Origin of the sequence: Streptomyces sp. NPDC049887, from assembly GCF_040656535.1 — a bacterium.
Taxonomy (GTDB): domain Bacteria; phylum Actinomycetota; class Actinomycetes; order Streptomycetales; family Streptomycetaceae; genus Streptomyces.
Genome location: NZ_JBFAMM010000028.1, coordinates 57,672 through 108,745 on the forward strand (window position 1 = coordinate 57,672; position 51,074 = coordinate 108,745).

42 protein-coding genes and 2 pseudogenes (1 of these 44 only partly in view) are annotated in these 51,074 nt (G+C 72.1%); 36 read left to right on the top strand and 8 right to left on the bottom strand.

The features are described 5' to 3' along the window. The 11 genes and pseudogenes from AB0J10_RS27745 to AB0J10_RS27795 form a co-directional block, all read left to right on the top strand. A protein-coding gene (locus AB0J10_RS27745; protein ID WP_363065197.1) for a hypothetical protein crosses the window boundary here: on the top strand, window positions 1-583 show its 3' portion. 65 nt of this gene lie to the left of the window's left edge; only the last 583 of its 648 coding nucleotides appear in the window; the start codon falls outside the window, past its left edge; the stop codon is at window positions 581-583. A 75-nt stretch (window positions 584-658) separates the two neighbouring features. Then, complete coding sequence (locus AB0J10_RS27750) at window positions 659-2,779, top strand: bifunctional polysaccharide deacetylase/glycosyltransferase family 2 protein (RefSeq protein ID WP_363065234.1); 2,121 nt, start codon at window positions 659-661, stop codon at window positions 2,777-2,779. Further along, window positions 2,776-4,038: an acyltransferase gene (locus tag AB0J10_RS27755; RefSeq protein ID WP_363065198.1), complete on the top strand. Its 1,263-nt coding sequence runs from the start codon at window positions 2,776-2,778 to the stop codon at window positions 4,036-4,038. The genes AB0J10_RS27750 and AB0J10_RS27755 overlap by 4 nt, the downstream gene beginning before the upstream one ends. 107 nt (window positions 4,039-4,145) lie before the next feature. After that, window positions 4,146-5,498, top strand: coding sequence for a nitrate/nitrite transporter (locus AB0J10_RS27760; RefSeq protein WP_363065199.1), 1,353 nt, complete (start codon window positions 4,146-4,148; stop codon window positions 5,496-5,498). A 75-nt stretch (window positions 5,499-5,573) separates the two neighbouring features. Continuing rightward, window positions 5,574-6,728: a uroporphyrinogen-III synthase gene (locus AB0J10_RS27765; protein WP_363065200.1), complete on the top strand. Its 1,155-nt coding sequence runs from the start codon at window positions 5,574-5,576 to the stop codon at window positions 6,726-6,728. 200 nt (window positions 6,729-6,928) lie between these two features. Next, a pseudogene (locus AB0J10_RS27770) lies at window positions 6,929-7,521 on the top strand (CGNR zinc finger domain-containing protein). A 184-nt stretch (window positions 7,522-7,705) separates the two neighbouring features. Continuing rightward, a complete protein-coding gene (locus AB0J10_RS27775; RefSeq protein WP_026165301.1) occupies window positions 7,706-8,293 on the top strand; it encodes a sigma-70 family RNA polymerase sigma factor in 588 nt (195 codons plus the stop codon). Continuing rightward, window positions 8,290-9,141 carry a zf-HC2 domain-containing protein gene (locus AB0J10_RS27780; RefSeq protein WP_363065201.1) on the top strand — a complete coding sequence of 284 codons (852 nt, stop codon included), beginning with the start codon at window positions 8,290-8,292 and terminating at the stop codon, window positions 9,139-9,141. Before AB0J10_RS27775 ends, AB0J10_RS27780 begins: the two co-directional genes overlap by 4 nt. 102 nt (window positions 9,142-9,243) lie before the next feature. Next, window positions 9,244-11,529, top strand: coding sequence for a UvrD-helicase domain-containing protein (locus tag AB0J10_RS27785; protein WP_363065202.1), 2,286 nt, complete (start codon window positions 9,244-9,246; stop codon window positions 11,527-11,529). 452 nt (window positions 11,530-11,981) lie between these two features. Continuing rightward, on the top strand, window positions 11,982-13,415 hold the full coding sequence (locus AB0J10_RS27790) for an NAD-dependent malic enzyme (protein WP_363065203.1): 1,434 nt from the start codon (window positions 11,982-11,984) through the stop codon (window positions 13,413-13,415). A gap of 354 nt (window positions 13,416-13,769) precedes the next feature. Beyond that, on the top strand, window positions 13,770-14,051 hold the full coding sequence (locus tag AB0J10_RS27795; protein WP_017947975.1) for an HU family DNA-binding protein: 282 nt from the start codon (window positions 13,770-13,772) through the stop codon (window positions 14,049-14,051). Window positions 14,052-14,628: 577 nt separating this feature from the next. Here the strand turns inward: AB0J10_RS27795 and murA are convergent. Beyond that, on the bottom strand, window positions 14,629-15,969 hold the full coding sequence (murA, locus tag AB0J10_RS27800) for a UDP-N-acetylglucosamine 1-carboxyvinyltransferase (protein WP_363065204.1): 1,341 nt from the start codon (window positions 15,967-15,969) through the stop codon (window positions 14,629-14,631). 287 nt (window positions 15,970-16,256) lie between these two features. Here murA and AB0J10_RS27805 point away from each other — a divergent pair, with 287 nt between their 5' ends. The 7 genes and pseudogenes from AB0J10_RS27805 to AB0J10_RS27835 all read left to right on the top strand — a co-directional run bounded on the left by AB0J10_RS27805 (window position 16,257) and on the right by AB0J10_RS27835 (window position 24,979). After that, window positions 16,257-16,817, top strand: a complete 561-nt coding sequence (locus AB0J10_RS27805; RefSeq protein ID WP_269730144.1) for a YqgE/AlgH family protein — start codon at window positions 16,257-16,259, stop codon at window positions 16,815-16,817. A 30-nt stretch (window positions 16,818-16,847) separates the two neighbouring features. After that, window positions 16,848-17,135, top strand: coding sequence for a DUF3039 domain-containing protein (locus AB0J10_RS27810; RefSeq protein WP_017947978.1), 288 nt, complete (start codon window positions 16,848-16,850; stop codon window positions 17,133-17,135). Between the two features lie 479 nt (window positions 17,136-17,614). Further along, window positions 17,615-17,786 (top strand): annotated as a pseudogene (locus AB0J10_RS27815) (ABC transporter substrate-binding protein); the annotation flags it as partial. A 111-nt stretch (window positions 17,787-17,897) separates the two neighbouring features. Next, complete coding sequence (locus tag AB0J10_RS27820; protein ID WP_363065205.1) at window positions 17,898-19,595, top strand: beta-N-acetylhexosaminidase; 1,698 nt, start codon at window positions 17,898-17,900, stop codon at window positions 19,593-19,595. A gap of 286 nt (window positions 19,596-19,881) precedes the next feature. Next, window positions 19,882-20,760: an FAD binding domain-containing protein gene (locus AB0J10_RS27825; RefSeq protein WP_363065206.1), complete on the top strand. Its 879-nt coding sequence runs from the start codon at window positions 19,882-19,884 to the stop codon at window positions 20,758-20,760. Beyond that, window positions 20,757-22,679 (top strand): 2Fe-2S iron-sulfur cluster-binding protein, encoded by a 1,923-nt coding sequence (locus AB0J10_RS27830; RefSeq protein WP_363065207.1) that lies wholly within the window; start codon window positions 20,757-20,759, stop codon window positions 22,677-22,679. The genes AB0J10_RS27825 and AB0J10_RS27830 overlap by 4 nt, the downstream gene beginning before the upstream one ends. After that, window positions 22,676-24,979, top strand: a complete 2,304-nt coding sequence (locus AB0J10_RS27835) for a molybdopterin cofactor-binding domain-containing protein (RefSeq protein ID WP_363065208.1) — start codon at window positions 22,676-22,678, stop codon at window positions 24,977-24,979. The genes AB0J10_RS27830 and AB0J10_RS27835 overlap by 4 nt, the downstream gene beginning before the upstream one ends. Window positions 24,980-25,120: 141 nt before the next feature. Here AB0J10_RS27835 and AB0J10_RS27840 read toward each other — a convergent pair whose 3' ends face one another. Beyond that, complete coding sequence (locus tag AB0J10_RS27840; RefSeq protein WP_363065209.1) at window positions 25,121-25,504, bottom strand: VOC family protein; 384 nt, start codon at window positions 25,502-25,504, stop codon at window positions 25,121-25,123. A 336-nt stretch (window positions 25,505-25,840) separates the two neighbouring features. Between AB0J10_RS27840 and AB0J10_RS27845 the strand changes: the two genes are divergently transcribed. From AB0J10_RS27845 to AB0J10_RS27870, 6 genes are all read left to right on the top strand, one after another. Further along, window positions 25,841-27,346 carry an MFS transporter gene (locus AB0J10_RS27845; protein WP_363065210.1) on the top strand — a complete coding sequence of 502 codons (1,506 nt, stop codon included), beginning with the start codon at window positions 25,841-25,843 and terminating at the stop codon, window positions 27,344-27,346. A 352-nt stretch (window positions 27,347-27,698) separates the two neighbouring features. Then, window positions 27,699-27,899 (top strand): hypothetical protein, encoded by a 201-nt coding sequence (locus tag AB0J10_RS27850; RefSeq protein ID WP_363065211.1) that lies wholly within the window; start codon window positions 27,699-27,701, stop codon window positions 27,897-27,899. After that, a complete protein-coding gene (locus AB0J10_RS27855) occupies window positions 27,896-28,291 on the top strand; it encodes a type II toxin-antitoxin system death-on-curing family toxin (RefSeq protein WP_363065212.1) in 396 nt (131 codons plus the stop codon). The genes AB0J10_RS27850 and AB0J10_RS27855 overlap by 4 nt, the downstream gene beginning before the upstream one ends. A 162-nt stretch (window positions 28,292-28,453) precedes the next feature. Beyond that, complete coding sequence (locus AB0J10_RS27860) at window positions 28,454-30,238, top strand: DEAD/DEAH box helicase (RefSeq protein WP_363065213.1); 1,785 nt, start codon at window positions 28,454-28,456, stop codon at window positions 30,236-30,238. Window positions 30,239-30,769: 531 nt separating this feature from the next. Beyond that, window positions 30,770-31,411 carry a helix-turn-helix domain-containing protein gene (locus AB0J10_RS27865; protein WP_138054972.1) on the top strand — a complete coding sequence of 214 codons (642 nt, stop codon included), beginning with the start codon at window positions 30,770-30,772 and terminating at the stop codon, window positions 31,409-31,411. 133 nt (window positions 31,412-31,544) lie between these two features. After that, the gene (locus AB0J10_RS27870) at window positions 31,545-32,330 is read left to right on the top strand and encodes a S16 family serine protease (protein ID WP_363065214.1); all 786 of its coding nucleotides are present in this window, start codon (window positions 31,545-31,547) and stop codon (window positions 32,328-32,330) included. Between the two features lie 40 nt (window positions 32,331-32,370). On the opposite strand, the gene AB0J10_RS27875 is transcribed toward AB0J10_RS27870, so the two are convergent. Then, the gene (locus AB0J10_RS27875) at window positions 32,371-32,844 is read right to left on the bottom strand and encodes an Lrp/AsnC family transcriptional regulator (RefSeq protein ID WP_283298399.1); all 474 of its coding nucleotides are present in this window, start codon (window positions 32,842-32,844) and stop codon (window positions 32,371-32,373) included. Between the two features lie 122 nt (window positions 32,845-32,966). Between AB0J10_RS27875 and hppD the strand changes: the two genes are divergently transcribed. From hppD to nthA, 4 genes are all read left to right on the top strand, one after another. Further along, the gene (gene hppD, locus AB0J10_RS27880; RefSeq protein ID WP_363065215.1) at window positions 32,967-34,112 is read left to right on the top strand and encodes a 4-hydroxyphenylpyruvate dioxygenase; all 1,146 of its coding nucleotides are present in this window, start codon (window positions 32,967-32,969) and stop codon (window positions 34,110-34,112) included. Window positions 34,113-34,201: 89 nt separating this feature from the next. Continuing rightward, a complete protein-coding gene (locus AB0J10_RS27885) occupies window positions 34,202-34,483 on the top strand; it encodes a hypothetical protein (protein ID WP_363065216.1) in 282 nt (93 codons plus the stop codon). Beyond that, complete coding sequence (locus AB0J10_RS27890) at window positions 34,476-34,826, top strand: SH3-like domain-containing protein (protein ID WP_363065217.1); 351 nt, start codon at window positions 34,476-34,478, stop codon at window positions 34,824-34,826. Before AB0J10_RS27885 ends, AB0J10_RS27890 begins: the two co-directional genes overlap by 8 nt. After that, window positions 34,823-35,410, top strand: a complete 588-nt coding sequence (gene nthA / locus AB0J10_RS27895) for a nitrile hydratase subunit alpha (RefSeq protein WP_363065218.1) — start codon at window positions 34,823-34,825, stop codon at window positions 35,408-35,410. The genes AB0J10_RS27890 and nthA overlap by 4 nt, the downstream gene beginning before the upstream one ends. A 145-nt stretch (window positions 35,411-35,555) precedes the next feature. On the opposite strand, the gene AB0J10_RS27900 is transcribed toward nthA, so the two are convergent. Next, a complete protein-coding gene (locus AB0J10_RS27900; RefSeq protein ID WP_363065219.1) occupies window positions 35,556-37,181 on the bottom strand; it encodes a tetratricopeptide repeat protein in 1,626 nt (541 codons plus the stop codon). A gap of 109 nt (window positions 37,182-37,290) precedes the next feature. Here AB0J10_RS27900 and AB0J10_RS27905 point away from each other — a divergent pair, with 109 nt between their 5' ends. Next, window positions 37,291-38,658: an FAD-linked oxidase C-terminal domain-containing protein gene (locus AB0J10_RS27905; RefSeq protein WP_363065220.1), complete on the top strand. Its 1,368-nt coding sequence runs from the start codon at window positions 37,291-37,293 to the stop codon at window positions 38,656-38,658. A gap of 126 nt (window positions 38,659-38,784) precedes the next feature. Here AB0J10_RS27905 and AB0J10_RS27910 read toward each other — a convergent pair whose 3' ends face one another. Next, entirely contained in the window at window positions 38,785-39,288 is a 504-nt protein-coding gene (locus tag AB0J10_RS27910; protein WP_363065221.1) for an SsgA family sporulation/cell division regulator, read from the bottom strand. A gap of 274 nt (window positions 39,289-39,562) precedes the next feature. Here AB0J10_RS27910 and AB0J10_RS27915 point away from each other — a divergent pair, with 274 nt between their 5' ends. Then, window positions 39,563-41,092, top strand: a complete 1,530-nt coding sequence (locus tag AB0J10_RS27915) for an RDD family protein (protein ID WP_363065222.1) — start codon at window positions 39,563-39,565, stop codon at window positions 41,090-41,092. 86 nt (window positions 41,093-41,178) lie between these two features. Further along, window positions 41,179-41,973 carry an RDD family protein gene (locus AB0J10_RS27920; protein ID WP_363065223.1) on the top strand — a complete coding sequence of 265 codons (795 nt, stop codon included), beginning with the start codon at window positions 41,179-41,181 and terminating at the stop codon, window positions 41,971-41,973. On the opposite strand, the gene AB0J10_RS27925 is transcribed toward AB0J10_RS27920, so the two are convergent. Continuing rightward, a complete protein-coding gene (locus AB0J10_RS27925; RefSeq protein ID WP_363065224.1) occupies window positions 41,959-42,273 on the bottom strand; it encodes a hypothetical protein in 315 nt (104 codons plus the stop codon). The genes AB0J10_RS27920 and AB0J10_RS27925 overlap by 15 nt on opposite strands. Window positions 42,274-42,700: 427 nt before the next feature. On the opposite strand from AB0J10_RS27925, the gene AB0J10_RS27930 reads away from it, so the two are divergent. Together AB0J10_RS27930 and AB0J10_RS27935 are read left to right on the top strand one after the other, a co-directional pair. Next, entirely contained in the window at window positions 42,701-45,133 is a 2,433-nt protein-coding gene (locus tag AB0J10_RS27930; protein ID WP_363065225.1) for an immune inhibitor A domain-containing protein, read from the top strand. A 365-nt stretch (window positions 45,134-45,498) separates the two neighbouring features. Beyond that, window positions 45,499-45,813, top strand: coding sequence for a hypothetical protein (locus tag AB0J10_RS27935; RefSeq protein ID WP_093660467.1), 315 nt, complete (start codon window positions 45,499-45,501; stop codon window positions 45,811-45,813). Between the two features lie 175 nt (window positions 45,814-45,988). Here the strand turns inward: AB0J10_RS27935 and AB0J10_RS27940 are convergent, their stop codons facing one another. Next, window positions 45,989-46,573 carry a nicotinamidase gene (locus tag AB0J10_RS27940; RefSeq protein WP_363065226.1) on the bottom strand — a complete coding sequence of 195 codons (585 nt, stop codon included), beginning with the start codon at window positions 46,571-46,573 and terminating at the stop codon, window positions 45,989-45,991. A 163-nt stretch (window positions 46,574-46,736) separates the two neighbouring features. Then, window positions 46,737-48,068, bottom strand: a complete 1,332-nt coding sequence (locus tag AB0J10_RS27945) for a nicotinate phosphoribosyltransferase (RefSeq protein WP_363065227.1) — start codon at window positions 48,066-48,068, stop codon at window positions 46,737-46,739. A gap of 92 nt (window positions 48,069-48,160) precedes the next feature. Here AB0J10_RS27945 and clpS point away from each other — a divergent pair, with 92 nt between their 5' ends. The 3 genes from clpS (at window position 48,161) to AB0J10_RS27960 (ending at window position 51,011) form a co-directional block, all read left to right on the top strand. Continuing rightward, a complete protein-coding gene (gene clpS, locus AB0J10_RS27950) occupies window positions 48,161-48,472 on the top strand; it encodes an ATP-dependent Clp protease adapter ClpS (RefSeq protein WP_026165308.1) in 312 nt (103 codons plus the stop codon). Next, a complete protein-coding gene (locus tag AB0J10_RS27955; protein ID WP_363065228.1) occupies window positions 48,472-49,068 on the top strand; it encodes a DUF2017 domain-containing protein in 597 nt (198 codons plus the stop codon). Before clpS ends, AB0J10_RS27955 begins: the two co-directional genes overlap by 1 nt. Before the next feature lie 503 nt (window positions 49,069-49,571). Further along, the gene (locus tag AB0J10_RS27960; protein ID WP_363065229.1) at window positions 49,572-51,011 is read left to right on the top strand and encodes an amino acid permease; all 1,440 of its coding nucleotides are present in this window, start codon (window positions 49,572-49,574) and stop codon (window positions 51,009-51,011) included. Window positions 51,012-51,074 lie beyond the last annotated feature (63 nt).

Sequence of the window (51,074 nt, forward strand, 5' to 3'; positions counted from 1 at the left end):
GCCCGTGTTCGTCGACGAGAGCGGCCGTCGCAGCAAGAAGTTCCGCCGTATCGGATGGGTGCTGGCACTCGTCTGCGCCGGCTATGCCGTGACCCTCGCGGTCGCCCTCATCGGCGGCAACTCCAACGCGCCGTCGCTCCTCATCCCCGGCCCGGCGGACGACAAGGCGGACACCGCCGAGGAGACCCCCGGGCCCTCCGAGGCCCCGTCCGCTCCCGCCGGTGCCGAGGTCGTCGCAGGCGTCCCCTCGTCCTCCGGCAGCCCGGCCGACGTGCCGCGGCAGCCCGTCGGGTCCGCCGGCGAGCCGGGCGGCGAGCAGCGCAGCGGCCCGTCGGGCGCCTCCGGCAGCGGCGCGGCCACCACCACCGGCGGCGCCGGCACCGGCGGGGCGACGACCGACCCGAAGCCCACCGTGTCCACGGCACCGGGAGGCACGGGCGGCGTCGGGAGCACGGGCGGCACGGGCGGCGAGGAGCCGCCGCCGGACCCGGTCGACCCCACACCCAGCGAGACCGCGACGGAAGAACCCACCGGCGAGCCGGTGGCACAGGGCCAGCAGCTGGCCGGGGAAGGTGCCGGCTAGATGACCGCCTCCGGCAAACGGGGTGTCCGGCGCAGGAAGAGCGCAAGGCGGTCCGCCGCTCGGCGCAGGCTTCCCATGCGCTATCTGCTGCCCTCGCTCTTCCTCGTCGCGCTCCTCGCGATGCTCATGCTGCGCGGCTACGTGCACAGCGAGATCCTCGCCGACCACCGTGTGCGCCCCCCGGCCTCCAGCGGCCAGGTGCCCCAGCAGATACTGAACGGCGGGCCCGTCATCGACGCCCGCACCCCCGGCGCGCCCAAGGCGCTCAGTGTCCCGGACAAGAACCTGGTGCTGACCTTCGACGACGGGCCCGACCCGGTGTGGACGCCGAAGGTCCTCGACAAGCTGAAGCAGTACGACGCCCACGCGGTGTTCTTCGTGACCGGCACGATGGCCTCCCGCCATCCGGAACTGGTGCGGCGGATGGTCGCGGAGGGCCACGAACTCGGCCTGCACACCTTCAACCATCCCGATCTGGCACTCCAGACGCAGAGCCGGATCGACTGGGAGCTCTCGCAGAACCAGCTGGCGCTCGCGGGCGCCGCCGGTATCCGCACCTCGCTGTTCCGGCCCCCGTACTCGTCGTTCTCGGCCGCCCTGGACGACAAGTCCTGGCCGGTCACCGAGTACATCGGCAGCCGCGGCTACATCACCGCGTTCAACGACACGGACAGCGAGGACTGGAAGCGCCCCGGCGTCGAGGCGATCATCAAGCGCGCCACCCCCGAGGGCACCAAGGGCTCCATCGTGCTGATGCACGACTCCGGCGGTGACCGCTCCCAGACCGTGACCGCCCTCAGCCGCTTCCTGCCGGACATGAAGGAGCGCGGCTACCGGTTCGCGAACCTCACCGAGGCCCTCGGCGCGCCCAGTGCCCACACGCCGGTCACCGGACCCGAGCTGTGGAAGGGCAAGGCGTGGGTCGGCGCCGTCGCCGTCTCCGAGCGGACCACCTCGGCGCTGACCGTCGGCCTCGCCGCGATCGGTGTCCTGGTCATCCTCCGCTTCGGCCTGATGCTGCTCCTCTCCTTCGGCCACGCCCGCAAGGTGCGCCGCCGCTTCCGCTGGGGCCCGGCCGTCACCGAACCCGTGACCGTGCTGGTCCCCGCGTACAACGAGAAGGAGTGCATCGAGAACACGGTGCGCTCGCTGATGGAGAGCGACCACCCGATCGAGGTCATCGTCATCGACGACGGCTCGTCGGACGGCACCGCCGACATCGTCGACGACATGTGGCTGCCCAACGTCCGGGTCGTCCGCCAGGCCAACGCGGGCAAGCCGGAGGCGCTCAACAACGGCATCCGCAACGCCCGCCATGACATCATCGTGATGATGGACGGGGACACCGTCTTCGAGCCGTCCACCGTCCGCGAACTGGTGCAGCCCTTCGGCGATCCGCGCGTCGGCGCGGTCGCGGGCAACGCCAAGGTCGGCAACCGGGACAGCCTGATCGGCGCCTGGCAGCACATCGAGTACGTCATGGGCTTCAACCTGGACCGCCGCATGTACGACGTGCTGCGGTGCATGCCCACGATTCCCGGCGCGGTGGGCGCCTTCCGCCGCGAGGCCCTGGAACGGGTCGGCGGCATGAGCGACGACACCCTCGCCGAGGACACCGACATCACCATGGCCATCCACCGCGACGGCTGGCGCGTGGTGTACGCGGAGCGGGCCCGCGCCTGGACCGAGGCCCCGGAGTCGGTGCAGCAGCTGTGGTCCCAGCGCTACCGCTGGTCGTACGGCACGATGCAGGCGATCTGGAAGCACCGCCGCTCCGTGCTCGAGAGCGGCCCCTCCGGCCGCTTCGGCCGGGTCGGCCTGCCGCTCGTCTCGCTGTTCATGGTGCTGTTCCCGCTGCTCGCCCCGCTGATCGACGTCTTCCTGCTCTACGGGCTCGTCTTCGGCCCCACCCAGAAGACGGTCGTCGCCTGGCTCGGCGTCCTCGCCATCCAGGCCGTGTGCGCCGCCTACGCGTTCCGGCTCGACAAGGAACGCATGGTGCATCTGGTCTCCCTGCCCCTCCAGCAACTCCTGTACCGGCAGCTCATGTACGTGGTGCTGCTCCAGTCCTGGATCACCGCCCTCACCGGCGGCCGCCTCCGCTGGCAGAAGCTGCGGCGCACCGGGGTGGTGGAGGCGCCGGGTTCGATACCGAACCAGCGCCAGGGCAGTGGCGAGCGGAGGCCCGTCGGATGACCTCGTCCTCGCTCGACCTGGGCGGCACCCCTCCGGCCGGGGCACGGCACCGGGCCGGCGAGACCGCGCCCACGGCCCCTGCGCCCGACGCCGCTCCGAAGCGGCCGGGCCGGGACCGCTACCTCGACCTGCTGCGCTCCATCGCCCTGGTCCGCGTCATCGTCTACCACATCTTCGGCTGGGCCTGGCTGACGGTGCTCTTCCCGTCCATGGGCGTGATGTTCGCACTGGCCGGCTCGCTGATGGCCCGCTCGCTGGCGCGGCCCGCGTGGGGCGTCATCCGGGGTCGCGTCCGGCGGCTGCTGCCGCCGATGTGGGCGTTCTCGGCCTTCGTGCTCCCAGTGATCTTCTACTTCGGCTGGAAGCCGGTGAAGGAGGAGGGGATCTGGTGGTTCGTCAAGCTGGCCTGGTACATCGTCCCCGTCGGCGCACCGCCGTACCCCTGGCACAGCGGTGACGCCTCGGGACTGCTCGATGACACCTGGGCCGTCCAGGCGGCGGGTCCGCTCTGGTACATCCGCGCCTATCTGTGGTTCGTGATCGCCTCGCCGCTGCTGCTGTGGGCCTTCCGCAGGCTGCCGTGGGCGACGCTGTTCGCCCCGCTGGCGCTCGCCGCGGTCGTCGGCTCCGGGCTGTTCAAGATCCCCGGCGAGACGGGCAACGCCATCACCGACTTCGCCACCTACGGATCGTGCTGGGTGCTCGGCTTCGCCCACCAGGAGGGCCTGTTCGAGAAGCTCCCGCGGTACGTCTCCGTGTCAGTGTCCTCGCTGATCATGGCCTTCGGGCTGTGGTGGGCCTCGGGGCATCTGGGCCCGGACGGCTGGGACCTCAACGACATCCCGCTCGCCCAGGCCACCTGGTCGTTCGGCTTCTGTGTGATCCTGCTCGCCTACTCCCCGTCCTGGCAGCGGCTCCCGGGGAGGCTCGCGCACTTCGACGGCCTGATCACCCTGTCCAACAACCGGGCCGTGACGATCTACCTCTGGCACAACCTGCTGATCATGGCGACGATCCCGGTCATCGATCTGCTCTGGAAGATCCCGGGCGTCTGGCCGACGTACTCGGGCCATCTGGAGCGGGCGTACCCGGTCCTGATGCTGATCGTCGTCTTCCCGCTGATCGGGCTGACGATCATGGCCGTGGGCTGGCTGGAGGACGTCGCCGCCAAGCGCCGCCCCCGGCTCTGGCCGAACGGAGCGAAGGGCGAGAAGACGCCGCGGGCGGTCCGCGGACGGGGGCGCTCACACAGCGCCTGAGCATCGGGTGAGAGCAAGGTTCCACCGCGGTCATCTCGCAGCACGGCGATGAAACCCGCCGTGCCTAGCGTCGGGTCCACTACCCGGAGCATCAGTGGAGGCACGCCATGGCCGGCAAGTGGATCGAGCAGTGGGACCCGGAGGACGAGACCTTCTGGGAGGCGGAAGGCAAGCACATCGCCAAGCGGAACCTGGTCTTTTCGGTGATCTCCGAGCACATCGGATTCTCCGTGTGGAGCATGTTCTCGGTGATGGCTCTCTTCATGGGGCCCCAGTACGGCATCGACCCGGCCGGCAAGTTCTTCCTGGTCGCCGTCGCCTCACTGGTCGGCGCGGCGCTCCGGGTGCCCTACGGATTCGCGGTGGCCCGGTTCGGCGGCCGGAACTGGACGATCTTCAGCGCCGGCATGCTGCTGGTACCGACCATCGCCCTTTTCGCCGTCATGGAACCGGGCACCTCGTACACGACCTTCATGGTGGTCGCGATCCTCACCGGAGTCGGCGGGGCGAACTTCGCCTCCTCCATGACCAACATCAACAGCTTCTACCCGCTGCGCCTCAAGGGCTGGGCGCTCGGTATGAACGCGGGCGGCGGCAACATCGGCGTGGCCGTGGTGCAGTTGCTCGGGCTGCTGGTCATCGCGACCGCCGGAGCCACGCAGCCGCGGCTGCTGGTCGGCCTCTACATTCCGCTGATCATCATGGCCACCGTGCTCAGCGCCGCGTACATGAACAACCTCGGTCCGGTGAAGAACGACTCCGGCGCCGCCAAGGAGGCCGTCAGGGACAGCCACACCTGGATCATGTCCTTCCTCTACATCGGCACCTTCGGCTCCTTCATCGGCTACAGCTTCGCCTTCGGGCTCGTCCTGCAGAACCAGTTCGGCCGTACCCCGCTGCAGGCCGCCTCGCTCACCTTCGTCGGCCCGCTGCTCGGTTCGCTCATCCGTCCCATCGGCGGCCATCTCGCCGACCGGCTCGGCGGGGCCAGGGTGACCCTGTGGAACTTCGCCCTCATGACCGTCGCGGTCGGCGTGGTCGTGGCCGCCTCCATGCAGAAGTCGCTGGCCCTGTTCATCGCCGGATTCATCATCCTGTTCATCCTCACCGGCATCGGCAACGGGTCGACGTACAAGATGATTCCCGGCATCTACCGGACAAAGGCGCAGGCCAAGGGCCTCCTGGGCGAGGAGGCCCAGATCTACGCCCGACGGCTGTCGGGGGCGACCATGGCCCTGATCGGCGCGGTCGGCGCCTTCGGCGGGCTCGGCATCAACCTCGCCCTTCGGCAGTCCTTCCTCACCTCGGGCAGCGGCACGAGCGCCTTCGTGGTCTTCCTCGGCTACTACGTGCTGTGCTTCGCGGTCACCTGGGCCGTATACCTTCGCAAGCCCGCACAGACCGCCGCACCTGCCGCGACGACCGAGAAGAAGCCGCAGCTCAGCTACGCCGAGGTGTGAGCAGGAGTGCCTCGTAACCACGGGGAAACGCAGCCGAACCGAGCCTGTCACGCTTCCTTGCCAGGCTCGGTCGGCATGTACCACGAACAGCACGCCGCTGCCGCGGTCGCCCCCCTCTCGGGCTTCACGGTCGGGGTCACGGCGGCCAGGCGCGCGGACGAACTGGGCGCGCTGCTGCAGCGCCGCGGGGCGACGGTGCTCCACGCACCCGCCCTGCGGATCGTGCCGCTCGCGGACGACGGCGAGTTGCTCGCCGCCACCAGGGAACTCATCGACAACGCCCCGGACGTGGTGGTCGCCACCACGGCGATCGGATTCCGGGGCTGGGTGGAGGCCGCCGACGGCTGGGGCTTCGGCGAGGAACTGCTCGCCTGCCTGCGCGGCGTCGAGCTCCTCGCCCGCGGCCCCAAGGTGAAGGGCGCGATCCGGGCGGCCGGGCTGACGGAGGAGTGGTCGCCCACGTCCGAGTCCATGGCCGAAGTGCTCGACCGGCTCCTCGAGGAGGGCGTCGCGGACCGCCGGGTGGCGCTGCAGCTGCACGGCGAACCGCTTCCCGGGTTCGTGGAGGCGCTGCGGGCCGGGGGCGCCGAGGTCGTCGTCGTCCCCGTGTACCGGTGGATGCCCCCCGAGGACCTCGCTCCGCTGGACCGGCTGCTCGACGCGACGGTCGGCCGGTCCCTGGACGCGGTGACGTTCACCAGTGCCCCGGCCGCGGCTTCGCTGTTCTCCCGTGCCGAGGACCGCGGAGTGCTGCCGGAGCTGCTCGACGCGCTCGCCCACGACGTGCTGCCGGCCTGCGTGGGACCGGTTACGGCCCTTCCGCTCCAGGCACGCGGGCTGGACACGGTCCAGCCCGACCGCTTCCGGCTGGGCCCGCTCGTCCAGCTGCTCTGCCTCGAACTGCCATCGAGGGCCCGGACCTTGCCGGTGGCCGGCCGCCAGGTCGAGATCCGCGGCCATGCCGTCCTCGTCGACGGCCAGGTACGGCCGGTGCCGCCGGCCGGGATGTCGCTGCTCAACGCCCTGGCCCGCCGTCCCGGCTGGGTGGTCTCCCGCGCCGACCTGCTGCGCGCGCTGCCCGGCGCCGGCCGTGACGAGCACGCCGTGGAGACGGCCATGGCCCGTCTCCGCACGGCCCTCGGCGTCCCCAACCTCATCCAGACCGTGGTGAAGCGGGGCTACCGGCTGGCACTCGACCCGGCGGTCGACACCAAGTACGCGGACGCCTGACGGGGTTGCGCGGGCACGGCACGTCGCGGCGGACGGCCCCCGCTGCCACGGTGCCGAGGGCGCCCGCGCGGTGGACAACTCCGTAGGGCCCCGTCGTCCCACGGGGATCGGGACGCGTCGGGGCACGTCGGGCCCGCCCGGCGTCCGGGGTTCGTACCCGGGGGGTTCCCGGAGCGGGCTCGCACGGGCACCCTGAGTTCATGGGCATGGGCTCGTACGACGGGCGGTTCGACTCCGGGCGCGTCTGCCTGGACCTCGTGGCGGTGGGACCGGAGGACCCCGGAGGGCTCGGGCGGTGGCTCATGGCTGCCGACTGCTGCCGCCGGGCACCCCCCTGGGCGCGGTGACCGCGTGGTGGGTGCCCCCGTTCCGCGAACTCGGCGCCTGTGTGGAGGGCTTGGTGGACGCCCAGATCGACCACCGGCCGGACGTGTCCGCTCCCGGGCGCCACGGCGGTCCGGACGGCGCCCTCGTACGGCTCAACGCGTTCGCCTCCGCCTCCGCCCCGCCCGCCGTCACGGCCGTGCGCGACGACGAGGGCGAACTGGTCCGGGCCCCGCTCGCCCGCCCCGAATGCGCCGCGCTGCTCGCCGCCGTCGCCCGCGACGCGGTGGACCTGCTCACCGATCCCGTGGCCCGCGCCCGGCTCCGTCGCTGCGAGGGCGACGGCTGCCGCCGTGTGTATCTCGACACATCCCGCGGCCGGCGTCGCCGTTGGTGTTCCAGCGAGGTGTGCGGCAATCGGGAGCGCGTGGCGCGGCACCGGCGTCGCGCGGCGCTCTCCAGGGCTTGACAGGTGATCATTTCGCGCCGCTATGACCGGTATCGCCGACCGGATCGGCGGGCAACGGGGCGTCACGCCAAAAAATCTTGAAAGTTTTTCCCGGACGCGTTGAGTCGATCGGCGGGCTCCTCCGTAGTGATGGACGACAGACAAGCAGTCAGACATCAGACAGGGTCTCGACCGGGAGGTTCAGGTGCGCAAGGATGCCGCCGTGGCCGATGACCGTTCAGGCAGGGCCCGGCATCGCGCCGACTCGTCGCGCACCAGCACATCCGTCCCTGACGAGGAGCTGATGCGCGTGCTGTATCAGGAGCACGCCGGACCTCTCCTCGCCTATGTGCTCCGCCTCGTGGCCGGCGACCGCCAGCGTGCCGAGGACGTGGTACAGGAGACGCTCATCCGTGCCTGGAAGAACGCCGGTCAGCTCAATCGGGCCACCGGCTCTGTCCGACCCTGGCTGGTGACGGTCGCACGGCGTATCGTCATCGACGGTCACCGCAGCCGGCAGGCCCGGCCGCAGGAGGTCGATCCGTCGCCGCTGGAGGTCATGCCCGCGGAGGACGAGATCGACAAGGCGTTGTGGCTGATGACGCTATCCGATGCGCTCGATGATTTGACCCCTGCTCACAGGGAAGTACTCGTCGAGACGTATTTCAAAGGGCGTACGGTCAATGAGGCGGCCGAGAAGCTCGGCATACCCAGCGGGACCGTGCGGTCCCGTGTGTTCTACGCACTGCGTTCCATGAAGCTCGCTCTGGAGGAGAGGGGGGTCACGGCATGAACAGGCAGGACCAGTTCGGGCAGTTCGGACAGTCCGAAGAGGGGTCGGTCCACGAGACGGCCGGGGCGTACGTCCTCGGCATCCTCGACGACGCGGAAGCCACCGCGTTCGAGGCGCATCTGGCCGGCTGCGACATCTGTGCCGCCCACCTCGAGGAGTTCGCGGGCATGGAGCCGATGCTGGCGATGCTCGCCGAGGCCCCGGCACAGCCGGCCGTGCCCCAGCAACCCACCGTGCTGCCCTTCGACAGCAGGATCATGCAGCCGCCGCCCCGGCCCACCGTCACGGTCCCGACGGCGCCGAGCCCGCAGCTGCTGGACCGGCTCGTGGACGAGGTCGCGGTGAAGCGTTCCCGGAAGCGCCGTCGCAGCATGTACATGATCGCGGCTTCGGCCGTGCTGATCCTCGGCGGTCCCGCGGTCGCGGTGGTCGTCACCCAGGACGACGCCACGGCGGGCAACGTCGCCGCGCCGCACCCGACCAGCCCCGCGGAGAACGAGTTCTTCGACGGCATGGCGGAGAAGGTCGAGGCGACGGACGCGGTCACCAAGGTCACCGCCACCGTCGGCCTGGAGGAGAAGGGCTGGGGCACCCACGCCGTCCTGGAGCTCAAGAACGTCAAGGGCCCCCAGAAGTGCAGCCTCATCGCCGTCTCCAGAAGCGGTGAGGAGGAGGTCGTGACCTCCTGGTCCGTCCCCGACCGCGGGTACGGCATCGCCGACAGCACGAACAAGGAGGCCAAGAAGCCTCTGTACATCCACGGCGGCGCCGCCATGGACCGCAACGAGATCGATCACTTCGAGGTCCGCACCTTCGACGGGAAGCGCCTGGTGGAGGTCGGCGCCTGAACCACGGACACCCGGACCGCGACAGGCGACCTTCCGCCTGACATAACGGCCCCCTTCGCGTACGGTTGACGGCTGCCCAGTGCACGTCAGAAGGGGGCCACGGTGGCCGCGCAGGAAGCCGCTGTCGACTCGGTCCGGGACCGCGAGATCCTTGTCGAACAGGACCATCTGGACCAGGTGTACCGCCGCCTCGAGGAGAAGATCCACGAGGCGGAGTTCCTGATGGACGACGCCGCCAAACGCGGCCAGGTCGGGACGCCCGGCGCGCTCGCCGAGCGGGACGCCCAGGTGTTCCGGGCCGGGATCCACCTCAACCGGCTCAACAGCGAGTTCGAGGACTTCCTCTTCGGCCGGATCGACCTGCTCCGCGGCAAGGACGGCAAGAGGGGTCCCGACGGGGCGTACACCTCCGTCGAGCCGGCCGAGGACGCCGTGCGGGCGGACGGTGCGGGGCAGTACGCCGACATCGCCGAGACGTTGCACATCGGCCGGATCGGCGTGCTCGACGCCGACTACGCGCCCCTGGTCATCGACTGGCGCGCCCCGGCGGCGGCACCCTTCTACCGCTCCACCCCCGTCGATCCCGGCCGTGTCGTGCGCCGCCGCGTCATCCGCTCCAAGGGCCGCCGCGTCCTCGGCGTCGAGGACGACCTGATGCGCCCCGAGCTGACCGCACGCCTCGGCGGCGCCGAACTGCCCGTCATCGGCGACGGCGCCCTGATGGCCGCGCTCGGCCAGGCCCGCACCCACACCATGCGGGACATCGTGTCCTCCATCCAGGCCGAGCAGGACCTGGTGATCAGGGCGCCCGCCGCCTCGGTCACGGAGGTCTCGGGCGGTCCGGGCACCGGGAAGACGGCCGTCGCGCTCCACCGCGCCGCGTACCTGCTCTACCAGGACCGGCGCCGGTACGCGGGCGGCATCCTGGTCGTCTCCCCGACCCCGCTGCTGGTCGCCTACACCGAGGGCGTGCTGCCCTCGCTGGGCGAGGAGGGACAGGTGGCGATCCGCGCGGTCGGCTCCCTGGTGGACGGGGCCGAGGCCACCACGTACGACGATCCGGCCGTCGCCCGTGTCAAGGGCTCGCTGCGGATGCTGAAGGTGCTGCGCAAGGCCGCCCGCGGTGCCCTGGAGCTCGGCGAGACCCCCGACCGGCTGCGGGTGGTGGCCTTCGGCCGCAGGCTGGAGCTGGAGTCCGACGAGCTCCAGCGCATCCGCCACACCGTCCTGGGCGGCACCGCGCCGGTCAACCTGCTGCGGCCGCGGGCCCGGAGACTGCTCCTGGACGCCCTGTACGCGAAGTCGGGCGCGGCCGGCCGGCACACCGACCCGGAACTGGCCGCCGAGCTTCGCTCCTCCTTCGACGACGACGTCACCTCCGAGGACTCGTTCGTCGACTTCCTCGACGCCTGGTGGCCCGAGCTGACGCCGCTCGGGGTGCTCGCGGCGATGGCCGACGAGCGCCGGCTCGGCCGCTGGTCGCGACGGGTCCTCAACCCCGGCGAGGTGCGAAGACTCGCCCGCAGCCTGAGACGCGCCGGCCTGTCCGCGCACGACGTCGCGGCCCTCGACGAACTGCAGGCGATCCTCGGCACCCCGGTCCGCCCGAGGAAGAAGCGCGAGGCCGATCCGCTGGACCAGCTCACCGGCCTGGAGGAGCTGATGCCGCAGCGCGAGGAGTCCCAGCGCGAGCGGGCCGAGCGGCTGGCGGCGGAGCGCACCGAGTACGCGCACGTCATCGTGGACGAGGCGCAGGACCTCACACCCATGCAGTGGCGGATGGTCGGCCGCCGCGGCCGGCACGCCACCTGGACGATCGTGGGCGACCCCGCCCAGTCGTCCTGGTCGGACCCGGACGAGGCAGCCGAGGCGCGCGACGACGCCCTCGGCTCCCGGCCGCGCCGGCGCTTCGAGCTCACCGTGAACTACCGCAACCCCTCCGAGGTCGCCGAGATCGCCGCCCGGGTGCTGACGCTGGCGATGCCGGGAATGGTGGCGCCCCGCGCCGTCCGCTCGACGGGCCTGCGGCCCCGGTTCGCGGTGGCGCGCGACGACCTGGAGCGGACCGTCCGGCTGGAGACCCAGCGGCTGCTGGACGAGGTGGACGGAACCGTCGGCGTCGTGGTCGCGATGGACCGGCGCGCGGAGGCCGCCCGCTGGCTCGACGGTCTCGGCGACCGCGCGGTCGCCCTCGGTTCGCTCGAGGCGAAGGGGCTGGAGTACGACGCGACGGTGGTCGTCTCGCCCGCGGAGATCGCCGACGAGTCGCCGGCCGGCCTGCGGGTGCTGTACGTGGCGCTGACCCGCGCCACCCAGCGGCTGACCGTGGTGTCGGGCCGGCGCGACGAGCCGGACGCGGACGGGGTCCCGGACCTGCTGAGGGACTGAGGGCCCGCCCGGACTGCTGGTGCACCACGTCCCGGCCCGCTGACGGACCGCGGGCCGTACGGGGTGGGCGGACGGCCGAACGGGGGTCAACTCGCGGAGCGGGGAATCACCTTCTGGGACTCTTTGTTAGCCTGTGTGTGGCACCGGCTCGATCCAAGCCCCCGGGCCCAACCTTCGTCCCTCAGAGGGACCACTTGCCGCGAGGCGAGCATGGCGGGTCGGTGTCACCAGAGCATCGCGAAGAGGTCCGCGTCACCACGGTGACGCGGACCTCTTCCGTTTCTCCGCTCTTCTGCTTCTCCCTGACTTCTCGTATGGTGGAAAAAGTTTTCCAAAACCAAAACGACCAGTATTACCTGCTACTGGCAGGTAGGTGCGACCATCGGATGGCCCCGCCCGGTCACCACCGGGCGGTGCGGCAACGAAGCTAGGGAAAGCAGAGGAACTCGGACATGGCAACGGCGCCCAGCGTCTCGTACTCGATGACGGTCCGGCTGGAGGTGCCCGCGAGCGGAACCGCGGTCTCGCAGCTCACCACCGCCGTGGAGTCCTCCGGCGGCTCGGTCACCGGTCTCGACGTCACCGCGTCCGGCCACGAGAAGCTCCGGATCGACGTCACCATCGCGGCGACCTCCACGACGCACGCGGACGAGATCGTCGAGAAGCTGCACGGCATCGAGGGCGTCACCCTCGGCAAGGTGTCCGACCGGACCTTCCTCATGCACCTCGGCGGCAAGATCGAGATGCAGTCCAAGCACCCCATCCGCAACCGTGACGACCTCTCCATGGTCTACACCCCGGGTGTGGCCCGTGTGTGCATGGCCATCGCCGAGAACCCCGAGGACGCCCGCCGCCTCACCATCAAGCGCAACTCCGTCGCCGTCGTGACGGACGGCTCCGCCGTGCTCGGCCTCGGCAACATCGGCCCGAAGGCCGCCCTGCCCGTCATGGAGGGCAAGGCCGCCCTCTTCAAGCGCTTCGCCGGCATCGACGCCTGGCCGCTCTGCCTGGACACCCAGGACACGGACGCCATCGTCGAGATCGTCAAGGCCATCGCCCCGGGCTTCGCCGGCATCAACCTGGAGGACATCTCCGCGCCCCGCTGCTTCGAGATCGAGGCACGGCTGCGCGAGGCCCTCGACATCCCCGTCTTCCACGACGACCAGCACGGCACCGCGATCGTCGTGCTCGCCGCCCTCACCAACGCACTGCGCGTGGTGGGCAAGGCGGTTGGGGACGTCCGCGTCGTGATGTCCGGCGCCGGCGCGGCCGGTACCGCCATCCTGAAGCTGCTCATCGCGGCGGGTGTCAAGCACGCCGTCGTCGCCGACATCCACGGCGTCGTGCACGCCGGACGCGAGGACCTCGTGGACGCCGCCCCCGGATCGGCGCTGCGCTGGATCGCCGACAACACCAACCCCGAGGGCGTCACCGGCACGCTGAGGGAAGCGGTGCGCGGCGCCGACGTGTTCATCGGGGTCTCCGCCCCGAACGTGCTGGGCGCGGAGGATGTCGCGGGGATGGCGGACGACGCCATCGTGTTCGCGCTCGCGAACCCCGACCCCGAGGTGGACCCGGCAATCGCCCGGCAGACCGCGGCAGTTGTGGCCACGGGCCGCAGCGACTTCCCGAACCAGATCAACAACGTGCTGGTGTTCCCGGGTGTCTTCCGAGGCCTCCTGGACGCGCAGTCCCGCACCGTCAACACGGAGATGATGCTCGCCGCGGCCACGGCGCTGGCGGACGTCGTCACCGAGGACGAGCTCAATCCGAACTACATCATCCCGTCCGTCTTCAACGACAAGGTCGCGGGCGCCGTCGCCGGGGCCGTCCGGGACGCCGCGAGGGCGGCGGGCGCGGCTGTGACGGGTCCCACCTCGTCCTGAGTCCGGCGCGTCGCGAGTCGCGGGCCCGGAAAACCGCCCTTAGGGTGGCGGACCATGGGCCCGGTACGGGCCGCACGACTTCGGAGGGTCCGTCCTCCGGAGGTTCCTTCGGACCGTTGCGGCTCCGTGGAGTCCCCGGGGAGTCGACGGAACGTCACCGGAACGAGCCAGTGGCGCTTTTCGTGTGACTCCGGAGGGTGCCGGATTGGCTTTCCCGCCGCTGGTGGGGGCAGGATGCTCAATTGGGCGCGAGGGTCTGACAGCAGACCCGGGTCCGGGGAACCGTCCGAGGGCCCTGGCAGCATCGGCTTCGATCTCACGCCTCACAGGCAAGAAGAACACGGGAGTAAGAACATGAACCGCAGTGAGCTGGTGGCCGCGCTGGCCGACCGTGCCGAGGTGACCCGCAAGGACGCCGACGCTGTGCTGGCCGCCTTCGCCGAGGTCGTCGGCGAGATCGTCGCCAAGGGCGACGAGAAGGTCACCATCCCCGGTTTCCTGACCTTCGAGCGCACCCACCGTGCCGCTCGCACCGCTCGTAACCCGCAGACCGGCGACCCGATCCAGATCCCGGCCGGCTACAGCGTGAAGGTCTCCGCGGGCTCCAAGCTCAAGGAAGCCGCGAAGGGCAAGTAAGGCTCAGAGCGCGAGGGCGGCCACTTCCCGTCGGGGGGTGGCCGCCCTCGCGCTGTCTCCGGGGCCGCGACGGGCCACGGCGCCCGGTCACGGCCTCGCGCGCCCCGGGCCGGCCGAGGAGCCGCATCGAGGAGGTGTGCGCTGCCCGCCGGGGAGGCGCGTGGGGCGCACGGGACCGTGGGCGGCCCCGGGCGCGCCGACGCACGCGGCCACCGGTGCGGGTGAGGGCCGGGTCATCCGTGCGCGGCGCCGGGGCAGTGGGCACGAGGTCCGGCGGCGCAGGGAGGAGAGTGCCTGAGGCCGTGGACGGGGACGGGGACGGGAGCCCGCGACCGGGTGCCGGAGGAGGCCGGGTGCCTCGGGTACGTGCCGACGCGCCTGTTCGTGGTGGTGCCGGGCCCTCGGTGGGCGGTACGGGGAGACGCGCCCTGCCTCCGCCGTGCACGGAGTCGCCGGTACGCGGGCGCGTGCGGAAGCAGGCGCCACGGCCGCGCGGGCGACGCGCCCGCCTCCGTCGCGTACGGGAACGCACCGAGCGCCGGTCCGGCCGGACCGGCGCTCGGAGGGGCGGGCGAGGTCAGACGACCGCGCCGCGCGGCAGCTCGACCTTCGCGCCGAGCTCGACGAGCTTCTCCATGAAGTTCTCGTAGCCGCGGTTGATCAGGTCGATCCCGTGCACCCGGGACGTCCCCTGCGCCGCCAGCGCCGCGATCAGGTACGAGAAGCCGCCGCGCAGGTCGGGGATCACCAGATCCGAGCCCTGGAGCTTCGTCGGGCCGGACACGACCGCCGAGTGCAGGAAGTTGCGCTGGCCGAAGCGGCAGTCCGAGCCGCCCAGGCACTCCCGGTACAGCTGGATGTGCGCACCCATCTGGTTGAGCGCCGAGGTGAAGCCGAGCCGTGACTCGTACACCGTCTCGTGCACGATCGACAGGCCCGCCGCCTGCGTGAGCGCCACCACCAGGGGCTGCTGCCAGTCCGTCTGGAAGCCGGGGTGCACGTCGGTCTCCAGGGCGATCGCGTTGAGGGAGTCGCCCGGGTGCCAGAAGCGGATGCCCTCGTCGTCGATCTCGAAGGCGCCGCCGACCTTCCGGTAGGTGTTGAGGAAGGTCATCATCGAGCGCTGCTGTGCGCCCCGCACGTAGATGTTGCCCTCGGTCGCCAGCGCCGCCGAGGCCCAGGACGCGGCCTCCAGCCGGTCCGGGAGCGCCCGGTGGGTGTAGCCGCCGAGACGGTCCACACCGGTGATCCGGATGGTCCGGTCGGTGTCCATGGAAATGATCGCGCCCATTTTCTGCAGGACGCAGATCAGGTCCTCGATCTCCGGTTCCACGGCCGCGTTCGACAGCTCCGTGACGCCCTCCGCCAGCACCGCGGTCAGCAGCACCTGCTCGGTGGAGCCCACCGACGGGTACGGCAGGCGGATCTTGCATCCGCGAAGCCGCTGCGGGGCCTCCAGGTACTGCCCGTCCGCCCGCTTCTCGATCTTCGCGCCGAACTGCCGCAGCACGTCGAAGTGGAAGTCGATCGGCCGACCGCCGATGTCGCAGCCGCCCAGCCCCGGGATGAAGGCGTGCCCGAGCCGGTGCAGCAGCGGGCCGCAGAACAGGATCGGGATGCGCGAGGAACCGGCGTGGGCGTCGATGTCCGCGACGTTCGCGCTCTCCACGTGCGTCGGGTCGAGCACCAGTTCGCCGGGCTCGTCCCCGGGCCGTACCGTCACACCGTGCAGCTGCAGCAGCCCGCGCACGACCCGCACGTCGCGGATGTCGGGCACGTTGCGCAGCCGGCTCGGCTCGCTGCCGAGCAGCGCGGCGACCATTGCCTTCGGCACCAGGTTCTTGGCGCCGCGGACGCGGATCTCGCCCTCCAGCGGGGTTCCGCCGTGGACAAGCAGTACATCGTCTGTGCCGGTCATGAATCTCGCGTTCCGGAGGGTCCTCCCAGTGGAGCCGGGGAGGAGTTCGGGCAGGGGCCAGAGAAAAGGTTAAGGCCCTCCTACCCCTGTCTCGTAAGGCCAAGGGCACCACGCAGGTGTAATGAATTCGGCACAATACGTTCTGTTTGGGTGCGCCTCCGGAGGGTCACCATCCGCTTGCTTCGGCGGGCGCGCCCTTCCGCTGCAGCGGTGCGCCCTGAGCTGCGTCGGTCCGGACCGGGACGCCCGCTCCCCGCGGAGGGCCAAGATGCGGGATCATGTCTCCCATGACCGAGGTGTCCTCCCTCACAGGGCGGCTGCTCGTCGCCACTCCGGCCCTCGCGGACCCGAACTTCGACCGCGCGGTGGTGCTCCTGCTCGACCACGACGAGGAGGGTTCCCTCGGCGTGGTCCTCAACCGGCCCACCCCCGTCGGCGTCGGCGACATCCTGGAGCCCTGGGCGGGTCTGGCCGGTGAGCCCGGCGTGGTCTTCCAGGGCGGTCCGGTCTCCCTCGACTCGGCGCTCGGCCTCGCCGTCATCCCCGGTGACGAGGGGCCGCTCGGCTGGCGGAGGGTCCACGGGGCGATCGGCCTCGTCGACCTGGAGGCCCCGCCGGAGCTGCTGGCCTCCTCGCTCGGATCGCTGCGGATCTTCGCGGGATACGCGGGCTGGGGTCCGGGGCAGCTGGAGGACGAGCTGGGCGAGGGTGCCTGGTACGTCGTGGAGTCCGAGCCCGGCGACGTCTCCTCCCCGCGGCCGGAGTCGCTCTGGCGGTCCGTGCTGCGGAGGCAGCGCAACGAACTCGCGATGGTGGCCACCTATCCGGACGACCCGTCGCTGAACTGAATCCGCGCGGCTTGAGTACCCTTGGCTGCTATGAGCACTCTCGAGCCCGAGCGCGGGGCAGGTACGGGCACCCTCGTGGAGCCGACACCCCAGGTGTCGCACGGCGACGGCGACCACGAGCGCTTCGCCCATTACGTCCAGAAGGACAAGATCATGGCGAGTGCCCTCGACGGCACTCCCGTGGTGGCACTGTGCGGCAAGGTCTGGGTGCCGGGGCGCGACCCCAAGAAGTACCCGGTGTGCCCGATGTGCAAGGAGATCTACGAGTCCATGGGCCCCGGTGGGGACAAGGACAAGGGCGGCAAGGACAAGAAGTAGCCGGACGGCCGGTCCGCCGGCCGCCGGATCTCCCTTCCGGCTCGGGGACGGCCCCCGGGACGCACCGGCGTGGTGCGTCCCGGGGGCCGTTCGTGTCGTCCGGCGCCCGTGCGCTGCCTGCCCGGCCCGCACGTCGTTGCGTCCCAGGGGGCGTCGGCGTCTCGTTGCACGGTGTGCGTCCACCGGTCAAGAGTGGTCGAGACCTCGTGCCGCTCCCATGGGGCAGCCGGCCTTCTGCGTGTTGCGCACCGCGAACCGCGCATTGCCCATGCTGCAGCAACTCCCCGGAGGATGCCGCCGTGAAGCCTCCCGCCCGAATGGCCGCCCCCGTCCTCGCCCCGGTGGGGACCACCGTCGGTCGGCGACTGGGACACGGCCCGATACGTCGGGGGGCGGCGGACTCGCCGACGTCACCGAGAAGTTCGGGGCCTGGGCGGAGGCGAGGGGTGCCGGCCCGACCGCCGGGGGAGCCGGTGACGGCGATCGGCGGCGACCTCGGCCAGGCGGCCGTCGAGGCGGGGCAGGGCGGAGGGTGAGCAGGCGTTCGTCCCGATGCCCGGTGCCACCGCCGGCTCGATGGCACCGGCGTTCGCCGACGGCGACAACATCGGCGCGGTGAGGAGCGGTTCGCACCGCACGCTCGCGGTGGACTCATGAAGTCGCCGGCCGGCAAGGGGACCTGGGGCAGGCCGCTCGGCGCGGTCGTACTCGCGCAGCGGCGTCGGTTCCCAGGACGGGGCGGCTCGGTGAAGAGTCGAGGGCATGAGCGAGCTCTCCCGTGTCCCACGGCCATCGGTGGAACTGATTCCGGCTCCGTTGCGCGTGACCCCCTCGCTGCCGGGCGGCGGCAGCGGGTGCGTCATCGGCGCGGAGACCGGGATCGAGGCGCAACCCGGCACCGAGCGGGTCGCGCGGTGGCTGCGTGCGACCGTCGGCGCGGCCACCGGCCACGGCCTTCCGCCGCACACGGACAGCGGGAACCGTGTCCTGCTGCGCATCGTCCCCGAACTCGCCCGAGAACTCGGCGGCCCGGAGGCGTACCGCTTCACGGCCGACGGTCTCGTGGCCGCGATCGACGGAGCGAGCGAGGCGGGTGTGTTCTGGGGGGCCCAGACGTTCCGTCAGCTGCTCGGCCCGGACGCCTTCCGGCGTGCTCCCGTGACCGGGAGGCGCGAGTGGGAGGTGCCCGCCGTCACCATCCACGACGCGCCGCGCTTCCGCTGGCGCGGTCTCATGCTCGACGTGGCCCGGCACTTCCGTCCCAAGGAGGACGTCCTGCGGATGCTGGATCTGCTCGCGGCCCACAAGCTCAACACGTTCCACTTCCATCTCACCGACGACCAGGGCTGGCGCATCGAGATCAGGCGTCACCCGCGCCTCACCGAGGTCGGCGCCTGGCGTTCCCGCACCAAGTGGGGGCACCGCGCGTCCGAGCTCTGGGACGAGACGCCGCACGGCGGTTACTACACCCAGGACGACATCCGCGAGATCGTCGCGTACGCCGCCGAGCGGCACATCACCGTCGTTCCGGAGATCGACGTCCCCGGCCACTCGCAGGCCGCCGTCGCCGCCTACCCGGAGCTCGGCAACACCGACGTCGTCGACACCACCGCTGTGTCCGTCTGGGACAGCTGGGGCGTCAGCCCGAACGTCCTCGCCCCCACCGAGACCACCCTCCGTTTCTACGAAGGGGTCTTCGAGGAGGTCCTGGAGCTGTTCCCCGCCTCCGTCTCCCCGTTCGTCCACATCGGGGGCGACGAGTGCCCCGAGGACCAGTGGAAGGCGTCCCCGGCCGCCCGGGCCCGCACGGCGGAGCTGGGCCTCGCGGGCGAGGACGAGCTCCGGTCCTGGTTCGTCCGGCACTTCGACCGCTGGCTCGCCGACCGCGGCCGCCGGCTCGTCGGCTGGGACGAGATCCTGGAGGGCGGGACGACGGAGCGGGGCCTCGGCCCGGGTGCCGCGGTGTCCTCCTGGCGCGGCTACGCGGGCGGGATCGCCGCTGCCCGCGCGGGTCACGACGTGGTCATGTGCCCCGAGCAGCAGGTGTATCTCGACCACCGGCAGGCCGCCGGGGAGGACGAGCCGATGCCCATCGGGTACGTGCGCACCCTGGAGGACGTCTTCCGCTTCGAGCCCGTTCCGCCGGAGCTCGCCGGCACGCCGGGGGCCGCTCGGGTCCTCGGCGCCCAGGCCAACGTCTGGACCGAGGTGATGCAGGACCGCTCGCGCGTCGACTACCAGGTCTTCCCGCGCCTCGCTGCCTTCGCGGAGGTCGTCTGGTCCCGTCTGCCCGCCCCCGCCGACCGGGACTTCGTGGACTTCGAGCGCCGTATGTCCGTCCACTACGCCCGACTTGACGCGCTCGGCGTCGACTACCGGCCGCCCGGGGGCCCGTTGCCGTGGCAGAGGCGACCGGGTGTGCTCGGACGCCCGATCGAGGGGGCGCCCCCAAACGTGTGAGCCATGCCCCAACGGGGTGTTCCGGACACGGCTCCCTGGGACCGTGGAGGCCCACGGGGAAAAGTCGTACAAGGAGTGCCTTCGGCCGGCAATCCGCTTGTGACGGCGATGCCTTGGCAATTCGGGCATTTCCCCCGTTAAGGGTGATCTGGGGCGGATGCATCCTTCGTGGACCCCCGCGCCGGACCGCTCGGAAGATGTGCCAGAGTTGCCACGTCCGGGCTGTGAGCACGTACGGTACGGCAACACAGGCGGACAGCCGGGACACCGGGAAGGGGCAGCTGGGTTGACCACGCACGCACCGCAGGCGGCGCAGTCCGTGACACTGCCGGCCTCGCTCGACGAGGCCGTGGCGGCGCTCACCGCCATGCCCGCCGCCGTGCCGGTCGCAGGAGGCACGGACCTGATGGCTGCCGTCAACAAGGGCCGGCTCAGGCCCGCGGGCCTCGTCGGGCTCGGCCGCATCAACGAGATCCGCGGCTGGCAGTACCAGGACGGCCACGCCCTGCTCGGCGCCGGACTCACCCACTCCCGGATGGGCCGACCCGACTTCGCCGCGCTGATTCCGGCGCTCGCCGCCTCCGCCCGGGCCGCCGGGCCCCCGCAGATCCGCAACGCGGGCACCCTCGGAGGCAACATCGCCACCGCCGCTCCCACCGGCGACACGCTGCCGGTGCTGGCCGCCCTGGAGGCGGACCTGGTCATCGCGGGGCCGGGCGGGGCGTCCCGTGAGGTCCCCGTCTCCCATCTGCTGGCCGGTCGCGAGATGCTCGGCCCCGCCGAACTGATCGGCTTCGTGCGGGTTCCGCTCCTGCACGCCCCGCAGGTGTTCCTCAAGGCCACCGGACGCACCGGCCCCGGCCGGGCCACCGCGTCGGTCGCCGTCGTCCTCGACCCGGCGCGGCGCGGGGTGCGCTGCGCGGTCGGCGCGATCGCCCCGATGCCGCTGCGCCCGCTCGAGGCGGAGCGCTGGATCGCCTCGCTGATCGACTGGGACGGCGAGCGCGGACTGGCCACCGAGGCGCTGGCCGCGTTCGGCGAGTACGTGGCGGCCGCCTGCATCCCGGACCAGGAGGGCGACGAGCAACTGCCGCCCGCGATCCTGCACCTGCGGCGCGTGGTCGCCGCGCTGGCCCGACGAGCGCTGGGGAGGGCACTGTCGTGAGCTCCGAGGAGAACGAGTCCCGGGACGCCGGCCCGCACGGCGGCGGCTGGCAGCCGATCCCGCAGGGCGGCGAGTACGACGCCGAGGCCACCGCCTTCGTCCAGCTGCCTCCCGAGGACATGCTCGACGCGCCGCTCGCCGCTCCCGGTCACGGCTACGTGCCTCCGCAGATCCCGACCGTGAACCCGGACGACCCGTCCGGCCCCGCGGGCACGGGCGGCTGGACCGTACCGCGGCAGGCGTCGGACGACGAGCGGCCGCACCACTGGCCGGCGCCGGAGGCCGGGCGGTCCTACGATCCGTACGCGGGGCAGCGGCCGTACGCCGGTCCCGGTCCGCAGGGCGGACAGGATGCCCGGGGCGACCGCGAACCGCGTGACGCGTACGGCCCGCAGGACGCGCGGGCCGGCCAGGGCGCGTACGGCGCGGAAGGCGTGCACGCCCCCCAGGCGCACGGCGCGCAGGATCCGCACGACGCTCCCCACCCGCACGGCGCACAGGACCCGTACGGTGAGGACGAGCCGCACGCCGGCCACGAGGCGCACCCCGACCACGGACCGCAGGAGGGCGGGGACCCTCGTGGCGCGCGGAGCGCCCACGACCCGCACGCCACGGGTCAGTGGACGTTCCCGGAAGCGGAACGGCCGTCGTCCGGCCCAGCCGCGGCACCCGCCGCCGGAGACCTCACCGGCCAGTGGACCATCCCGGTCGCCCAGGGGGACATCCCGGAGGAATCGGGCGAGTTCACGACGTCCGCGCTGGCAGCCCAGTGGGGCGGCCGCACCCCGCCGGCCACCCTGCCGGGCGGCGCGCCCGCCCCGTGGGCCACCACACCCGACGGCGGCACCCCGGCCGAAGGCACCCCCGTCGGCGGCACGCCGGCCCCCGGAGCCGGCCACCCCGCCACCCTCCCCGGCGGGGCGCCCGCCCCGTGGGCGACCGAGGCGTACCCCGTCAGTGAAGAGCAGGCCGGCCCCGCCGCCGAACCACGGACGGGTCAGCCCTCCGACGAGCGGCCCTCCGACGAGCGGCACGTCCGGCGTGACGACGGGGCGCACCCGGGGGCCGGTGGTGACGCGTCCGATGCCGTGGCCGACCCTGAGCAGAGCGCGGGGGACGCCGGGGACCGCTCCGAAGCCGGCGCCACCGAAGCCGGCCGGGCCGAGGGCTCCGAGGACCACGGAGCCCCGGAGCCAGACACGGCCCCCCAGGACCCGCCCGGAGCACCCGCGGCCGGGGACACCGCCGCCCCGGACGCCCCCGGTGCCGAGGAAGACCTCGCGGCCGCCCCCGCCGCGACGGCGAACGACGAGCACCCGCACACCTCGTACCTCCTGCGCGTGAACGGCGCCGACCGGCCCGTCACCGACGCGTGGATCGGCGAGTCCCTGCTCTACGTGCTGCGCGAGCGCCTCGGCCTCGCGGGTGCCAAGGACGGCTGCTCGCAGGGCGAGTGCGGCGCCTGCAACGTCCAGGTCGACGGCCGGCTCGTGGCCTCCTGCCTGGTACCCGCGGCGACCGCGGCCGGCTCCGAGGTGCGCACCGTCGAGGGCCTGGCCGCCGACGGAGAGCCCTCCGACGTCCAGCGGGCCCTTGCCGCCTGCGGAGCCGTCCAGTGCGGCTTCTGCATCCCGGGCATGGCCATGACCGTGCACGACCTGCTGGAGGGCAACCACGCCCCCACGGAACTCGAAACCCGCCAGGCCCTCTCCGGGAACCTCTGCCGCTGCTCCGGCTACCGCGGCGTCCTCGACGCCGTACGCGAGGTGGTCGCCGGACGCGAGGCGAGCTCCGCCGCGGCCGCCGAAGCCGGCGACGAGTCCCGCGAAGGGGCCCAGGACGGGGCCCGCATCCCGCACCAGGCGCCCCCGGGCGCCGGTAGTGTGCAGCCCCACCCGCACGACGGAGGCATGGTGTGAGCAACGACGCGGCGATCGCGGTCCCGGCGGTCGACGGCCCCGAGCAGGAGCCGCCCGCTCACGGCCTCGGTGCCTCCCTCCCGCAGGCGGACGCCCGTGCCAAGACCGAGGGCACCTTCCCGTACGCCTCGGACCTGTGGGCCGAGGGACTGCTCTGGGCGGCGATCCTGCGCTCGCCGCACCCCCACGCCCGGATCACCGCCATCGACACCTCCGCCGCGGCCGGGATGCCCGGCGTGCGGGCCGTCGTCACCCACAACGACGTGCCCGGCGACGCCTCCTACGGACGCGGGGTCGCCGACCGGCCCGTCTTCGCCTCCGACGTCGTCCGCCACCACGGGGAGGCCATCGCCGCGGTCGCCGCGGACCATCCCGACACCGCCCGGCTCGCCGCCGCGGCGATCGCCGTCGAGTACGAGGTCCTCGAACCGGTCACCGACCCCGAGAAGGCCTTCGCCGCCGAGCCGCTGCATCCCGACGGCAACCTCATCCGCCACATCCCGCTGAGCTACGGCGACCCGGCCGTCGGCGGAGAGGTCGTCGTCGAAGGGCTGTACCGCATCGGCCGCCAGGACCCCGCCCCCATCGGGGCCGAGGCCGGCCTCGCCGTGCCGCGCCCCGACGGAGGCGTCGAGCTCTACACCGCCTCCACCGACCCGCACACCGACCGGGACCTCGCGGCCGCCTGCTTCGGCCTGGACAAGGAGCGGGTGAAGGTCGTCGTCACCGGCGTGCCCGGCGCGACCGGTGACCGGGAGGACCCGGGCTTCCAGATCCCGCTCGGGCTGCTCGCCCTGCGCACCGGCTGCCCGGTCAAGCTCGCCGCCACTCGCGAGGAGTCCTTCCTCGGCCACGCCCACCGCCACCCCGCACTGCTGCGCTACCGCCACCACGCCGACGCCGACGGCAAGCTGCTGAAGGTCGAGGCGCAGATCCTGCTGGACGCGGGCGCGTACGCCGAGGCATCGTCCGAGTCCCTGGCCGCCGCCGTCGCCTTCGCCTGCGGCCCCTATGTCGTGCCGCACGCCTTCATCGAGGGCTGGGCCGTCCGCACCAACAACCCGCCCTCCGGCCATGTGCGCGGAGAGGGCGCGCTGCAGGTCTGCGCCGCGTACGAGGCCCAGATGGACAAGCTGGCCGCGAAGCTGGGCCAGGACCCGGCCGAGATCCGCCTGCGCAATGTGCTCGCCACCGGCGACATCCTGCCCACCGGTCAGACCGTCACCTGCCCCGCGCCGGTCGCCGAACTGCTGCAGGCCGTAAGGGACTTCCCGCTCCCGCCGCTGCCCAAGGACACCCCCGAGGATGCCTGGCTGCTGCCCGGCGGACCCGAGGGCGCGGGCGAACCCGGCGCGGTGCGGCGCGGCGTCGGCTATGCGCTCGGCATGGTCCACATGCTCGGCGCGGAAGGCACCGACGAGGTGTCCACGGCCACGGTGAAGGTCCAGGACGGCGTGGCCACGGTCATCTGCGCGGCCGTCGAGACCGGGCAGGGGTTCTCCACCCTCGCCCGTCAGATCGTGCAGGAGACGCTCGGTATCGAGGAGGTGCACGTGGCCTCCGTCGACACCGACCAGCCCCCGGCGGGCCGCGCCGCCCACGGGCGGCACACCTGGGTCTCCGGCGGTGCGGTCGAGCGCGCCGCCAAGATGGTCCGTACGCAGCTGCTGCAGCCGCTGGCCCACAAGTTCGGAATGTCCACCGAGCTGCTGCAGATCACCGACGGCAAGATCACCTCGTACGACGGCGTCCTGTCCACGACGGTCACCGAGGCCATGGACGGCAAGGAGCTCTGGGCCACCGCCCAGTGCCGCCCGCACCCCACCGAGCCCCTCGACGATCACGGCCAGGGCGACGCGTTCGTCGGTCTCGCCTTCTGCGCGATCCGCGCCGTCGTCGACGTCGACATCGAACTCGGGTCGGTGCGTGTCGTGGAGATGGCCGTAGCCCAGGACGTGGGCCGCATCCTCAACCCCGCCCAGCTCGCCACCCGGATCGAGGCGGGCGTGACCCAGGGCGTCGGTGCCGCACTCACCGAGAACCTCCGCACCGCCCGCGGCCTGGTCCGCCACCCCGACCTCACGGGCTACGCCCTGCCGACGGCCCTCGACGCCCCCGACGTCCGCATCGTCAAACTCGTCGAGGAGCGCGACGTGGTGGCCCCCTTCGGTGCGAAGGCGGCCAGTGCCGTCCCGGTCGTCACCTCCCCGGCCGCCGTCGCCTCCGCCGTCCGCGCGGCCACGGGCCGCCCGGTCAACCGGCTCCCGATCCGGCCCCAGGCGGCGGTGGCCACGCCGTAGCGGACCGGACCTCCCCGTGCGGCGCGCCGAGACTCACGCACGGCCTCGGCCGCTGACGCCGACCGGCCCCGGGCCCGCGCCAACGGCCGGGCGGCCTTGCGCAGGCACTCGCCGCAGCGGCTCGAGGCCGGGACGACGTGATCAGAGGGGCTGCAACCGGGCGTGCAGGAGGCAGAACTCGTTGCCTTCCGGGTCGGCCAGGACGTGCCAGTTCTCGTCGCCGGTCTGGCCCACGTCGGCGCGCCTGGCGCCGAGAGCGAGCAGCCTCTCCAACTCGGCTTCCTGGTCGCGATCGGTGGCGTTGACGTCGATGTGCAGTCGGAGCTTCCCGGTCCGCGGGGCGCTGCTGGGGCTGAGGACGAGGGTGGGTCGCGGTCCCCCGAAGCCTGCCTCGGGTGGACCGATCTCGATGCTCCCGTCGTCCTCCCGACCGAGTTCCACGTAGCCGAGTACCTGGCTCCAGAACACGGCGAGCCGTTCCGGATCGGCGCAGTCGATGACCAGTTCACTGATGCGACATGCCATGGCCGCAGTGTACGTGGGCAGTTGGGGAGAACCGGCCTTCGCCCGCGTACGGGGGCGACGCGCAGTCGGCCACCGGCGCGGGCGCCCGCAAGGGACAGCCGAGCAGCGGAGAGGGGACGGCCCCGGCTGCCGGCGGTCTGGTTCGACGTGGAGATGGTGGCGGGATTCGAACCCAACGCCACTCACTGTGCAGACGGACGCACGGCTCCCGCACCCCGGCGCCCGCGAGCCCACAGGGGAGGTTCTGTCGGCCGGTGGTACCTAGGACCAACGGCCGAGCCGAACCCCGCCCCACGACAGGGGCCACCCAGAACCACGCCCCTTACGCTTGAGCGCATGACAGCCCTCGAACCAGGTGACGCGGCCGGGACCGGCGACGCGGCGCTCAAGGAAGCCGCTGACGGCCGCGGCGGGACCGCGACGGCGACCGGGACCGCGACCGACGCCGGCGGTGTGCTCGGGCGCAGTCTGCGCGCCCTCAGCGTCGGCATCGTGTCCGTCGTCCTGCTGATCGCGTTCGAGGCGACCGCCGTCGGCACGGCCATGCCCGTTGCCGCGCGGGAGCTGGACGGCGTGCCGCTGTACGCGTTCGCCTTCTCCGCGTACTTCACGACCAGCCTGTTCGGCATGGTGCTGTCGGGGCAGTGGGCCGACCGCAGGGGCCCGCTCGGGCCGCTGACCGCCGGGATCACCGCCTTCGCCCTGGGGCTCGTGCTGTCCGGTACGGCCTCCACGATGTGGTATTTCATCGCCGGCCGGGCCGTCCAGGGGCTCGGCGGCGGTCTGGTGATCGTCGCGCTGTACGTGGTCGTCGGCCGGGCCTATCCGGAGCACCTGCGTCCGACGATCATGGCCGCGTTCGCCGCGAGCTGGGTGATCCCCTCCGTCGTCGGACCGCTCGCGGCCGGGACGGTCACCGAACACCTCGGCTGGCGCTGGGTCTTCGTCGGTATCCCCGCTCTCGTCGTCGTCCCGCTCGCGCTCGCCCTGCCCGCGATACGGCGGCGGGCGTCGGGGCCGGTGGACCCGGAGGCGCCCGTGCCGGCGCTGGACCGGCGCAGGATCAGGCTGGCGTTCGGGATCTCCCTCGGCGCGGGAGTGCTCCAGTACGCGGCCCAGGACCTGCGGTGGTTCTCACTGGCCCCGGCCGCGGCGGGTGCCGCGCTGCTCGTGCCGGCCGCGCTCGGGCTGCTGCCGCGCGGCACGTTCCGCTCGGCGCGCGGGCTGCCGTCGGTGGTGCTGCTGCGCGGCGTGGCCGCCGGGTCGTTCATCGCCGCGGAGTCCTTCGTGCCGCTGATGCTGGTGACCCAGCGCGGGCTGTCGCCGACGTTGGCCGGCCTGTCCCTCGCGGTGGGCGGGGCGACATGGGCGCTGGGCTCGTTCGTCCAGTCCCGGCCGCGCCTGGAACCGTACCGGGAACGGCTGACCGTCACCGGCATGGTGCTCGTGGCGGCGGCGATCGCGACCGCGCCGAGCGTGCTGGTCCCCTCCGTGCCGGTGTGGGTCGTCGGGGTCGCCTGGGGATGGGGCTGCTTCGGCATGGGTCTGGTCATCTCGTCCACCAGCGTGCTGCTGCTGAAGCTGTCGCCGCCCGCGGAGGCCGGTACCAACTCCGCCGCGCTCCAGATCTCCGACGGACTGTCGAACGTCCTCCTGCTGGCCGCGGGCGGCGCCGCCTTCGCCGCCCTGGGCGGGGGAGCGGCGGGCGGCCACGGTGCGGTCGCGGCGGCGGGGAGCATCGCCCACCCGGCCGCGTTCGCCGCCGTGTTCCTGCCCATGGCGGCAGTCGCACTGCTCGGCGCCTGGGTCGCCACACGGATGCACGAGCGCCGCACCGGCTGATGACGGGTGCTCCGATGCCGGGTCCGCCCGGTCGGCGCCCGGTTCGGACCGTTCCGTTGCGCCGTGCCCGACCCGGTGCCGCGCCCGCCCGCGAAGGAGGGCTGCAACCACCCGTCCGGTGCGCCGTGCGCGGCCCGGCGCCGTGCCCGCCCCCGAGGGGCCACGTCGGCCATCGGCCCGTCCGGTGCGGAACACCGGCCTCGATCCGGGCGGCCCGGGTGTACCGGAGGTACGGCGGACGTCCCGCGCACGTCGACCGGAGGTGAAGCGTGACGGACGGCCGCACCGTTCGAGGCCGCCGACGCCCGGAATCCACCGCGCGGCCGGAAGCGGCCGCGCTTAGCATCGGGCCATGCACGAGCTCACGATCATCCTCACCGACGCGGAACGCGACGAACTGCACGACCTCGCCGACGCCCAGGGTCGGACCCCGGAGGAGCTCGCGCACGACGCGGTGCACCACTATCTGCGGGCGCAGAGCGAGCGGCTGGCCGCACTGGCCGGGCGACTGGCCCAGCAGCACGCGGGCCTGCTGAGGAGGCTCGGCGAATGACCCATCAGACCACGAACCAGACGCGCCACCTCACCGTGAGCGAGGTGACCGCGATCGCCCGGTTCGCCTTCGGCGGCCACCCGCCGGAGCTCCGCGCCGGCGGTCTCCTGGAGTCCGCCGTGCACCGGCCGCGCTCCCGGATGTACGGGGTGGCCGCGTACCCGGACCTCTGGGAGCAGGCAGGCGCCCTGCTGCACGCGATCGCCTCGAACCACCCCTTCGCCGACGGCAACAAGCGCACGGCGTGGCTGTCGACGGCGGTGTTCCTCGCCCTGAACGGCGCCGACCCGGTCAACGTCGACCAGGACCGGGCGTACGACCTGGTCGTCTCCGTCGCGGCCGGTGAGATGACCGATCCGGCGCTGATCGGGGCCGTACTGCGCACCCTGTGAAGGGCGGTGGGAGGACGGGCCCGGCCGCACGGCCTGCGGTCTGTGAGGCGGGTCTCACCGTGTCCCCGAGCGGCCGGGTGAGGCCCTCCCGGGAGTGGCCGCACCGGTAGGGTGGCCCGGTTGTCGTACGTAACGCCGTAGCCCTGCCTCGAACCGGAGACCGTGTCTACTACCGCCTCCCACCACCTCTCACCCGCCTTCCCCGGCCGTGCCCCCTGGGGTACGGCCGGCAAGCTGCGCGCCTGGCAGCAGGGCGCCATGGAGAAGTACGTCCAGGAACAGCCCCGTGACTTCCTCGCGGTGGCGACGCCCGGCGCCGGCAAGACGACGTTCGCGCTCACCCTCGCCTCCTGGCTGCTGCACCACCACGTCGTGCAGCAGATCACCGTGGTCGCGCCGACCGAGCATCTGAAGAAGCAGTGGGCGACCGCCGCCGCGCGCATAGGCATCAAGCTCGACCCGGACTACAGCGCCGGTCCGCTGAGCAAGGAGTACGACGGGGTCGCCGTCACCTACGCCGGTGTCGGCGTGCGCCCGATGCTGCACCGCAACCGCAGCGAGCAGCGCAAGACCCTCGTCATCCTCGACGAGATCCACCACGCCGGCGATTCCAAGTCGTGGGGTGAGGCGTGCCTGGAGGCGTTCGAACCCGCCACCCGCCGGCTCGCCCTCACCGGTACGCCCTTCCGCTCCGACACCAACCCCATCCCGTTCGTCACCTACGAGGAGGGCAACGACGGCATCCGCCGCTCGGCCGCGGACTACACGTACGGCTACGGCAACGCCCTCGCCGACGGCGTCGTCCGTCCCGTGATCTTCCTGTCCTACAGCGGCAACATGCGTTGGCGCACCAAGGCCGGCGACGAGGTCGCCGCCCGGCTCGGCGAGCCGATGACCAAGGACGCCGTCTCGCAGGCGTGGCGCACCGCGCTCGATCCGCGCGGCGACTGGATGCCGAACGTGCTGCGCGCCGCCGACCAGCGGCTGAGCGAGGTCAGAAAGGCCATTCCGGACGCCGGTGGTCTCGTCATCGCGTCCGATCAGGACTCGGCGCGCGCCTATGCGAAGCTCATCCGGGAGATCACCGGTACGAAGGCGACCGTCGTGCTGTCCGACGACGCCGGCGCCTCCAAGCGCATCGACGAGTTCAGCGACAACCACGACCGCTGGATGGTCGCAGTCCGGATGGTGTCCGAGGGCGTCGACGTCCCCCGGCTCGCGGTCGGCGTGTACGCCACCACCATCTCCACGCCCCTCTTCTTCGCCCAGGCCGTCGGCCGTTTCGTCCGGTCGCGGCGGCGCGGCGAGACGGCGTCGGTGTTCCTGCCGACGATTCCGATGCTGCTGAGCTTCGCGAACGAGATGGAGGTCGAGCGGGACCATGCGCTCGACCGGCCGAAGAAGGAGGGGGAGGAGGACCCCTACGCCGAGTCCGAACAGGAGATGGACGAGGCGAACAAGCAGCAGGACGAGGACACCGGCGAACAGGACATGCTGCCCTTCGAGGCGCTGGAGTCCGACGCCGTCTTCGACCGGGTGATGTACAACGGCGCCGAGTTCGGGATGCAGGCCCACCCGGGCAGCGACGAGGAGCAGGACTACCTGGGCATTCCGGGGCTGCTGGAACCGGATCAGGTGCAACTGCTGTTGCAGAAGCGGCAGGCGCGGCAGATCGCGCACAGCCGCAAGAAGCCGGACGCGGAGGCGGATCTGCTCGAACTGCCCGCGGAACGCCGGCCGGTGGTCTCGCACAAGGAACTGCTGGAGCTGCGCAAGCAGCTGAACACGATGGTGGGTGCGTACGTCCACCAGAGCGGCAAGCCGCACGGGGTGATCCACACCGAGCTGCGGAGGGTGTGCGGGGGGCCGCCGAGCGCGGAGGCGACGGCGGGGCAGATCCGGGAACGGATCAAGAAGGTGCAGGAGTGGGCCACACGTATGCGGTGAGCGTATGCGGGACCCGACGCCGGTGCGGTGTGCGCACGGCGGCTTGACGGCCCCGGAACCCGCCGACCGCCCGGGCCCCTTCGCGCTTCCGTACGCCGGTCGGCGGCCCCGGCCCGCGCACTCGCCACCCGTACGCCGAGGCGCGCGACCCCCCGCGCACCGACGCATGGGGCACGCGAGCGGTGTCCCCGTGCGGTGCCCGGCACGTCGTCCGGGCGGGGCAGGGGCCCGGGCCGAGAACCCTCTTCGGCGGAGGCCGAAGCGGAGGTATCCCGTGAAATCGCTGGTCGTCCCGACTTGCCCGGCGACAGAGGCCGTCACGGGCCTTCGGCGCCCGGATTCTGGACGAGGTCTTCCGCTGAGCGAACCGGCTCGCTACTGTCCCCGCAAATGAAACGCCCCGTGGCAGCGCCGCCGCGGAGCGCAGCCGGTGTGCCATGGCCTGCCGGCGGCCTCTCCGTGCGTCGCCGATGGGACCGGTGCCGCTGGCCGCGAGAGCGCCGCCGCACTCATCTCGAAGGAGAGGGCGTCGTGACCGCGGAGACCTCCCAGACGCTCGACAGAGGACTGCGCGTCCTCAAACTGCTCGCCGACACCGACCACGGGCTGACCGTGACCGAACTGTCCAACCGGCTCGGAGTCAACCGGACCGTCGTCTACCGTCTGCTCGCCACGCTCGAGCAGCACGCCCTGGTCCGCCGCGACTTGGGGGGCCGGGCCCGCGTGGGGCTGGGCGTGCTCCGCCTCGGCCGCCAGGTGCACCCGCTGGTGAGGGAGGCCGCGCTGCCCGCGCTGCGCTCGCTCGCCGAGGACATCGGCGCGACCGCCCATCTCACGCTGGTCGACGGGGCGGAGGCGCTCGCGGTGGCGGTCGTCGAACCGACGTGGACGGACTACCACGTGGCGTACCGGGCCGGGTTCCGTCACCCGCTGGACCGGGGAGCCGCGGGCAAGGCGATCCTCGCCGCACGCCAGGGAGGTCTCACCGAGCCCGCGTACACCCTCACGCACGGCGAACTGGAGGCGGGCGCGAGCGGAGCCGCCGCGGCACTCGTCGGGGTGACCGGCATAGAGGGCAGCGTAGGTGTCGTCATGCTGGCGGACTCGGTCCCCGAACGCGTGGGCCCGCGAGTGGTGGACGCCGCGCGCGAGGTCGCGGACGCGCTGCGCTGAGCGCCGGGCTGCCGCGGCCGTCGGGCCCGCCCGGCGGCCCACGGCGTTCCCAGACGCAGGCACAGGCGCCGACCCGGTCGGGCCGGTCCCGGCCCCGGTCCGGGTGCGCCGGGCGGACCGATACATTGACAGCGTGTTCTCTCGCCTCTCGCGTCTCTCCCGTCCCCGGGCCCTCGCCGTCTCCGCCGTGCCCGTCGCCGCGCTGCTCGCGGTGGCGGCGTTCGCGCCCCTGCCCTTCACCGTGGCCCAGCCCGGCCAGACCACGAACGTGCTGGGGTTCGACCGGGGCAAGCCGGTGATCACGATCACCGGAGCCCCCGTTCGGCAGACGCAGGGACAGCTGCGGATGACGACCATCGTGGCGACGGGGCCCTCGGTCGACGTCGATCTCGGCGACGTGGCGGACGCGTGGATCCGGAAGGACCGGGCCGTGCTGCCGCACGACTCCGTCTACCCCTCCGGGCAGTCCGACGAGGAGATCGAGAAGCACAACACCGCCGAGATGCGGAAGTCCCAGAACAGCGCGGTGGACGCGGCCCTGGGCTACCTCGAGGAGGACCCGGCGAAGGTGAAGGTCACCCTGCACCTCGCCGATGTCGGCGGCCCGAGCGCGGGGCTCCTGTTCTCCCTCGGCATCGTGGACAAGCTCGCGGGCGACGATCTCACCGGCGGCCGGAACATCGCGGGCACGGGCACGATCGACGCCGACGGCAAGGTCGGCGCGGTCGGCGGGGTGGCCCTGAAGACCCAGGCCGCGGCGCGTGACGGCGCCACCGTGTTCCTCGTCCCGAAGGCGGAGTGCGCCATCGCGCAGGAGCAGTTGCCCGAGGGCATGACGCTGGTCCCCGTCACCGAGCTGACGGACGCGGTGTCGTCGCTCAAGGCACTGCAGAAGGGCGGCGACGTCCCCAAGTGCTGACGGGCCGGCGGCGCGACGCCCGGCATCTCCTCACCCGGTGTCAGCGGGCGTCCTCCGCGGCCTGCTCCACCAGCGGGATGATCCGCAGGGGCACCGGGTTCTCCATCACGATCGCCGTGGACGCCCGCACGATTCCCTCGAATCCGACGACGCGGTCGATCACCCGCTGGAGGTCCGCGTTGGACCGGGCGACCAGCCGGCACAGCATGTCGCCGTGACCGGTGGTCGTGTGCAGCTCCAGCACCTCGGGAACCGTGGCGAGGTGCGCCCGTACGTCGGCCCCCTGCCCCTGCTTGATCTCCAGCGTCGCGAACGCGGTCACCGGATAGCCCAGCGCGGACGGGTCGACGTCCGGGCCGAAACCGCGGATCACCCCGTTCGACTGGAGCCGGTCCAGCCGTGCCTGGACGGTGCCGCGGGCGACCCCGAGCCGGCGGGACGCCTCCAGGACCCCGATCCTGGGCTCCCGTGCGAGCAGCACGATGAGCCTGCCGTCCAGATGATCGATCGCCACACCAGCCTCCTGAGTGGTCATCCTGTACAGGTCGCCCGAACAAATCGGACCTCGACCAAGCATATTGCGCAGCAGATATACGAACTATTGCGCAGCTTGTGGATCGGCGGGAGTCTGCCGCCATGACTGAGACCCTGGATCACACCCCTGACACCGGCAGGCAGGCCGACCCCTTCCCGGTGAAGGGAATGGACGCGGTCGTCTTCGCCGTCGGCAACGCCAAGCAGGCCGCCCACTACTACTCCACGGCCTTCGGCATGAAGCTGGTCGCCTACGCCGGGCCGGAGACAGGCAGCCGGGAGACCGCCTCCTACGTCCTGACCAACGGCTCCGCCCGCTTCGTGTTCACCTCCGTCATCAAGGCGTCCACCGACCGGGGCCGTTTCCTCGCCGAGCACGTCGCCGAGCACGGCGACGGCGTCGTCGACCTGGCCATCGAGGTGCCGGACGCCCGTGCCGCCTACGCCTACGCCACCGAGCACGGCGCCCGCGGCATCCAGGAGCCCTACGAGCTCAAGGACGAGCACGGCACGGTCGTGCTCGCCGCCATCGCCACGTACGGCAGCACCCGCCACACCCTCGTGGACCGCTCCGGCTACAGCGGCCCGTACCTCCCGGGCTTCACGGCCGCCGACCCGATCGTCGAGCCCCCGGCCAAGCGGACCTTCCAGGCCATCGACCACTGCGTGGGCAACGTCGAGCTGGGCAGGATGAACGAGTGGGTGGCCTTCTACAACAAGGTCATGGGCTTCACCAACATGAAGGAGTTCGTCGGCGACGACATCGCGACCGAGTACTCGGCGCTGATGTCCAAGGTCGTGGCGGACGGCACGCTCAAGGTCAAGTTCCCGATCAACGAGCCCGCGATCGCGAAGAAGAAGTCGCAGATCGACGAGTACCTCGAGTTCTACGGCGGGGCCGGCGTCCAGCACATCGCCCTCGCCACGAACGACATCGTCTCCACCGTGCGGGCGATGCGGGCGGCCGGGGTGCGGTTCCTGGACACGCCCGACTCGTACTACGACACCCTCGGCGAGTGGGTCGGCGACACCCGGGTGCCGATCGACACCCTTCGTGAGCTGAAGATCCTCGCGGACCGCGACGAGGACGGCTACCTGCTCCAGATCTTCACCAAGCCCGTGCAGGACCGGCCGACGGTCTTCTTCGAACTCATCGAACGACACGGTTCGATGGGCTTCGGCAAGGGCAACTTCAAGGCGCTCTTCGAGGCGATCGAGCGCGAGCAGGAGAAGCGCGGAAACCTCTGAGCCCGTACGGAGTCCTGCTGAGTCCCGCGGCCCCACGGAACCTGACCCGTGGGGCCGCGCGGCGTCCGGTACGGGGCTATGGTCGCCTCATGGCCAGGATCAACGACGTCGGGGGCATGCAGGGCTTCGGGCCCGTCGACACCGCCGACGACACGGAGCCCTTCCACGCGGACTGGGAGGCCCGGGTCTTCGCGCTGAACTCCGCGCTGATCGCGGGCAAGGTCTACAACCTGGACGAGTTCCGCGACGCCATCGAGTCCATGGCCCCCGCCGACTACCTGGCGGCGTCCTACTACGAGCGCTGGTTCTTCGCGATCCGAGCGCTCCTGGAACGCAAGGGCGTGATCGAGGCGGGCGAGCTCGATGACTGACCGCTTCCCCGCCGGGGCCCGCGTGCGCACCGTTCACCACGACCCGCCGCACCACACCCGGCTGCCGCGCTACGCCCGCGGCAAGCGAGGCACCGTCGTCGAGCCCGAGGGCCGGGCACCGCTCGCGGACCGCAACGCGCAGGGGCGCGGTGACGCCCGGCTGGAGCAGGTGTACGCGGTGCGCTTCCCGGCCCGCGAGCTGTGGGGCGAGGGCGACCACGAGGTCGTCCTCGACCTGTTCGAGAGCTATCTGGAGGACGACCCGGGGCACCGGACGGAGCCCGCCGCCGTATCCGGGGCGCCCTCGGAGCGGACGGCCGGCGGAGCGGACGGCCGGCCATGACCGGCGGACACGGCGACGCCGGCATCAGCCGGCGAGTACGCCGCCTGGAGACGCTGCTGGAGGAGCGCGGGTTCGTGGCCGGCGCGGCGCTCGACGAGGCGCTGGACGCGTTCCTGTCGGGAGCCTCCCCGGCGAACGGCGCCCGGGTCGTCGCGCGTGCCTGGACGGACCCGGACTTCCGCGTGCGGCTCCTCGCCGACGGCACCGCCGCCGTCGGCGAGCTGGGCCTGTCCGCCGGCGGGGTCCAGCCGCAGCGCCTGCGCGTCGTCGAGAACACGCCCGACACGCACAACGTCGTGGTGTGCACGCTCTGCTCCTGCTACCCCGTCCGCCTGCTGGGGCCGTCCCCCAGCTGGTACAAGAGCGAGGCGTACCGCTCGCGCGTGGTGCGCGAACCCCGCGCGGTCCTCGAGGAGTTCGGCGTCCGCCTCCCGGACACCACGCGCATCACCGTCTGGGACTCCACGTCCGAGACCCGCTACATGGTCCTCCCCGTCCGCCCGCCCGGCACGTCCCACCTCGACGAGGCCGCCCTCGCCCGCCTGGTCCCGCGGAACGCCCTGATCGGCACGGCGGTGCTCTGAGCCCGCGCCTGGTCTCCGCCCCGCGGGCCGGCGGCCGGGCGTCCGTTCGCCGGTCCGTCGTCCGAGCACCCGGCCCCGGGCGCTCCCGGGGCCGTTCCCCTGCCGAGCGGGCCCGTACGCGACCGCCCGGCGCCCGGCCGAAACGTCAGGTCCCGGACGGTTCGCCGTCATGGGGCTCCCGCGGACTCCCCGACCGCGGATCGCGCGGATCGCCGGAGTCGCTCTCGCGGGGCCGGGCGGACCCGGAGTCGCGGGGCTCGCCGGAGGCGTCCCCGCCCGGACGGCGGGCCGTGCCCTCCTCGGGAGCCTCCGGCCCCTCGTCGTCCTCCGGCCCCTCGTCGTTCTCCGGCGGCAGCTCCTCGTCCGTCGTCCACGGCTCGCCCTCGACGTCGACGGGGCCGCCCGGAGGGGGATTGCCCAGGGCCGAGACGGCGCGCTTCGCACGCGGCACCAGGAGCGGCGAGAAGTACGGGTTGAGGCGCAGCGCCTCCCTCAGGTGCCGGCGGGCCGGTCCGTCCTGGCCGAGCGCGCGCTCGATCTCGCCCCGGTGGTACAGGGACAGCGCGCTGCGCAGCCCGGGCGTCGTCACCCGCTTCAGGTACTTCAGTCCCTCCTGCGCCCGCCCCGCCCGGTACAGCGCCCAGCCCAGCGCGTCCGAGACCTGCGCGCTGCGGTGCCCCCGCTTCCACTCCTGCGCGAGGCGCTGCACCGCCGCCTTCGACAGCCCGTGGTCCGCCTCGTACCGAGCCAGCGTCAGCTCCTCGCTCACCCCGTACCTCCTGGCCTTCGCGGCCAGCCGGCGCACCTTCTCGTAATGGGCCCGTGCCTCCCCGGCCATGCCCAGCGACTCGTACAGCTCACCCGCCTGCAGGGCGTACTCGGGCATCGGCGCCCGCTCGATGGCCGCCCGGTAGTCCCGCAGCGCGTCGTCCTTGCGGCCCAGCGCCGCCGAGGCCCGTCCCCGCCCGGCCAGAGACGGATGGTGACCGGGTTCCAGCTGGAGCGCGGTGTCGAAGTACGCCACCGCCTGCTTGGGCTCGCCACGCTCCCAGGCCAGCTCGCCGAGCCGGTGCAGCGCCGCGGCCCGTTCCGCCTTGCCGCCCGACCGGGACGACGCCTCGTCCGCCAGGGCCTCGGCGTCCTCGTGCCTGCCGTTGTCGCGGTGCACCTGGGAGGCCCGCATCAGGGTCTGCACGGTGCGGGGCCGCAGCTTCTCCAGCGTGTGCAGGGCCTTCGTGGCCGCCCCGTACGAACCGAGCCCGCTGTACGCGTCGATCAGCACCGGATACGCCGTCCACTGCTCCGGCGACCGCGCCCGGACGCTCTCGGCCCAGCGTCGGGCCGTGGCGAAGTCACGCCGGGCGTTCGCCAGCGCCGCCATCCCCAGCTGCGCGTCCGCGTTGCCCTTCTCGCCCGGCAGCGCCTCCAGCGAACGCCGCAGGGCCTTCTCCGCCCGGCGGAAGTCCGTGCGATCGCCGAGCAGGGCGCCCTGCGCCAGGTATGCCGAGCCGAGCACCGCCCACGACAGGTGGTCGCCGGGATTCCCGGCCAGCCGGTGCTCCTGTCCTGCGATCAGCGCCGACAGTTCGGCCGCCGACAGGGCCGCCCCGGGGCCCTCCGCCAGCACGGTCCGGGCCGCGGGCCCCGGTGCGGGAAGCGGCGGCCCGTCGTCCCGGCCCGGGCCGAGGACGACGATTCCGGTGGCGACCGCCCCGGCGGCCAACGAGGCGATCACGGCATTCCTGGCAAGTGGCGCGTACCGCTTCTTCATGACGATCACTGTGCGCCACCCTCCGGTCCCGTACGAAGTGCCCACCCGGCGGAGCGACGCGGATCGCAGACGGGTTCACACCGATGGCCCCCGGTGCGAATCTGGGATCATGGACGATCTCCTCTCCCGGCTCGGCGAGAACCTCCCGCCCGAAGCCCTGATCACCGATCCCGACGTCACGGCCTCGTACCGCAACGACATGGCGAGCTTCTGCGACGCCGGCACCCCGGCCGTCGTGGTGCTGCCGCGCACGGTCGAGCAGGTCCAGCACGTCATGCGCACGGCGACCGAACTGCGCGTCCCCGTCGTACCGCAGGGGGCCCGCACCGGACTGTCCGGCGCCGCCAACGCCTCCGACGGCTGCATCGTCCTCTCCCTCGTCAAGATGGACCGCATCCTGGAGATCAGCCCGGTCGACCGGATCGCCGTCGTGGAGCCCGGTGTCGTCAACGCCGTGCTGTCACGGGCCGTCGGCGAGCACGGGCTGTACTACCCGCCGGACCCGTCCAGCTGGGAGACGTGCACCATCGGCGGAAACATCGGCACCGCGTCCGGCGGCCTGTGCTGTGTGAAGTACGGCGTCACCGCCGAGTACGTCCTCGGCCTCGAGGTCGTCCTGGCCGACGGCCGGCTCCTCAGCACCGGCCGCCGCACGGCCAAGGGTGTCGCCGGCTACGACCTCACCCGGCTCTTCGTCGGTTCGGAGGGGAGTCTCGGCATCGTTGTCAAAGCCGTGCTGGCGCTCCGGCCGAAGCCGCCCCAGCAGCTCGTCCTCGCCGCGGAGTTCCCCTCGGCCGCCACCGCCTGCGACGCCGTCTGCGCGATCATGGAGCGGGGGCACACGCCGTCGCTGCTGGAGATCATGGACCGTACGACCATCCGGGCCGTCAACGCGATGGCGCAGATGGGCCTCCCGGACACCACCGAGGCGCTGCTCCTCGCCGCCTTCGACACCCCCGATCCCGGACCCGACCTCGCCGCCGTCGGGGAGCTGTGCGCCGCGGCGGGCGCCACTCAGGTCGTCCCCGCAGAGGACGCGGCAGAATCGGAGCTGCTGCTCCAGGCGCGCCGGCTGTCGCTGACCGCGCTGGAGGCCGTCAGGACCGCGACGATGATCGACGACGTCTGCGTGCCGCGTTCCCGGCTCGCCGCGATGATCGACGGCACCGCGGCCATCGCGGAGAAGTACGACCTCACGATCGGCCTCTGCGCCCACGCGGGCGACGGCAACACCCATCCGGTCGTCTGCTTCGACCATCGCGACCCCGGCGAATCCGCCCGCGCCCGCGAGTCGTTCGACGAGATCATGGCCCTCGGCCTGGAGCTCGGCGGCACGATCACCGGCGAACACGGCGTGGGCGTCCTCAAGAAGGAATGGCTGGCCCGCGAACTCGGCCCGGTCGGAGTCGAGATGCAGCAGGCCGTCAAGAACGCCTTCGACCCGCTCGGCATCCTCAACCCCGGCAAGCTGTTCTAGTCGTACCGCCCAGCCGGGTCGGTCGGGTTCACGTCTGCGGGCCGTTCCCCACCGGCACGCGCACCCCCACCTCCGGGGCCCGGCACTCCGGACGACGCCGGGCCGCCCTTCCCGCCGCCACGCCGGCTAGGCCTCACCGTCCATCGGATCCTCCGAGGGGCGGGGGCCGTCGCCGCCGAGGGCCGCGGAGGGACCGCGGCCGTGCAGACCGTCGGCCGGGGCCGGGGCGAGCAGTTCCGCCAGCTCGGTCTCGAACCCGAGGTGCTCGGGCTCCGTCCCCGGCGGAACGGCTCGCAGCGTCCGTTCCAGCCACGCCGACACCTGCGCGGAGGGGGCCTCCAGCAGGGCCTCGCCGTCGGGCGAACTCAGCGCTATGCGGACGACGCTCCGCCCGCCGTCCCTCGTGGGCCAGACCCGGACGTCCCCCTCACCGCACGCCCGGAAGACACCCTCCACCATGAGTTCACGGGCGAACGTCCAGTGCACGGGATGCTCGGACCCGACGTGGAAGGTGATGTGCACGGCATACGCGTCATCCCCCCGGTAGGTGAGCCTGGCCGGCACGGGGACACTGCGCTCCGGCGACAGGACCAGCTTGAGCTCCAGCTCTCGTTCCACCACGGTGTGCATGAGACTGCGACTTCCTTTCCTGGTACGGGGCCCTGGAGCGGGCCACGCAGGGAGAGAGCGCCATCCCCGCCGACTATTACGCGACTTCCTCCCCCAACTTCTCAGTGACCCGGCACGCGGTCGCGGCAGTGCCGTGCAGCGATACCGGAAAGTGGGCCTTACGCCGGGACCGGCCCAGCGCGGCGCGGCGGTCTGATAGATGTGGACCCTTGAATCGACCCCCTCGACCCCCTCGACGCCCTCGACGTCCTCCAGGAGATACGGGACCACGGTGATGAGCGCCCCCACCCCGGCAACCGGCGACGGCAGCCCCACGCCTGGCTACTACCCCGATCCGTCCATCCCGGGATACGTCCGGTACTGGAACGGCACGGCGTGGGTGCCGGGCACGAGCCGGCCGGCGCCCAAGGACGGCGAGACGATGCCGGCGTCACCGCCCTCGGCACACGCGACGTCCGCGCCGCCCCCGGCTGCGGTACCGCCCGCCCCGGCCGTGCCGGCGGTCGAGGAGACGGGCCCCGTCTTCCTGGACGAGGACCCGGATCCGTCCGCGGGCGGTCGCCCGGATCAGTCCGCCGCCTGGCAGGCAGACGCCTCGCGCCAGTCGGGCTTCGGCGGCGACCGCGACCGCCGGGTCTCCTGGGGCTCCGCATCCCGGGACCCGCACGCCGGAGGTCTGCCGGGCTCCGGCGCGGACGCCTCGGCACCGGTCGCCGGGCAGGCATGGGACAGTCCGGAGGCCACGGCCCAGGGCCCCCGTGCGGGGGGCGCGGCGGGAGCCGGCACGAGCGACGGTGGGGGACCGTCCGGGGTCCGGTTCGACCGGCCGGCCGGCCGGCAGGCCCTCGACGACGACCCGGAGCCGGCGGGCGCCGGGCCGGACCCGACCGGTGGCGCCCTGCCCGGTGTGCGCAGTGTCGGCGGGCCCGCCGAGGAACCGGAGCGGCCGGTGTCCGACGGCACCGTCACGACGCGCGCCGCCCGGCGTCCGCAGCGTGGCGCGCCGACCGCCGAGGGCACGATGTCGATCCGTACGATGACGCCCTCCCCGCAGCAGCCCGCGCAGCCGCGGGCGGCGCGGGCACAGGCCCCAGCCCAGGCGCCGCCGCAGGTGCCGGCCCAGGCGCCGGCGCCCACGCCCCCCGCCCAGCAGGAACCGGAGCCGCAGCAGCCGCCCGTGTCCGCGGGCTCGGGCGGTGGGTCCGCCTCCTGGGCGCAGCAGGTCCACCGGCTGGCGCAGACGCCCGAGGAGGAGCCGCCGGTCGTTCCCTGGAAGCCCCCGGTCAGCGACCCGTTCCTGCTGGCCGCCCAGGCACAGGCCTCTGCCCGGCCCGCGAGGCTCGGTCGGCGGTTCGCGGCCCGGCTCATCGACACCGCCGTCCTGGGTGCGCTCGTGGCCGCCGCCTCGTATCCGTTCGCCGCCGCGGCACTCGCGCACATCGACGAGAAGATCCAGGCGGCGAAGCTGTCCGGGGAGACGGTCACCGTCTGGCTGATCGACGGTACGACCGCCTTCCACCTCGGGCTCTCGCTCATCACGATGCTGGTGCTCGGCACGCTCTACGAGGCGCTGCCCACCTCCAGGTGGGGGCGTACGCTCGGCAAGCGGCTGCTGGGGCTCCAGGTGCGGGACATCGAGTCGCACGAGCCGCCGTCGTTCGTGGCCGCCCTGCTGCGCTGGCTGGTGCACGGCGTCCTGGGCGTGCTCGTCGTCGGCCTTCTCAACGTGCTGTGGTGCGTCTTCGACCGGCCGTGGCGGCAGTGCTGGCACGACAAGGCCGCGCGCACCTTCGTGGCCGGCTGACGCTCCGTTCGTCCCGTTGGCCCTGCCGTCCCCCGAACGGCTCGTGAGCCGTTGCGGGGCCCGGTGGGGCGGGGTGCACTGCCCCCATGAGCAACGACCGGCCGCCCGGCCCGCCGCCCGAGGACGATCCGTTCCGCAAGAGGCCACAGGAGCCGCAGGAGCCCACGCCCCCGGGCGGGCAACCGCCCCCCGGCGGCCCTCCGCCGAGCGAGGGGCCCTACGCGCCGCCGCCCGGTGGGGGCGGTCCCTACGGCACCCCGCCGCCCGGTGGCGGCCCGCACGGCGCCCCGCCGCCCGGGGGGCCTCCGCCGCCCGGTGCCGGCTCCCCTTACGGTGCCCCGCCGCCGCCGTACGATCCGCACGCCTACGGGGGCGATCCCTACGGAGGAGGGGGCGATCCTCTGCACGGGATGCCCCCGCTGGCCGACTCCGGCAAGCGCATCCTCGCGCGCGTCGTCGACTGGCTGATCGTCGCCATTCCGCTGTTGATCATCGGCATCCCGTTCGGGATCTACGACAGGGTCGCGTCCGGGGACGGCTTCGACGAGTGGGTGGCGAGCAGCAGTACCGGCGGGCAGTGGGTGTTCCAGCTCATCTCGATCATCGCCTACGTCGGCTACGACACCCTGATGGTGCGCAGTTCGGGCCAGACCCTGGGCAAGAAGCTCATGAACATGCGCGTGGCGATGCTCAACGACGGGAGCAAGCCCGACACCGGCTCCTCCCTGACGCGTGCCGTGGTGCTCTGGCTGCCGCAGTTGATCTGCTGCCCGTGCCTGTGGCCGCTGATCCTGCTGATCCTCATCCTGGTGGACAAGCCGTACAAACAGGGTCTGCACGACAAGGCCGCCAAGACGGTGGTGGTGTCAACGGCGCCCTGAGTGCTGCCCGACGCGGTGCCGGTCCGAGGTGTGGGCGACCGGCACCCGGGCGGAGGGCTCCGCGGGGAGGTGGCGGTCCTCGACGGCGGCCGCACGGCTTCGACCGGCCGTGCGCGCCGCCTTCGTCCTGTCCGGCACCGGCAGGCTCACGGCGACCAGCAGGCCCAGGGTGAGGGCGGTGACCCCGACGACGGCGACCCCGAGCGCCGTCGTCGCACGGGAGATCAGAAGCATGGCGACGGTCGAGACGACGACGGTGGCCGAACCGTAGGCGAGCTGTGCGGCAGTCGGACGCGGCATGACGGTTTCCGTCCCTCGAAGGCATCGATGTCGGTGGTGTGTCGCAGCGGTCGCCCGGTCCGGCGGCCCTACGAGGGTGGATGCCCGAGGGGAACCAGCAGTAAGCGTGACCTAACCCACGGTACCGGTGCACTGGGGGCGCATCGAGTCACATGTCTCAGGAACCGGCCGTGCGGGTGCGCCTGTTGGCAGGAGGGCCGGGGCACGAGAGGGGTGCCGCGGCGGACCGGGCCGTGAACGAGCGCAATGCGTCCGCTATCCGGAACTGCGCTACTGCATAGTGCAGTTGGCCTGTGCAAGTCAAGGTCTGTTTTTTCTCCGTCAACTCCGGTCGAATGTCGTCACTTGTGACGCGCTGCCGCGAGCGGATCCACCCCACATTCCTTGGACCCGCGGTACGCCGGCGCGCGGGGGAGGACACCTTCAAGTGACAGGCAAGCGACGGGCGATCAGAGCGTCCGCGGTGCTCGTGGCACTGGCCACGACAGGGGCAATGGCCGCGGCGCTCACCACGGCCCAGGCAGAGAACAGGCCCTCCGGGGCCCCGGGGGTCGAGCGCCACGATCCGGCGCCCGGCTCCGAACACAACAAGGCCCACAAGGGCCACGTGGACCACGATCTCGAGGGTCCGTTCAGCAAGCAGCAGGAGCAGCAGCGCCAGGCGGCGCTGGAGCAGGTCATATCCGGGGACGCGACCGTGCAGAAGCGCGGCGCGTCCAAGGTCGTGAAGCTCGACGCCAAGAAGTACGTCGAGCTCGGCCGGGAGAAGACCGACAAGATCTTCACGATCCTCGTGGAGTTCGGCGACAAGGTCGACGACACCACGATGTTCGACCCGGACGGCGACGGTCCGAAGCCGCCCGTGCAGAAGTACGGCGGCACCCCCGGTCCGCTGCACAACAAGATCGCGCAGCCGGACCGCAAGGTGGACAACTCGACCGCCTGGCAGAAGGACTACAACCGGCAGCACTTCCAGGACCTGTACTTCGGCGAGGGCAAGGACAAGAAGGGGAAGCCCAAGCACTCGCTGAAGACCTACTACGAGCGCACCTCCTCCGGCCGGTACTCGGTCGAGGGCACCGTCTCGGACTGGGTCAAGGTCGACTGGAACGAGGCCCGCTACGGCTCCAACTACTGCGGCCAGTCCAACTGCAACAACGTGTGGGACGCGGTCCGTGACGGCGTCACCGCCTGGACCGCCGACCAGAAGGCCAAGGGCCGCACCGACGCCCAGATCAAGGCGGACCTGGCGCAGTACGACCAGTGGGACCGCTACGACTTCGACGGCGACGGCGACTTCAACGAGGCCGACGGCTACATCGACCACTTCCAGATCGTCCACGCGGGCGAGGACGAGTCGGCCGGTGGCGGCGCCGAGGGTGCGAACGCCCTGTGGGCCCACCGCTGGTACGCCTACGGCACCGACGCCGGCAAGACCGGCCCGGCGAACAACAAGGCCGGCGGCACCCAGATCGGCACCACCGGCATCTGGGTCGGCGACTACACCATGCAGCCGGAGAACGGCGGCCTCGGCGTCTTCGCCCACGAGTACGGTCACGACCTCGGTCTCCCCGACCTGTACGACACCTCCGGCGGCGGCGAGAACTCCACCGGTTTCTGGTCCCTGATGTCGTCCGGCTCCTGGCTCGGCACCGGCCAGGACGCCATCGGCGACCTGCCCGGCGACATGAACGCCTGGGACAAGCTGCAGCTCGGCTGGCTCAACTACACGAAGGCCAAGGCGGCGACGAAGTCGTCCCACAAGCTGGGTGTCGCGGAGTACAACACCAAGAACCCGCAGGCCCTCGTCGTCGAGCTGCCGAAGAAGAAGGTCACCACCAGCATCGTCAAGCCCGCCGAGGGCTCCATGCAGTGGTGGAGCGACATGGGTGACGACCTCAAGAACACCCTCACCCGCTCCGTCGACCTGACCGGTAAGTCCACCGCGTCCCTGGAGCTCACCGGCTGGTGGGACATCGAGGCCGACTACGACTACCTCTACACCGAGGTGTCGACGGACGGCGGAGCCAACTGGACCGCCGTCGACGGCACCGCCGACGGCGCGCCGATCACCCGTGACGCCTCCGACGCGCCGGCGCTCACCGGCCCGTCGGGCGCGCACAAGAAGCTCGTCTACTCGCTGGATGCGTACGCCGGCAAGAAGGTCGACGTCCGCTTCCGCTACCAGACGGACGGCGGCGTGGCGGGCAAGGGCTTCGCGGCGGACGCCATCGTGGTCTCCGCGGACGGCTCCCCGGTCTTCAGCGACAACGCCGAGACCGAGGCGGCCGGCTGGGCCGCCAAGGGCTTCTCCCGCATCGGCGAGTCCTTCACGGACGAGTACGAGCAGTACTACCTCGCAGAGAACCGCCAGTACGTCTCGTACGACCAGACCCTCAAGGTCGGTCCGTACAACTTCGGCTTCAAGGCGCCGAAGGACGGCTGGGTGGAGCACTACCCGTACCAGAACGGCCTGCTCGTCTGGCTGTGGGACACCTCGCAGAAGGACAACAACACCAGCCAGCACCCCGGCAAGGGGCTGATCCTTCCGGTCGACGCCAACCCCAAGGCCCTCAAGTGGGCCGACGGCACGCTGATGCGCAACCGCATCCAGTCGTTCGACTCGACCTTCAGCACCTTCCGCTCGGACGCCCTCACGCTGCACAAGGCGGACGTCCCCGCGCGGATCGCCGCCCACAGGGGCAACCCGGTCTTCGACGACCGCAAGGGTGTCTACTGGTTCGAGGAGAACCCGACCGCCGGTGTCCAGGTCCCGGACACCAACACCAGGATCTCGATCGTCAAGGAGCCGAAGAACGGCCAGACGATCACGGTCAAGGTCGGTCCTTCGGTCAAGTAGGACGCGTCACCGCTCAGGAGCGGGGTGTCCGCGCGCTCGTCGCGCGGGCACCCCGCTCCGTCGTGTCGGGCGGCGCACCGCCGGAGCGGCCCGCCGTCCGGGACGATCACCCGCCGGGGACGGTTTCCGGTCGTTCGGGGACTCGTTTGCGCCAGGGCGTCCGTTTGTTGACGCTCGGGTGAGCCCGGGAGTGGGTGAGATGTCCGCAAGGGGCGTTCCGTGGAGTGTCCCCTCGTCGATCAGTCGGTAAAATCGCAGGTCAGAGCGTGATCGACCGTTGCCCTCTAGCGGGCGACGGCCGATCGTGTTTAGGTGCGTCTGACGAAGTTCTTATTGACAGCAAGCTCACGGGGGAGTGATGCGGCGTGCCCGGCGGAGGTTTCTGCAAGCTGCCAGGAGGCAGTGTCGTGGTCGCGATAGGTCTGCCCGACCCGGCAGGCGGCGGCCGTACGGTGCGTGTGCTGGTGCACGCGGCGAACCGTGCGCGCGCACTGACGCGGCTGCGGAACCTGGGGCTGCGGGCGGTGTATCTGCGCGGTAACGCGGAGCCACCGACGCCGGACGAGATCACGGCCGTGCTGCACCATCCGGACGGACTGCTCTGGCGCACCCACGAGCCGCTCAGCCAGGAGCTCTGGCACCCCATCCGGGCCCTGCTGCGCCCGGCGCGCGGCGCCTAGCGGCGGGCCGCGGCGCCGGCGCGGTCGCCGGCAGGCCGCCGACGTGCTGCGAGCCACCCCGCTCCGCATGCCGCAAGCCTGTGGGCGTCCCGGCGCGGGCGCACCGGGGCGGCGGCGCGGGCGCGGAAGCCGGGCCGGCCTCGGCGGGCCCGGGGGGCGCCCGGTGGGGCGCCGGTCAGACCACCGGCTTGCCGGAGAGCTCCACGCCCGCCTGCCGCATCTGCTCCAGGGCCCGGTCGGTCGTCTCCTCGGAGACGCCGGCCGTGAGGTCGAGCAGCACATGCGTGCGAAAGCCCTCGCGTACGGCGTCCAGCGAGGTGGCGCGCACGCAGTGGTCGGTGGCGAGGCCCACGACGTCGACCTCGGTCACGTCGCGGGAGCGCAGCCAGTCGGCCAGCGTCACCCCGTTCTCGTCGGCGCCCTCGAAGCCGCTGTACGCCGCCTCGTAGGCGCCCTTGTCGAACACCGCCTCGACGGAGCCGCAGGCGACCGCGGGCGCGAAGTTCGGGTGGAAGCCCACGCCCTCCGTCCCGGCGACGCAGTGCGCCGGCCAGGAGTCCACGTAGTCCGGCCGCTCGGAGAAGTGGCCGCCCGGGTCGATGTGGTGGTCGCGGGTGGCCACCACATGGCGGTAGCCGGGCTGGGACTGGCCGATGTAGTCGGTGATGGCGGCGGCGACGTCCGCGCCCCCGGACACCGCGAGGCTGCCCCCCTCGCAGAAGTCGTTCTGAACGTCGACGACGATCAATGCGCGGTGCATGGCGGGTGTCCTTCGGTGGGTGCGGCTGGCGGGGGGTTGGTCGGGCGGGGTCGGCCGGGCGGCGACGTTTCGAGGGTAGAGACTCCAACCGCCTTGCGGGAGAGGGCCTTTGCCTGCTATCGGCCCTCTCGTCGTCCTCCCTCGGTCACCTGGTGTCCATCCTTCACATGAGGTACTCCGTGGGGATCACCGGCTCTCCGCGGGAGAGCTGCGTCGCGGAGATCGGCAGCGCAGCGCGCGCCGCGACGTGCCGTTCGCGGGCCGCGTCCAGGGGCTCGCGGGCGACGACCTCACCGCCCTTGACCAGCTGCGTCAGCAGCTGCCGGTCCACGAGGGGCTCCGGTACCGGGCCGGTGCCGAGCACCTCGGCCTCGGCGACGCCCTGCTCGTCCCGCCGGCGGGCGGCCCACTTGCGCCCGCCCACGGACAGCTTTCCGCCCGTCGACTTCTTCGCCACCGGCACCAGCGGCGCGTCCGGGGCGGCCGACTCGGCGCGGGCGACCAGCTTGTAGACCATGGAGCAGGTCGGGTGGCCGCTGCCGGTGACCAGTTGCGTGCCCACGCCGTAGGCGTCCACGGGTGCGGCGGCCAGCGACGCGATCGCGTACTCGTCCAGGTCGGACGTCACCACGATCTTCGTGTCGCGGGCGCCGAGGCCGTCGAGCTGCCGGCGCACCCGGTGGGCGACCATCAGCAGGTCCCCGGAGTCGATGCGCACGGCCCCGAGGCCGGTGCCTGCGATCTCCACGGCCGCACGGACGGCCTCGGTGACGTCGTAGGTGTCCACGAGCAGGGTCGTGCCGCGCCCGAGCGAGTCGACCTGGGCCCGGAAGGCGTCCCGCTCGGTGTCATGCAGAAGGGTGAACGCGTGGGCGCTGGTACCCACCGTGGGGATGCCGTACCGGAAGCCCGCCGCGAGGTCCGAGGTGGAGTGGAAGCCCCCGACGTACGCCGCTCGCGACGCGGCGACGGCGGCGAGCTCGTGGGTGCGCCGGGCGCCCATCTCGATGAGCCGGCGGCCCGACGCGGCCGCCGCCATCCGGGAGGCGGCCGCCGCGATCGCCGAGTCGTGGTTGAGGATCGACAGGATCACGGTCTCCAGCAGCACGCACTCCGCGAAGGAGCCCTCCACGCGCAGGACCGGCGAGCCGGGGAAGTAGACCTCGCCCTCCGGGTAGCCGTGGATGTCGCCGCCGAAGCGGTAGTCGGCCAGCCACCGCAGCGTCGGTTCGTCCACGATGCCGTGGTCCCGGAGGTAGCCGAGCACGCCCTCGTCGAAGCGGAAGTTCTCCACGGCGTCCAGCACGCGTCCGGTGCCGGCGACGACGCCGTAGCGGCGACCCTCGGGCAGCCGCCGCGTGAAGACCTCGAAGACCGACCGGCGGTCCGCGGTCCCCGCCTTCAGGGCCGCCTGCAGCATCGTGAACTCGTACTGGTCGGTGAAGAGCGCGGTCGACGGCACGGAGACCGGCAGACCCAGATCCGCAGTGTTCATACGTGCGATGCTAGCGCAGATTTCGTCAAAGTGACGAGATGTCGTCGGATCGGCCGGGGGCGTTTGTGCGACCGGGCCTCCCGGGTGGCAGCATGGGTGGAGTGACTGTGCCCCTAGAGATCGAACAGACCCAGTCGGCCGAGGAGACGTTCGCCGTACCCGAACCCGACGTTCCCTGGGTGACGATCGTCCACAACGATCCGGTCAATCTGATGAGCTACGTCACCTACGTTTTCCAGGCGTACTTCGGCTACTCCAAGGACAAGGCCCACAAGCTGATGCTCGACGTCCATCACAAGGGGCGCGCCGTCGTCTCCAGCGGCACCCGCGAGGAAATGGAGCGCGACGTGCAGGCGATGCACGGCTACGGACTGTGGGCGACGCTCTCCCAGGAACGTCAGTGATGGCAGGTCAGTTCGAGGCGCTGCCCGGCGGTGGCGCGGCCGTCGCGCTCGACGAGGTCGAGATCTCCATCCTGCGCTCCCTCGCCGTCCAGCTCCTGGAGCTGATCGGTCCCGGTGACGAGCCCGCCGAGGACGCGGACCCGCTCGCCGCGTTGTTCACGGAGGGGCCGAGCGAGCCGCCGTCCGACCCCGCGCTCGCGCGGCTCTTCCCGGACGCGTACGCCAAACCGGAGACCGAACAGGGCGAGGACGAGGAACTCCGCGAGTTCTCCGCCGAGTTCCGCCGCTTCACGGAGAACGACCTGCGCGCCCGCAAGCGCGACGACGCCCTCGCCGTCGTCCGCAACCTCGACGCGCTCACCGCGACGGGCGAGGGCGGGGCCATCCTCAAGCTCACCGCCGAGGACTCGCTGCACTGGCTCGGGGCGCTCAACGACCTGCGGCTGACCATCGGCACCCGGCTGGAGGTCACCGACGACGACGAGAGCGGCGACCTGTACCGGCTGCCCGACTCCGACCCGCGCAAGCCCATGGTGATGGCGTACCTCTGGCTCGGGGCGCTCCAGGAGACGCTGGTCGAGACGCTGATGCCGTAGCCGTAGCCGTAGCCGTAGCCGTAGCCGTAGCCGTAGCCGTGCCCGCCCCCGGTGGGCGCCCTGCGCCTCCCTCCCACCGGGCGACCGGCGCCGCGGGAGCTCCGCGCGCCCATGGCCCCGGATCGTCACGGCCCGTGGCCGACGTGCCCGACGGGGCACGCGATGCGTCACCGGCCGTCGTCGCGATCCGCTTTCCGCCGCCCGGTGTTCGCTCAACGGACGCTCAAATCCGGATAACGATCACATCACCCGGGCTCTGGGGTTTGGTGCATCAAGGGTGAATTGTCCGCTCCTCTCTGTGGGGTGCGCCACATCGGCATGGATCGATCGGCGACGCGCGCGTGATAGATCTTCACGATCTGCCGGGGACGCCACCCATGTCCCCGGGAGCGCTTGGACCGGCAGACCGCCGGTGGCACTCCATCCGTATCCGGGGGGATCAGGACCTGGTCCGCAGCCGAATCCAGTCGGCGCGGACCGGCACGGAGAAAGGCGCACCAACCATGACCTCGTTGCAGGTCGACGAGCACGCCGGCGAGGCCGGGGGTACTCCGCAGGAAGGCTACGAGCGAGGGCTCGGCAGCCGGCAGGTCCAGATGATCGCCATCGGCGGCGCCATCGGCGTGGGCCTCTTCATGGGGGCCGGGGCGAACATCGCCAAGGCCGGCCCCGGCATCATCCTGATGTACGCCCTCGCGGGCGTGGTCATCTTCTTCATCATGCGGGCGCTGGGCGAACTGCTGCTCTACCGGCCCGTCTCGGGTTCCTTCGCGGAGTACGCCCGCGAGTTCCTCGGCCCGTTCTTCGGCTTCGCCACCGGCTGGACGTACTGGCTCATGTGGGTCGTCACCGGTATGGCGGAACTCACCGCCGCCGCCATCTACGTGCACTTCTGGTTCCCGGAGATCCCGCAGTGGGTCAGCGCCCTGGTCTTCCTGGTGGTGCTCTTCGGCGTCAACCTGATCTCGGTGAAGATCTTCGGCGAGGTCGAGTTCTGGTTCTCGATGGTCAAGGTCACCGCGATCATCGGCATGATCGTGATCGGCCTCGGTGTGCTCACCCTCGGCTTCTCCGACGCCGGTGACACCGCCGCGGTCTCCAACCTCTGGGCGCACGACGGGATCTTCCCGAACGGCATCGGCTCCAGTCTGATGACCCTGCAGGGCGTCATGTTCGCCTATCTCGCCGTCGAGCTGGTCGGCGTCACCGCCGGCGAGTCCGAGAACCCCGAGAAGACGCTCCCCAAGGCCATCAACACGCTGCCCTGGCGCATCATCGTCTTCTACGTCGGCGCCCTCGTGGTGATCCTCTCCGTAGTGAAGTGGACCGAGTTCTCCGCGGGTGAGAGCCCGTTCGTCCACGCCTTCGACAAGATCGGCATTCCGCTCGCCGCCGGCATCGTCAACTTCGTGGTGCTGACCGCCGCGCTGTCCTCGTGCAACTCCGGCATGTACTCCACCGGCCGCATGCTGCGCGACCTGGCGTCCAACGGCGAGGCCCCGCAGGCATTCGGCCGTCTGAACGCCCGCAGGACCCCGGCCGTGGGCATCGCCGTCTCCGTCGCGCTCATGGGCATCGGCGTCGTCCTCAACTACGTCGTCCCGGAGAAGGCGTTCGGCTACGTCGTCTCGGTGGCCACCGCCGCCGGCATCTGGACGTGGATGATGATCCTGGTCAGCCACATCCGCTACCGCCGCGCGGTCGAGGCCGGCCGTCTCCCCGCCTCGTCCTTCCCGGCCCCCGGCGGCGCCCGGTTCAGCTGGGTCGCCCTGGCCTTCCTGGTCGCCGTGACCGGCATGATCGCCTACGACAGGGACTCCAGGGTCTCCCTGGTCGTCGGGGCGGCATGGGGCATCGGTCTGGCCGTCGGCTGGGCGGTCCTCAAGAAGCGCGACCCGCAGCCGGCCGAGCGCACCGCCGCTCACGCGGACGCCGCGAAGTAGCGGCACACTCCCTCCACGCCGGCCGTCGGCCGTGCCGGGCGACGACCGCCCGGCACGGCCGAC

Bases quoted from the DNA above. Each gene is read 5' to 3' on its own strand.
- AB0J10_RS27750 (WP_363065234.1), top strand. From the start codon at position 659: ATGCGCTATCTGCTGCCCTCGCTCTTCCTCGTCGCGCTCCTCGCGATG.
- AB0J10_RS27755 (WP_363065198.1), top strand. From the start codon at position 2,776: ATGACCTCGTCCTCGCTCGACCTGGGCGGCACCCCTCCGGCCGGGGCA.
- AB0J10_RS27760 (WP_363065199.1), top strand. From the start codon at position 4,146: ATGGCCGGCAAGTGGATCGAGCAGTGGGACCCGGAGGACGAGACCTTC.
- AB0J10_RS27765 (WP_363065200.1), top strand. From the start codon at position 5,574: ATGTACCACGAACAGCACGCCGCTGCCGCGGTCGCCCCCCTCTCGGGC.
- AB0J10_RS27780 (WP_363065201.1), top strand. From the start codon at position 8,290: ATGAACAGGCAGGACCAGTTCGGGCAGTTCGGACAGTCCGAAGAGGGG.
- AB0J10_RS27790 (WP_363065203.1), top strand. From the start codon at position 11,982: ATGGCAACGGCGCCCAGCGTCTCGTACTCGATGACGGTCCGGCTGGAG.
- AB0J10_RS27795 (WP_017947975.1), top strand. From the start codon at position 13,770: ATGAACCGCAGTGAGCTGGTGGCCGCGCTGGCCGACCGTGCCGAGGTG.
- murA (WP_363065204.1), bottom strand. From the start codon at position 15,969: ATGACCGGCACAGACGATGTACTGCTTGTCCACGGCGGAACCCCGCTG.
- AB0J10_RS27805 (WP_269730144.1), top strand. From the start codon at position 16,257: ATGACCGAGGTGTCCTCCCTCACAGGGCGGCTGCTCGTCGCCACTCCG.
- AB0J10_RS27810 (WP_017947978.1), top strand. From the start codon at position 16,848: ATGAGCACTCTCGAGCCCGAGCGCGGGGCAGGTACGGGCACCCTCGTG.
- AB0J10_RS27820 (WP_363065205.1), top strand. From the start codon at position 17,898: ATGAGCGAGCTCTCCCGTGTCCCACGGCCATCGGTGGAACTGATTCCG.
- AB0J10_RS27840 (WP_363065209.1), bottom strand. From the start codon at position 25,504: ATGGCATGTCGCATCAGTGAACTGGTCATCGACTGCGCCGATCCGGAA.
- AB0J10_RS27845 (WP_363065210.1), top strand. From the start codon at position 25,841: ATGACAGCCCTCGAACCAGGTGACGCGGCCGGGACCGGCGACGCGGCG.
- AB0J10_RS27850 (WP_363065211.1), top strand. From the start codon at position 27,699: ATGCACGAGCTCACGATCATCCTCACCGACGCGGAACGCGACGAACTG.
- AB0J10_RS27855 (WP_363065212.1), top strand. From the start codon at position 27,896: ATGACCCATCAGACCACGAACCAGACGCGCCACCTCACCGTGAGCGAG.
- hppD (WP_363065215.1), top strand. From the start codon at position 32,967: ATGACTGAGACCCTGGATCACACCCCTGACACCGGCAGGCAGGCCGAC.
- AB0J10_RS27885 (WP_363065216.1), top strand. From the start codon at position 34,202: ATGGCCAGGATCAACGACGTCGGGGGCATGCAGGGCTTCGGGCCCGTC.
- AB0J10_RS27890 (WP_363065217.1), top strand. From the start codon at position 34,476: ATGACTGACCGCTTCCCCGCCGGGGCCCGCGTGCGCACCGTTCACCAC.
- nthA (WP_363065218.1), top strand. From the start codon at position 34,823: ATGACCGGCGGACACGGCGACGCCGGCATCAGCCGGCGAGTACGCCGC.
- AB0J10_RS27900 (WP_363065219.1), bottom strand. From the start codon at position 37,181: ATGAAGAAGCGGTACGCGCCACTTGCCAGGAATGCCGTGATCGCCTCG.
- AB0J10_RS27905 (WP_363065220.1), top strand. From the start codon at position 37,291: ATGGACGATCTCCTCTCCCGGCTCGGCGAGAACCTCCCGCCCGAAGCC.
- AB0J10_RS27910 (WP_363065221.1), bottom strand. From the start codon at position 39,288: ATGCACACCGTGGTGGAACGAGAGCTGGAGCTCAAGCTGGTCCTGTCG.
- AB0J10_RS27915 (WP_363065222.1), top strand. From the start codon at position 39,563: ATGAGCGCCCCCACCCCGGCAACCGGCGACGGCAGCCCCACGCCTGGC.
- AB0J10_RS27920 (WP_363065223.1), top strand. From the start codon at position 41,179: ATGAGCAACGACCGGCCGCCCGGCCCGCCGCCCGAGGACGATCCGTTC.
- AB0J10_RS27925 (WP_363065224.1), bottom strand. From the start codon at position 42,273: ATGCCGCGTCCGACTGCCGCACAGCTCGCCTACGGTTCGGCCACCGTC.
- AB0J10_RS27940 (WP_363065226.1), bottom strand. From the start codon at position 46,573: ATGCACCGCGCATTGATCGTCGTCGACGTTCAGAACGACTTCTGCGAG.
- AB0J10_RS27945 (WP_363065227.1), bottom strand. From the start codon at position 48,068: ATGAACACTGCGGATCTGGGTCTGCCGGTCTCCGTGCCGTCGACCGCG.
- clpS (WP_026165308.1), top strand. From the start codon at position 48,161: ATGGGTGGAGTGACTGTGCCCCTAGAGATCGAACAGACCCAGTCGGCC.
- AB0J10_RS27955 (WP_363065228.1), top strand. From the start codon at position 48,472: ATGGCAGGTCAGTTCGAGGCGCTGCCCGGCGGTGGCGCGGCCGTCGCG.
- AB0J10_RS27960 (WP_363065229.1), top strand. From the start codon at position 49,572: ATGACCTCGTTGCAGGTCGACGAGCACGCCGGCGAGGCCGGGGGTACT.